Below are 50,581 nucleotides of genomic sequence, written 5' to 3' on the forward strand. Positions count from 1 at the left end.
CTGCGGGTACATGAAGGTTTTGTAGTAGAAACCCGGTGGCATCAGCTTGCCGCCGACCTTGCCGAGGATGCCCATCACGTCATTGTTTACGTTCGGCCAGCCGTTGGTGCTGGTGGCGACCAAACCTTGATACAGCGCCTGTTGCGTGGCGCGCACGTTGGGAATCTGGGTGGCTTCGGTGGCGCCGATTTGCAGCACCGCGTTCGGCTCTTCCGCACCGGCAGCAAAAATGCCGCGGGGACGCGAATATTTGAAGCTGCGGCCGATGATGTCGACGCCGTTGGCCAGCAAGGCGGCGGCGAGTGTGTCGCCCTCAAAGCCTTTGTAGCTCTGGCCGTTGAAGGTAAACGTCAGGACTTTATTACGGTCGATCCGGCCACCGTTGGACAGGCGATTGATCTGGCTCATACCTTCTCTCCAGAAGCCTTGGCGGTGAATTGCGGCTTAGTGCCAATCTTGTAGGTTTCAAGAATTTCATACGTCACGGTGTCGCGGGTGGCGTTGAAATACTGGCGGCAACCAGCGGCGTGAATCCACAGTTCGTGGTGCAGGCCACGGGGGTTGTCGCGGAAGAACATGTAGTCGCCCCACTCTTCATCGGTGCAGGCGTTCGGGTCCAGCGGGCGCGGGATGTGCGCTTGGCCGGACGCGTGGAATTCCTCTTCGGAGCGCAGTTCGCCACAGTGAGGACAGAAGATATGCAACATAGGGAATTTCTCCTGTTAGTGGGCGACGGCCGCAGCGCCGTGTTCGTCGATCAACGCACCGTTGTGGAAACGGTCGATGGAGAAAGGTGCGGCCAATGGGTGCATCTCACCCTTGGCGAGGCTGGCGGCAAACACGTTGCCTGAGCCCGGCGTGGCCTTGAAGCCACCGGTACCCCAACCACAGTTGAAGAACATGTTCGGCACCGGGGTCTTGGAGATGATCGGGCACGCATCCGGCGTGGTGTCGACGATGCCGCCCCACTGACGGTTCATGCGCACGCGGGACAGCACTGGGAACATCTCGACGATGGCCTGGATGGTGTGTTCGATCACCGGGTACGAGCCACGCTGGCCGTAGCCGTTGTAGCCGTCGATACCGGCGCCGATCACCAGGTCGCCCTTGTCGGACTGGCTGATGTAGCCGTGTACGGCGTTGGACATGATCACGCTGTCGATAATCGGCTTGATCGGCTCCGACACCAACGCTTGCAGCGGGTGAGATTCGATCGGCAGGCGGAAGCCGGCCAGCGAGGCCATATGCCCGGAGTTACCCGCAGTGACCACACCAACGCGCTTGGCGCCGATGAAACCCTTGTTGGTTTCCACGCCGATACACACGCCGTTTTCCTTGCGGAAGCCGATCACTTCGGTCTGCTGGATCAGGTCCACGCCGAGGGCGTCAGCCGCACGGGCAAACCCCCAGGCCACGGCATCGTGACGGGCTACGCCGCCGCGACGTTGCACGGTGGCGCCGAGTACCGGGTAGCGGGTGTTCTTGGAGCAGTCGAGGTACGGGATCTCGTCCGCAACCTGCTTGGCGTTGAGCAACTCGCCGTCCACGCCGTTGAGGCGGTTGGCACTCACGCGGCGCTCGGAATCACGGATGTCTTGCAGGGTGTGGCACAGGTTGTAGACGCCACGCTGGGAGAACATCACGTTGTAGTTCAGGTCCTGGGACAGGCCTTCCCATAGTTTCATCGCGTGTTCGTACAGGTGCGCCGACTCGTCCCACAGGTAGTTGGAACGCACGATGGTGGTGTTGCGCGCGGTGTTACCGCCGCCCAGCCAGCCTTTCTCGACCACGGCCACATTGGTGATGCCGTGCTCCTTGGCCAGGTAGTAAGCGGTCGCCAGACCATGCCCGCCGCCGCCGACGATGACCACGTCGTAGACCTTTTTAGGGGTGGGCGTGCGCCACATCTTCTGCCAGTTTTCGTGATGGCTGAGTGAGTGCTTGAAGAGGCCGAAGCCCGAGTAGCGTTGCATAGTCATTACTCCAAAACCGCGCTCAGCGATAAACCGGGAAATCAGCGCACAGGGCAGACACGTGCTTGGCCACGTTGGCCTCGACGTCGGCGTCGCCGAGGTTGTCGAGGATGTCGCAGATCCAGCCGGCCAGTTCGATGCACTGCGGCACCTTGAAACCACGCGTGGTCACTGCCGGGGTGCCGATGCGCAGGCCCGAGGTCACGAACGGCGACTGCGGGTCATTCGGCACCGCGTTCTTGTTGACGGTGATGTAGGCGCGACCGAGGGCGGCGTCCGCCTCTTTGCCGGTGAGACCCTGACGAATCAGGCTGACTAGGAACAGGTGGTTGTCGGTGCCGCCGGACACCACGTCATATCCACGTTTGATGAACACGTCGGCCATGGCCTGGGCGTTATCGATCACTTGCTGCTGATACGCCTTGAAGCTCGGCTCCAGCGCTTCCTTGAAGCACACGGCCTTGCCGGCGATGACGTGCATCAGCGGGCCGCCCTGGGCGCCCGGGAATACGGCGGCGTTGAGTTTCTTTTCAATTTCTTCGTTGGCTTTGGCCAGGATCAAACCGCCACGTGGACCGCGCAGGGTCTTGTGGGTGGTGGTGGTGACCACGTCGGCGTACGGCAGCGGATTCGGGTACAGGCCAGCGGCAACCAGGCCGGCGACGTGGGCCATGTCGACGAACAACAGCGCGCCCACCTTGTCGGCGATCTGACGGAAACGGGGGAAATCCAGGGTCTTGGAGTAGGCAGAGAAACCGGCCACGACCATTTTCGGCTTGTGCTCCACCGCCAGGCGCTCGACTTCGTCGTAGTCGATCAGGCCGGTGTCGGTGTTGATGCCGTATTGCACCGCGTTGTACAGCTTGCCCGAGGACGACACCTTGGCGCCGTGGGTCAGGTGACCACCGTGGGCCAGGCTCATGCCCAGGATGGTGTCACCGGCTTGCAGCAGGGCCAGGTACACCGCGCTGTTGGCCGACGAGCCGGAGTGCGGCTGCACGTTGGCATAATCGGCGCCGAACAACTGCTTGGCGCGTTCGATGGCCAGGGCTTCGACCTTGTCCACGTGCTCGCAGCCGCCGTAGTAGCGCTTGCCCGGGTAGCCTTCGGCGTATTTGTTGGTCAGGCCACTGCCCTGAGCTTCCATCACGCGTTTGCTGGTGTAGTTCTCTGACGCGATCAGCTCGATATGATCTTCCTGACGCTGCTCCTCGGCATTCATGGCCGCCAGCAGTGCGTCGTCATATCCCTGGATCTGGTCTTTTTTGCTGAACATCGCGTCTCTCCCAGCCTTTCGTATTGTTGAGGCCCGTGCAGGGCCCTTTGATGCGATGGTAGGGCTGGTGCAGACAGGTCAAATGCCTACGCACGCCACGCAAAGGTGCGTTTACGACATTCATTGAACGGCGCAGAACAAATGTGGGAATGGGCTTATGTGGGAGCTGGCTTGCCTGCGATGGCATCACCGCGATTCTGTTGAAAGACCGCGGTGCCTGCATCGCAGGCAAGCCAGCTCCCACAAGGGTTAGGCGATCATCTTGCGCACGATTAGCAACAGCAGGAAATGCAGGGGATAGAGTGCATACGCCCAGCGTCGCATCGCCGGTGGAGAGGTGTTTTTGGCATGTCGCAACAGGAACAGACCAGCCAATGGCGCGATCAGGCACGCAGCCAATCCTGCCAGCGCCACGGGCGTGCCGCTATCGAGCAGAATCTGCCATTGATTGGCCGCAACGCAGGCCACACCCGGCAATACGCTGAAATACCAGGGCCGTCGAAACACCAGCAGCATCGCCAGCGGCAGTAACACACCGAAAAAACCGAACATCAGTTGCGTGGTAAATACCGCAGCAATCGTGGCAGCAATCAGCGCCAATCCTCGATCAAAAATCGTCTTCTGCTGCCATCCTCGGGCAACCAGCAAGCCCAGCGCCAAGGTTGGCAGCACGTTCAACGTATCGGCATCGTCGATAAACAGCCGATACGGTACTTCACTGATCACACTGAACAGCAGCAGCCAGCCCAGATAGCGCCACCGGCCGGTCATCGGCATGTTCCTGGCCCTGTGCAAATTCGCCGCAATCGCCAGGCAAAACCACGGAAACGCCAGGCGCCCTGGCACATACAGGCCATCCAGGCTCAAGCCGACATAACGCAGGTGATCCAGCACCATGCTCAGCAGCGCCAGCCACTTGAGCAGGTCCAAAGCGCCGTCTCGGACAGGTCCGACAGGCGAGACGTGTGTACCGTGCATAATTCCCCAACGACTTTGCATTTACAGTGCGTGCGCCCGCCCAACATTCTTGGTTACAGTGCGCACCAACATCGACCACAGGAACGGGCCATGACCGACAAGAGCCAACAATTCGCCAGCGACAACTATTCCGGCATCTGCCCGGAGGCCTGGGCCGCCATGGAACAAGCCAACCAGGGTCATCAACGCGCCTACGGCGATGATGAATGGACCCACCGCGCCGCCGACGGTTTCCGCAACCTGTTCGAAACCGACTGCGAAGTGTTCTTTGCCTTCAACGGCACTGCGGCCAACTCCCTGGCGCTGTCCTCGTTGTGCCAGAGCTACCATAGCGTGATTTGCTCGGAAACCGCCCACGTCGAAACCGACGAATGCGGCGCGCCGGAGTTTTTCTCCAACGGCTCCAAACTGCTTATCGCCCGCACCGAAAACGGCAAGCTGACCCCGGAATCGATCCGCGAGATCGCCCTCAAGCGCCAGGACATTCATTACCCGAAACCACGCGTGGTCACCCTGACCCAAGCCACGGAAGTCGGCAGCGTGTACACCCCGGATGAAATCCGCGCCATCAGCGTGACCTGCAAGGAACTGGGCCTGAACCTGCACATGGACGGCGCACGCTTCTCCAACGCCTGCGCGTTCCTCGGCTGCTCCCCTGCCGATCTGACCTGGAAAGCCGGCGTGGACGTGCTGTGCTTCGGCGGCACCAAGAACGGCATGGCCGTGGGTGAGGCGATCCTGTTCTTCAACCATAAGCTGGCCGAAGACTTCGACTACCGCTGTAAACAGGCCGGCCAACTGGCGTCGAAAATGCGCTTCCTGTCTGCCCCATGGGTGGGCCTGCTGGAAAACGACGCCTGGCTCAAACACGCACGCCACGCCAACCACTGCGCACAATTGCTGAGCAGCCTGGTGGCGGATATTCCGGGGGTTGAGCTGATGTTCCCGGTACAGGCCAACGGCGTGTTCCTGCAGCTCTCGGAACCGGCCATCGCCGCGCTGACAGCCAAAGGCTGGCGTTTCTACACCTTCATTGGCAAAGGCGGCGCACGTTTCATGTGTGCGTGGGATACCGAGGAAGAGCGTGTAAGAGAATTGGCCGCGGATATTCGGACAGTGATGGGAGCCTGAAACGGCGGGTCTTTCAGCCCTTTTTCAGAGACTGTTTGTACGTATTTCTGACAGTATCTATTTACCCCCTGCCTTGGATAGGATCTCGTCACCCCGAACGAACGGACGCGTTATTTCGGGGCTGACTGCCTGCCGAATAGTCGGCTGGAAATGGAAATCCTATAGAGGGCAACATCATGGAAATTCAATGCTACACGACTGATTCGCAACTCCGCACCGACGTCAACGCCACACTCGTCAGCCTGGACGATCTGAGGAAGCTGGCGAACGTTGGCGACACCATCGTCGAGCCATCCAGAACCTTTACCGTTACGGGTAAAGAGTTTGAAATGACAGCCTCTGGCGAACGTTATGTCGTCAACCTGTACGTTCGTTAATCGCTAAGGACCGCGTCGCAGACTCATGACCTGCGACGCGGGACTGACGTGACTTCGCTCACAACGCCTTAGGCTGGAGCGCTTGCCAATCATCAATGGGGCCACGGTTTGCAGGAAAGGTCCCTCCGTTGAATTTCACCGCCAGTTTATTTACGGCGTTCAATGCTGTTGTCACCGCACCTTCCGCCCAACCTCCCGTAAACGAAACGTCATCACCTGCCAGAATGAAGCCATCGGGATTGGGGCTCGACACATCGTGCATGAACTGGGAAAACAGCAAGCGTTGGTACTCGTACTGTCCCGGCAGGTTCATTTTGAATGCCCCCAGAAAAAACGGCTGCTCTTCCCAATTGATTTCAACAAAGGGGTTGGTCATACCGAACTCAGCCGCCAGGTCCAACTGATGATGGGCATACGCACTGTCCAGTAGGGTTGTGCATACTTCCACGTGGGACGGCAGCGGCGCACTGCGATCCCCCAGGAATTTGACGCTGTCGTTATTCCAGGTGTAAGACAAAAACATGCCGCTCCCCCTGTAAGGGCCAGGGCTTTGGGCATAGTCCAGCAGGTAGGTGCCACGGGTGATTCGGTCCGATAGGGTCACGCTCATTTTGTATTGAAAATCAATCCCTACATCGGTCCAAAAAGGCCGTTTGGTTTGCGCGAAGATTTTTGCTGACTGCATGTAATGGGTGTACATCACCGCTTCCCATTCCTTTGGGGATAACAGGTCATTCATTTGGTTGAAACGGGCGGCACCATCCATGTAGCGGAATTTGTCGAGGATCCGCTTGTGAGGGGTATAGACCACAGCAGGAAAGGTGTATTGACGCTCGCTTCCCAGATTATGGTCATACACCCACACGTCGAACTCGCCATCCGGCCGACGTATGATTTGCCGCACCTCCTGCTTGAACGTCTGGGGGATCACCTGGGTGCTCAGGCTCTTGACAGTGGTGCCCGCAGACCAATGGGCCATGGGGTCATTGAAACTATCGGGGCTACGCTCCCACAGTCGGCGCGGCAACTCGCTGGAACCTTCGTACATCAACTTGTGGTTAGCATCCAGCCCGGTATACAGCACCCGTAACACCTCCAGAAAGCAGTTCGGATAATCGGTATTCCAGCCACCCGTGCCAAAGCCGATCTGCCCGAACAGGTCGATCTGCTGGCGCGTCCATTCGGCCTTCTCGACCAACGCCGAAAAAAAGCTGAGATTGTCCCAATCAGCATCCAAGATCGCGTTCCACAGGGTCTTGATCCTGTTTTGATCAATACTGCCTTCGGACATTGCCGCTTCCATTTCAGTGAACTTGATCGGGTCCTTCTCAAGGAACACCTCGAACAACAACCGCTCGATCTCGGCATATTCGGGCGGCAGTTTATTGCGTTCGTAATAGACTTGTTTTTGCTGGTAGTCGACCACTGTACTTGGGGTCGCTTCCGAACCTGGATTAGGGAAATCCGCTGAGTTGGCCGTCATGCCAACCTTCTCGAAATAGTGCATCAACGCCTTGCCTGAAACAGGAAAGCGCATGGCCCCCATTTCGCAGATAACACTGTTAGCGGGATCTTGAGGATCGCCTGCTACGTAGGAATACAGCCGCCCACCAATGCGCTCGCTGGCCTCTACCACTACTGGATGCAACCCCATGCGCATGGCTTCATAGGCCGCCACCATGCCAGCGACGCCAGCTCCGACGATCAATACCCGGCGGCCATACGCCTGGTCGGATACCTGCGCCAACTGCGTGCGATTAGTGACAGCGGTATCAAGAAACCGGCGGTAATGAAAAGGAAAGTCGGGAATCAGTGCAGTGACATCATTGGCAAGCAAGCGCACAGCGCCCTTACTACGGGAGGGAATAGCAGACATGGCATTCATCCTTGGTTTATAAAAAAAGCACGTCCACCTACTGCTTCAATGCGAAGGGCGACTACGACGGCTGCGCTGCTCAGCGTAGACGTCTGTAGGAAAAATCCCTATATCACTTGGAAATAAAGAGCGGTTACGTAATGCGAGCCTTGTAGCAAAGGACTTTAGGTAGAAAGTTCAGAAACGCATGAAGTGATTATTTGAGAATGCCGATTCAATAGTTTTTTTACTTACAAGACTCTGCGTGATCTCACTCAATAAAAACAGACAGTGATGCCTATGAACACGCCCTCCAACCGATCGGCTGCGCCGCCTTCCGCTACGCTGAAAATCGAAACCCGTTCCATTGACTACGTGCCACGTAACGAACGTCATGGCAAAGTCTGGCACCAGGCACCGTTCTGGTTCACCGGCAACTTCGTACTGACCACCATGGTCACCGGATTTACCGGCGCCGCCTTGGGGCTGAGCCTGGTGTACTCGATTCTGGCGATCGTGATCGGCGTGTGCCTGGGCACATTCGCCATGGCCTTCCACGCCAACCAGGGCCCGCGCATGGGCTTGCCGCAGATGATCCAGTCGCGCGCCCAATTCGGCCTGCGTGGCGCCATCGTGCCGTTTATCGCGGTGGTCTTCGTATACATCGGTTTCAACGTGTTCAACGTGATCCTGGCAACCGATGCCATCAATACCGTGCTGCCTGGCAACCGCGCCCCGTGGTACGCGCTGATGATCATCCTGGCCGTGGTGATTGCTGTGATCGGCCACGACCTGCTGCACACCGTGCAACGCTGGCTGACCTACGTGATGATCAGTGTGTTCGCGGTCCTGACCGTCGCGGCCATCCTGCATCTGCAGGCCGATATAGCCGTGTTCGGCGCACACTTTTCCTGGTCCGCATTCCTGATCCAACTGTCGGCTGCCGCGGGCTACCAGATCAGCTACGCCGTCTATGTCTCGGATTACTCGCGCTATCTGCCCCATAACACGCCGTCGCGCAGCGTCATCATCTGGACCTATCTGGGGGCTGCTGGCTCGGCACTGTGGCTGATGTCGCTGGGGGCATTCCTGGCCTCGGCGCTGCCCTCGCCCGACGCTATAGGCAGTGTGCAGGCCGTGGGCAACCAACTGCTGCCTGGGTTCGGCACCTTTACCGTGTTGATTGCAGTGCCAGCGCTGGTCGGCATCATGGCGGTCAACTGCTACGGCGCGATGCTCACCGGGATCAGTGCCATTGACGGTTTTGTCCCGATCAAACCCAGGATCAAGAGCCGCATTGTTGGGATCAGCCTGGTGGCCGCAATCATTTTCATGATCGCCTTGAGCATCCCCGAGAGCTACCTGAGCAGCTTCAACACCTTCGTACTCTTGATGCTGTATTTCCTGGTGCCCTGGACGGCAGTCAACCTCGCGGATTTCTACGTCGTACGAAAAGGGCGCTACGCCATCAGCGACATTTTCAACCCGTCCGGCATCTACGGTCGCTGGTCCAGCGCCGGGCTCATTGCGTATTTCCTCGGCCTGGCGGCAATGGTTCCGTTTATGTCGCTGGGTTTTTATCAAGGCCCCATCAGCGTGATGCTGGGCGGCGCCGATATTGCGTTCGTCGTTGGCCTGGCGGTCTCGGCAGTGGTTTACTGCTTGATGAGTCGCCGACTCGACCACGCCGCCGAGTCGCGAGCTATGCAAGCCAGTGAGCGAGTACTGGAAGGAGACTTGTCGTGACACAGCTACGCGTTGTTTGCCATCAACTGGCCCCGCGTATCGGCGATGCCGACTACAACCGAGCGCTGACCGAGCGTGCGATTCGTGGAGCGGCCGGCCTCAATGCCCAATTGATCGTCTTGCCGGAACTGATCCAGAGCGGCTATGCATTCAGCGACCGGGAGGAAGCCTTCAAGGCTTCCGAAACACTCGACGGTCCAACTCTTGGGTTATGGAAAAGCCTGGCGCAGGAACTCGGCATCATCATCATCGCGGGTTTTTGCGAACGTTTGAGTGCGGGGCAAGTGGCCAACAGTGCCGCACTGGTCGAGCCCACCGGACGGCTGACCGTGTACCGCAAGGCGCACCTGTGGGACCGCGAGAAACTCATCTTCACCCCCGGCGATGCGCCACCTCCGGTGGTCGACACCAGCGTCGGGCGGATCGCCGTGATGATCTGCTACGACCTCGAACTGCCCGAGTGGGTGCGCCTGCCAGCGCTGGCGCAAGCCGACCTGCTCTGCGCTCCGGTGAACTGGCCGGACGGCCCGCGCCCCGTAGGTGAGCGGCCTGCAGAGATCGTGCGGGTTCAGGCCAATGCAGCGGTCAACCGCCTGTTTATCGCCGCGTGCGACCGCTGTGGCGAAGAACGGGGTGTCAATTGGGTGGGCGGCTCGGTCATTGTCGACGCCGATGGCTACCCGCTGGCCGGCGCGACCTCACACCAAGAGGAACAGCGACTGGTAGCTGACCTGCCCCTGGAACAGGCCGGGAACAAGTCAATCAGTGCCCACAACCACGTTCACCAGGATCGCCGGCCAGAGCTGTACTGAGCCTCAGAACTCAATACGCACATCACCCTTCGGCACACTGCAGCACGAGAGGATGTAGCCTTCGGCTTCATCCTCTTCGGTGATCCCGCCGTTGTGGTCCATCTCGACTTCCCCGCCCAGCTTCATCACCTTGCACGTACCGCAGATACCCATGCCGCAAGCTTTCGGGATCAACAGACCGAGCTTGGCCGCAGCCGCATGAACCGTTTCGCCGGGCGCCACGCGGATACTTTTACCCGATGCGATGAACTCCACCTGATGCAGATCCGCCAGGTCGATTTCCGGCGCCTCGGCGGCTTGTTCGGCTTGCTCCACCGCATCCGCTCGGGCTTCCGGTGGCGTCGCGCCGAAGGATTCCTCGTGATAGCGCGCCATGTCGAAACCGGCGACTTCCAACAGGCGTTTCACCGCGTTCATGTACGGCGTAGGGCCGCAGCAGAACACTTCGCGCTCGAGGAAGTCCGGCACCATCAGTTCCAGCATCTTGTGGTTCAGGTAACCGCGATAACCGGCCCAAGGCTCGCCCAACCCGTGCTTCTCACAGATCAGGTGCAGGCTGAAGTTATCAATCCGCGACGCCATGTGTTCCAGCTCGCGGTGGTAGATGATGTCTTTGGGTGAGCGGGCGCTGTGGATAAACGTCATGTCGACGTTGGCATTGGTGTCGTAGAACCAACGCGCCATGGACATCACCGGCGTTATGCCGACACCGCCGCTGAGGTACAGCACTTTCGGGCTCGGGAAGTCGATGGCATTGAATAGCCCGACCGGCCCGTGCACCGCCAACTCTTGCCCTTCATGAAGGGTATCGTGCAGCCAGTTCGAGACCTTGCCACCCGGAACACGCTTGATGGTCACCGAAAAGCTGTAGGGCACCGACGGCGAACTGGAAATGGTGTAGGAACGCATGATCGGCTGGCCGTCGATCTCCAGCTCCAGGGTGACGAATTGCCCCGGCTTGAAGAAGAACATGATCGGCTGGTCGGCCATGAAGCAGAAGGTGCGCACGTCCCAGGTTTCCTGGATGACTTTGACGCAACGGACGATGTGCCGACCATTGGCCCAGGTCTGGGTGGTTACCGGATTCAGGAAATTATTGGACATGTTGTTCTCCGTAGCCGTAGGTCGGCCTTATGGTGGCGATTCTGCGTAACGCCAGAACCGCCCATTTACCTATCTGCGACATTCACATACTTATCGCGACCAGCCCCCATACCACGGGCGTTGCGCGTCGGGATCAGAGTGGGCCATGTCGCTAATGGACAAGGTTCTGGCGTTCGCCGGCCCCACACTCAGCGTCAACAACGACGCTTTCTTTACGCCTTGCGTAGTACAACCGTAGCCACTATTCGCCGGCCACACCGAATGGCCATGAGGACACACACGATGGACGTCACCGCAACCTTAAGCTTGGGCGATCCGCTGGAACCCGCACGCAAGGCCACCGCGCAAATGCTGCAAGAGCGCGAGCGCACTTTCTCGCTGCCGCAGCCGTTCTACTCTGATGAGCGACTGTTCGATATCGACATGCAGGAGATCTTCCAGAAGGAATGGTTGATCGCCGGCATGACCTGCGAAATCCCCACCAAGGGCAACTACCTGACCCTGCAAGTGGGCAAGAACCCTATCATCGTGATCCGTGGCGCCGAAGGCGTGGTGCATGCGTTCCACAACGTGTGCCGTCACCGTGGCTCGCGCTTGTGCACCAGCGAAAAGGGCAAGGTCGCCAAACTGGTGTGTCACTACCACCAGTGGACCTACGAACTGGACGGCCGCCTGCTGTTCGCCGGCACCGAAATGGGCGCCGACTTCGACATGAAGCAGTACGGCTTGAAGCCAGTGAATGTGAAGACTGCTGGCGGCTACATCTTCATCAGCCTGGCGCAGAACCCTCCGGCCATCGATGACTTCCTGTCGACGCTGAACCACTACATGGAACCCTACGACATGGAGAACACCAAGGTGGCGATTACCACCACCTTGATGGAGAAAGCCAACTGGAAGCTGGTGCTGGAAAACAACCGCGAGTGTTACCACTGCAACGCCTCGCACCCTGAACTGCTGAAAACCCTGCTGGAATGGGACGACGTCACCGACCCGCGCGCCGACCAGGCGTTCAAGGACCACGTGGCCGCCTCCGCCGCTGCCTGGGATGCCGAGAAGATTCCTTACGCCCACGCCAGCTTCGGCCTGCGTAACCGCATCGTGCGCATGCCGCTGCTCAAGGGCACCGTGTCGATGACCATGGATGGCAAACAAGGCTGCGCCAAACTCATGGGCCGCATCAAGAACCCTGACCTGGGCTCGATGCGCATCCTGCACCTGCCCCACTCGTGGAACCACTGCATGGGCGATCACATCATCGTGTTCACCGTATGGCCTATCAGTGCCCAGGAAACCATGGTCACTACCAAGTGGATCGTGCACAAGGATGCCGTGGAAGGTGTGGACTACGACGTGGAGCGCATGCGCCAAGTGTGGGATGCCACCAACGACCAGGACCGTCGCCTGGCCGAAGAGAACCAGCGCGGGATCAACTCCACTGCCTACCAGCCTGGCCCGTACTCCAAGACTTATGAGTTCGGCGTGGTGAACTTTGTGGATTGGTACAGCGAGCGCATACTGAGCAACCTCGGGGCAGCACCTGCGCCGTACCTCAAGGGCGTGGCCGTTCACGAGTGACCGCTGTGGGAGCTGGCTTGCCTGCGATAGCATCACCCTGGTCTGCCTGACAGACCGAGGTGCTTGCATCGCGGGCAAGCCCGACTCCCACACAAGCCCCACATTTGAATTGCATCATCGTTCAAAATTTGACCATCTCTTATAGAGATCAATGAAACCCTGCCCTCCAGCCTTTACCCAACAACTTATCCACAAAGCCACCCACAGCAATTGTGGGCAAGTGCACCTCCCTGTCGAAGTTAAGTGAATAAAATCCGTGACTTATTCAAGTAAGTCGCTCCGCCCCTGTTTTGATCATTTATTAACCAACCCAATGAAAGCCACGACTTGCGTGGCCTGTAGCGGTACGCGAACACCTTATCCACAGAAGCACCAACAGACTTTGGGGGCAACTCGGAGAACGCTGTGGAAAACCACCTCAAACCTTCATAAATCGCGGTTTCCAGGGATTTCAGACGACGAAAAACCCAAATCGATCATATTTTGATCAGCCCAATGAAAGCCTTGATTCATAAGGGCTTCAGCCGAGAGCGAACATGTTATCCACAGAAGCGCCAACAGACTATGGGGGCAAGTCGGCTCGGGAAAATGCACAGGAACGGCGAAAAACCCAAGTAAAAACCGTCAGTTAGCTTGGTTGTTTTTCGTACAGAGGGCTGGAGGGCTTGATTCACAGGGGATGTGGACAACCGCGAACAGGTTATCCACAGACGGGTCAACAGGGATTGTGGGTAATCCGACAGACACCGTAAAAACCAATGTGGGAGCGGGCTTGCTCGCGAAGGCGTAGTGTCAGTCAACGCATTTGTCGACTGATAGACCGCTTTCGCGGGCAAGCCCGCTCCCACAAGGAATCAGCGTACGACGCCTTCTTCTATGAGCAGCTTGAGGATGGCTTCGGCGCCCGCTTCCGGGCTGAGGCCCTTGAGCACTTGACCACCGCCGCCACTGGCCTTGGCCGTGGCGGCTTTCATGCGGTCGGCACCGCTCTTGGCCTTGATCACCTTGAGACGCTTGGGCCGAGGCTTGGCCGGTTGCAGCAGCGCGCCTGTGAATAACTCGTCGTGCTCGACCTCGACTTCATGGGCGGCCAATTCGCCGCGCTGCGCCGGGCCGTAGGCACTCTGCCGGGGCTTGGGTGCCGCGTTATCCACCGTCGCCAGAAACGGCAGGCGCACCTTTAAACGCCGCCGCTGCCCGCGAGGCAGGGCTTGCAGTACATGGGCGACACCGCCTTCGATGGACTCCACTTGGGCCAGCCCGACAATCAATGGCCAGCCCAGTTGCTCGGCCAGCAGGAACGGCAACATGCCCGAGCCTTCACCCGTTTCCGCTTGGCTGCCCGCGAGCACCACCTGGGCGCCCGCATCGCGCAGGTATTCACTGAGTACCGGCAAGGCATCACTGCCCGCAGGCTGTTCCAACACATGCAGCTGCGACAAACCCATGCCCAGGTAGCTGCGCAGCGTCGGTTCGCCCACATTGCCGGCATGCAGCACCTGCAACTTATCCCCAGCCATTTGCAGACCTAGCTCGACCGCGCGTGCGTCCTGCTCCGCCCGGCGCGGGCGCCCGGAGGTGGGGTGGGCGCCGATGGACACCAGGCTGATTACATTCGTCGTCATGGCCATATCCTTAAGCTGCATCGCGCTTGGCGCCGTTGCGGTATGCCTCGACCGCCGCGATCAAGGCTTGCAGGATCGCGGCACTGTCGCCGATCACCGACAGGTCGGCGCGTTTGATCATGTCGCAGCCCGCATCAAGGTTGATGGCCACCACCTTGTCGCAGGCACCGATGCCTTGCAGGTGCTGGATCGCCCCAGAAATGCCGACAGCGACGTACACGCGAGCAGTGACCCAGGTACCGCTGGCGCCAACCTGGCGATCGCGAGCCATAAAGCCATCGTCCACCGCTACCCGTGACGCACCTTCGGTGGCGCCCAGGGCGGCGGCGGTCTGGTGGAACAGCGCCCAGTCCCTCACGCCGTTACCGCCGGAGAAAATGAACTCCGCCTCGGCCATCGGAATCGCCGCCGGGTCCACCGCCACCGCGCCAAGGTCTTCGATACGCGGCAGGCTGCGAGCCAGACTTGTGGATAACTCCACGGGCAAGGCTTCGTGACGGGTTTCACTGACGGGGTCGGCACATTCGGCGGCGGCGAGGATCAAGCGCGGCAGCGGGCGGGCCAAGTCTTCCTGGCCCGCACCGGCACGGCCGATGCACTCGTCGCCCTTGATCTGCCAAACCCGCGTGGCCGGGCGCTCCTTGAGGCTGGCGGCAAAACGCCGACCCAACTCGCCGCCACCGCTGCGGCTGTCCGGCAGCAACCAGTGACGCGGGTTGAACTGGTTATCCACAGCGCGCAAACCTTGCACACGTTGTTCCGGTGAATAACCGTCGAGTTCGTGGCCTTCCAATACCAACAGGCGGTCGACGCCTGCGGTGGCAAACGCATTTTCCTTGTGTTCGCCAAATACCACCGCAAGCACCGCGCCGTCGCTGCCGGCCAATTGCCGGGCCAGGCCGAGCAAGTCACGGTCATGGCTGCTCAAGCGGCCACCGACCATGTCCGGCACCACGTTGATGTAAAACGCAGGTGCCGGCACCTGATGCAGCGGCAACTGCACTTCCACCGCTGCCGTGCGCTTGGCCGCGCCACCCTGCTGGACGCCGCTGCGGTCGATACGCTTGATGCCATTGGGGCCGATAAAACCAACGCCATGTACGTTCTTGCGGATGACGCCGTTAGGCCCCATCCAGCTGTGTTGCACCGGTTGCATGGCCGCATGCAGCGGGTGCAGGCGGTTGCGGGCGATCCACTCAGCGCGTGGGTCGCGGCGGATAATGTCGCTCATCAGTGCACCTCCGCAGGTTCACGCTTCAATGGGGCTTTGGCAGGCGCGGCGTCTTCGAGCAGCGCGTCGGCGACCAGCTCAGCGATGTCCTTGATCAATGGCCGGGGCTCGACCACACCTTCAAGCATCGCCGTGCATTGCGGGCAACCCACAGCCACCAGCTCGGCACCGGTTTCGCGGATGTCTTCCATGCGCATATCCGGGATACGTTGCTTGCCGGGGATGTCAGTGATCGGCGCACCGCCACCACCGCCGCAGCAGCGTGAACGGAACCCCGAGCGTTGCATTTCCTTGACCTCGATCCCCAATGCGCGCAGCACTTGGCGCGGCGCCTCGTACTCGCCGTTGTAGCGGCCGAGATAACAAGGGTCGTGATAGGTCACGCTATTGCCCTTGTGCTGGCCCAGGTTCAACGCGCCCTCGTCGATCAGCTCGGCCATGAAGGTGCTGTGGTGCTGTACCCGGTAGTTGCCGTTGAAAGCGCCGTATTCATTTTTCAGTACATGGAAACTGTGGGGGTCGCAGGTGACGATGCGTTTGAAGCTGTACTTGGCCAGGGTCTGGATATTGCGCGTGGCCAGCAGCTGGAAGGTCGCCTCATCGCCCAGGCGCCGCGCCACATCACCGCTGTCACGCTCTTCCAGGCCGAGGACTGCGAAGTCGACCTTGGCCGCCTTCAGCACTTTGACGAAGGCGCGCAGGGTGCGCTGGTTACGCATGTCGAAAGCACCGTCGCCGACCCAGAACAGCACGTCGCAGCTACTCTTCTCACTGAGCAACGGCAGGCTCAAATCCGCCGCCCAGTTCAGGCGACCGCCCGGCGCGAAACCGCCCGGGTTGTCAGTGGCGATCAGGTTTTCCAGGACTTCGGCGCCCTTGTTCGGCGTGGCGCCTTTTTCCAACGTCAGATGACGACGCATGTCGACGATGGCATCCACGTGCTCGATCATCATCGGGCACTCTTCCACGCAGGCGCGGCAGGTGGTGCACGACCACAGGGTCTCGGCGTCCACCAGGCCGTTGACGATCGGTTGGTGCGGGTTGCCGCCGTGCTCGCCCACCGGCTTACCTGGATAAGGGCTGCCGGCGAACTTGGCATCGGTGCCACCGGCCAGGCCGACCACCATGTCCTGGATCAGCTTTTTCGGGTTCAGTGGCTGGCCGGCGGCGAACGCCGGGCACGCGGCTTCGCACTTGCCGCACTGCACGCAGGCGTCGAAACCGAGCAGTTGGTTCCAGGTAAAATCCTTGGGTTTTTCCACGCCCAGGGGCGCGGTTTTATCGCTGAGATCCAGCGGTTTCAAGCCCGTGGAGCGACCGCCGCCAAAGCGCTCGGCGCGACGGTGCCAGGCCAGGTGCAGGGCACCGGCGAAGGCATGCTTCATCGGACCGCCCCAGGTCATGCCGAAGAACATCTCGCTCACGCCCCACAGAACGCCCACGCCGAGCAACGCGGCAAGCAGCCAGCCGCCGAAGTCCGCTGGCAGAATCCCGGCCACCGGCAGCGTCACCAAGAAGAAACTCACCGAGAACGCCATCAGGCTTTTCGGCAGGCGCATCCACGGGCCTTTCGACAAGCGTGAAGGCGGATTGCGGCGGCGCAGGTAAACGAAGGTGGCGCCAACAAACATCAGTACCGACGCCAGCAACAAGGCGTAGCCGAGGATACGGTTATGCAGGCCAAAACCGTGAACCAGGATCGCGAGCAATGCCGACAGCACAAAGCCCAGGGCAGTGGCGACGTGGGTGTTGGCGATGTATTTGTCGCGAGCAACCACGTGGTGCAGGTCGACCATGTAGCGCTTGGGCATTGCCAAAAGGCCGCCCAATAGGTCGACCTTGGATGCACGGCCACGGCGCCACATGTTCACCCGGCGCAGGGCGCCGAGGACGGCGAGGCCCAGGGCGGTAAACAAGAGAATAGGCAGCAAGGTATTCAACATGGTGAAGCTCCCACAGACCACACAGGTCTACTGTGAAACTGGCGCTGAATGTGGGAGGGGGCTTGCCCCCGATAGCAGTGGGTCAGCTACAGCTGCATCAACTGACACTCCGCCATCGGGGGCAAGCCCCCTCCCACATTTGGACCGAGTACACATTGGTTCAAGGCTGGCTTAGAAATCCTTGCACAGGCGCAGGGCGTCATAGATCGCAGCATGGGTATTACGCTGCGCCACACAGTCACCGATACGGAACAGCAAGTACCCATCACCCGCCTCGCTCAGGCACGGTTGCGGCTTGATCGCGAACAAGGCTTCGACGTCGATCTGGCCCTTGTTGCGCGAGCCTTCCTTGAGCGCGTAGTAGATGGCTTCATCCGGGCGCACGCCGTTCTCGACGACCACCTGGTCCACCACCCGCTCCTCTTTGGCACCGGTGTATTCGTTCTCCAGCACGGCGACCAGCTTGTCGCCTTCGCGGTAGACCTTTTCCAGCATCATGTCGCCGGTCATGATCACTTCCTTGGGGTACATGCTGCGGTAGTAGGTCGGGAACGACGTACCGCCAATGGCCACGCCTGGCTTGATGTCGTCGGTGACGATCTCGACCTGGCTGCCTTTGTCTGCAAGGAAATCCGCCACCGACATGCCGGTGAATTCGCAGATGGTGTCGTAGACCAGTACGTTCTTGCCTGGCGCGACTTTGCCATCGAGCACGTCCCAGCTGCTCACCACCAAACCTTCGGCCGCGCCCCAATGTTCGTTCTGCTCGACGTTCGGGTGCCCGCCCACTGCCAGCACCACCACATCCGGACGCACGTCCAGGATGGTGTCCGCATCAGCGGCTACGCCCAGGCGCAGATCAACCTTCAAGCGTGCCAGCTCCAACTGGTACCAGCGGGTGATACCGGCAATCTGGTCGCGCTGCGGCGCCTTGGACGCCGTAGTGATTTGCCCGCCGATAAATTCTTTCTTCTCGAACAGGGTCACGTCGTGGCCACGCTCGGCAGCTACGCGTGCAGCCTCCATCCCGGCCGGGCCGGCACCGACCACCACAACCTTGCGTTTGACGCCGGTGGTTTTTTCGATGATGTGCGGCACGCCCATGTATTCACGGGAGGTCGCGGCATTCTGGATGCACAGGACGTCGAGCCCCTGGTACTGGCGATCAATGCAGTAGTTGGCACCGACGCACTGCTTGATCTGGTCGATCTGGCCCATCTTGATCTTGGCGATCAGGTGCGGGTCGGCGATGTGCGCACGGGTCATGCCGACCATGTCCACATAGCCACCTTCCAGGATGCGTGTGGCCTGGTTCGGGTCCTTGATGTTCTGCGCGTGCAGCACCGGAACCTTGACCACTTCCTTGATACCGGCTGCCAGGTGCAGGAACGGCTCCGGTGGGTAACTCATGTTCGGGATCACGTTGGCCAGCGTGTTGTGCGTATCGCACCCCGAGCCCACCACGCCGATGAAATCGAGCATGCCGGTGTCGTCGTAGTACTTGGCGATCTGCTTCATGTCTTCGTGGGACAGGCCGTCCGGGTGAAATTCGTCACCGCAGAGGCGCATGCCCACGCAGAAGTCGTCACCGACTTCGGCGCGCACGGCTTTCAACACTTCCAGGCCGAACTTCATGCGGCCTTCGAAGGTGCCGCCCCATTCGTCGGTACGCTTGTTGACCCGTGGGCTCCAGAACTGGTCGATCATGTGCTGGTGCACGGCGGACAGTTCCACGCCGTCCAAGCCACCGGCCTTGGCCCGGCGTGCAGCCTGGGCGTAGTTGCCAATCACGCGCCAGATTTCTTCCGGCTCGATGGTCTTGCAGGTAGCGCGGTGCACCGGCTCACGTACACCGGACGGCGACATCAGGGTCGGCCAGTTGAAGCCGTCCCAACGCGAGCGACGACCCATGTGGGTAATCTGGATCATGATCTTGGCGCCATGCTTATGCATGGCGTCGGCCAGGTTCTGGAAATGCGGGATGATTCGGTCGGTGGACAGGTTGACCGAACTCCACCATTCCTGCGGGCTGTCGATAGCCACAACAGAGGAACCGCCACAGATTGCCAGGCCGATACCGCCCTTGGCTTTCTCTTCGTAGTACTTCACATAGCGGTCGGTGGTCATCCCGCCGTCGGTGGCATACACCTCGGCGTGAGCGGTACTGAGTACGCGGTTGCGGATGGTCAGTTTGCCGATCTGGATCGGCTGGAACATTGCTTCGAAAGCCATGGCACGGTCCTCGGCTTACAACGGCTTGACGGTGAACAGGCCGTCATCGTGGCCCTCTTCGGAGCCTCCGTAGACTTGCTCTGCGACGGTGCGGACCTTGCTGCCGCGCGCTTGAAGAATCTGGTCCATGGCGCCGGCAAACCAGCCAGTGAACATGTAGTCCACTTTGCGCCCGACCTTGCCGTACACATAGACAAACGCCGAGTGTTCGAGCTTGACGCTGGCGGTGCCTTTGTCGAGGTCGATGTCCTGGATCTTGAACAGGCCCCAGCCGCGTTGCGACAGACGCTTCATGTAATGCTCGAACACCGCGACGCCTTCCAGGCCGTGGCATTCGGCTTCTTTTTCGCACCAGTGCCAGGCGGACTTGTAGCCAGCCTTGTAGAGGATTTCAGCGTAGGCCTCGCTGCCCAGCACTTCTTCGATACCCATGTGGTTGTTGACGAAGAAATGGCGCGGCACGTACAGCATCGGCAGGGCGTCGGAGGTCCAGACACCGGTTTCGCTGTCGACTTCGATAGGCAATTGCGGGGCGATCTTGGCCATGGAAACTTAACTCCAGAAAAATTCTTGTTAATGCCCCCGGCGCGAACGGCCGGGGGAAAAGATGCGTTGGCGGTGGCTTATTCGCCCCAGACGTCTTTGAGGACGTTGACCCAGTTTTCGCCCATGATCTTGCGTACCACGCGCTCGGGGTGGCCGCGCTTGAGCAGGGTCTCGGTGAGGTTGGGGAACTCGCCCACGGTGCGGATGCCCAGTGGGTTGATGATCTTGCCGAAGCTGGTCAGGCGGCGGGCGTAGCCCTTGTCATGGGTCAGCATTTCGAAGAAATCCTGGCCATGGCCCTGGGTGAAGTCAGTGCCGATACCGATGGCGTCTTCACCGACGATGTTCATGGTGTATTCAATGGCTTCGGCGTAGTCGTCGATGGTCGAATCGATGCCCTTGGCCAGGAACGGTGCGAACATGGTCACACCGACAAAACCGCCGTGGTCGGCGATGAACTTGAGTTCTTCATCGGATTTGTTGCGCGGGTGCTCTTTAAGCCCGGACGGCAGGCAGTGGGAGTAGCACACCGGTTTCTTCGATTCGAGGATGACTTCTTCGCTGGTCTTGGAGCCGACGTGGGACAGGTCGCACATGATGCCGACGCGGTTCATCTCAGCGACGATCTCGCGACCGAAACCCGACAGGCCGCCGTCGCGCTCGTAGCAGCCGGTGCCGACCAAGTTCTGGGTGTTGTAGCACATCTGCACCACACCGACGCCGAGCTGTTTGAAGATCTCGACGTAGCCCAGTTGGTCTTCGAAGGCATGGGCGTTCTGGAAGCCGAAAATGATGCCGGTCTTGCCCTGTTCCTTGGCGCGGCGGATGTCGGCGGTGGTTTTCACCGGGATCACCAGGTCGCTGTTCTCACGGATCAAGGTCTGGCTGGCCACGATGTTATTGATGGTGGCCTGGAACCCTTCCCACACCGACACGGTGCAGTTGGCGGCGGTGAGGCCGCCTTTGCGCATGTCCTCGAACAGGTCGCGGTTCCACTTGGCAATGATCAGCCCGTCGATAACGATGCTGTCGGCGTGCAATTCGGCTGGGCTCATCAGGCGTCCCCTTATTGGCGATTCATGCGCCGAATCGTCTGCCGGCGCTTTGGGGCCAGCATATGCCCAGGGGACGACGGAGCCGGGTGCAAAAACGACAGGGGAATTGCCGAAAGCGTCAATCCGCGACAAAGGCGGTCAAGGGAGGTCTGACTGGCGGCTGTTCTTTGTCTTACGCTTGAGCCAGAATTCCCGCATCACTTGATATGAGACGGCGCAATGAAATCGATTTTCCTGGCTTTGGCACTCATCGCAACTACCGCCCACGCGGCTGAAGACACCGATAACACGCCGTGCGATGGCATCGAAAACGACAAGCAAACCCTGGAATGCGCCACCTTCAACAAAACCACTGCCGAGCAATTGCTCAAAGATAACTATCAGGGACTGCTGGAGCGCATGGGCTCGACCTATGGCAGCAACAAGTCGCAGCTCGCCGACATTACCGCTCGTCTGAAGGATGCCCAGCAAAAGTGGGAAAAACTGCGCGACGCCGATTGCGCGGTGGACACCTTCCCGGCGGTGACCGGCACCAAGGAATATGCGATCCAGCAGAACGATTGCCTGGCGCGGATGAGTGATGAGCGGTCGGAGTTTCTGGAGTCGATTGGCCAGGAATAAGCGACAATCCCCGCCACTCTCTCTGAACCAAGGCCACTCATGACTATTTGCGGCATCGAAATCAAAGGCAGCGAAGCCATCATCGCCGTCGCCTCCCTGGACAACCAGGCGCTGACCCACGTCGCCCTGACCACCAAGAAAATCGCCCTCGACGATGACGATGAAGCGGCCAATGTCAAAGCCTTCGCCGTCCAGGTGAAGGCGTTTGTGCTGGAAAACGCCATCGAGCGTATCGCGATCAAGAAGCGCAGTAAGAAAGGCGAATTCGCCGGTGGCCCGACGACGTTCAAGATTGAAGGGGTTTTTCAGTTGCTGGAGGGGGTTGAGGTGGCATTGCTGTCGCCGCAGACCATCAATGCGCAGAACAAGAAGCACAACTTTGAACTGCCGGCGACGCTGAACAAGTATCAGCATGAGGCTTACAAGGCTGCCTGTTCGGCCCTGCTGAAAAAGTAAGCCACACCACTAATCAATTGTGGGAGGGGGCTTGCCCCCGATGGCGGTGGGTCAGCACAGAATGTATCGACTGACACTCAGCTATCGGGGGCAAGCCCCCTCCCACATTTGTCCCGCCTTAGCTTCAACGCTTGTACAACAGCCAATCACCAAACGTCTTGTCTTCCAGGGCATATCCCCCCCGGCTCGACTTCCACACCAACTCCTTGTCACGCAGAGCATCAATGCAGGCCTGAATCGTCTGGGTGCCTGGCACCACATCGCTGCCCATCTCTTCCAGTTTCCTGCTGACTGCGGTGAGGGTGCTGTCGGTAAACGGCGCGAAGGGTTCGTTGTTTTGAGAACGCTCCACCATCACTTCCAGTACAGCCCGCTGGGGAATGGTCAGGGCATTCCAGGCGCTTTCAAACTCGGTCCACACCCCGGCGCGCAGCAGTTCGGCACGGCTGTGCAGCAGTTGGCCCAGGTTACTCGCCTCACCCAACTCCAACGCGACCTCGCCGATGATGGTGCGCAACATTTCCGGGCGGCGGCCTACCAACTCAAAGGCCTCATCAATATCGGCAGCATTAAACTGGTTGGTCTGGGCCAGGTGCGCGTTGAGGTGCGCCGTGTAGGCTTGGGTGAACTCTTTGCCCAGCAGCGGAAACGGCGTGATGCTGGAACCGAAAAACGGTTGGCTTTTGCCTAATACCAGATGAGCCAGCTTGTCACGGTTGGAACCGGTGAACACCAGGTGCAAGCCACTGCCATCCTCGTCACGGCCCTGGTTGAGCTGATCCCGGGCGGCCTTGAGTGCAAACATCGCGTTGATGCCTGACTCGCTGGTTAATGCGTGCTGCGCTTCGTCGATCACCAGCACAACCGGTTTTTCAGCGGCACTGTGGAGCAATTCCAAGGCTTGGGTCAGCGTTGCACCGGCAGGCAATTGTGGCTTGGTAAAGTCCCAGGACAGGGTACGCAGGAAGCTCAGCTTCTCGATGCCAATGTTCTTGGCCAGTTTGCGAATGCCCTTTTCGTAGGGCACCAGAGCAGCAGCAATCGCGCTGGCGATCAACTCCGCTGGATCTTTCTCTTTGTCGGCCCATAGGTCGACATACACGGTCAACCAACCCCGGAGTTGGCATTCCGGAATCAAGTCTTCCCGCAGAAAGGTACTTTTGCCTGTGCGACGCGGCGCTGCGAGAAACAGGCCAGAGGTGAAATCCTGAATGCCAGCCCCCACCAGGCCATCGGCAATGCTGCTTGCCAGGGTGGGACGGCGGAATACAAAGCCGCTGTGCTTGGACATGGTTTTATACTCAATTATGGAAGCGACTATAAATTATAGTCATTAGTATAATTTACTATAATTGGCCGTCAAACCACCTCCCGTCGCCGATCCTCCCTTGGACATTTCGCAAACCGCGCGCGGTAACTGCGGGTGAAATATGACGGTGACTCAAACCCGCAGGCAATGCTCACCTCCAACACGCTCATACCGCTCTGGCGCAGGAGTTGCCGGGCCTTTTCCAGGCGCAGGCCGAGGTAGAAATTGCTCGGAGTGTCGTTCAGGTGCAGGCGAAACAGGCGCTCCAACTGACGTCGCGTCACTTTGATCGCCTCGGCCAGGGCCAACGTACTCAGCGGCGGTTCGGTGTGCTGCTCCATCTCGCCGATCACTTGCACCAACTTCTTGTTGTTGATGCCGTAGCGCGTGGCGATCTGCATGCGCTGGTGGTCTTTGCGTGGGCGAATGCGGCCAAGCACGAATTGTTCGGAAACCTGAATCGCCAGCTCCGGCCCGTGGGCCTGGGCAATCAGGTCAAGCATCAGGTCGATGGACGCGGTGCCACCCGCACAGGTGATGCGGCGGCGGTCGATCTCGAACAGTTCCTGGGTCACGGTGAGTTGTGGGTAAGACTCTTTGAACGCGTCGATGGCTTCCCAATGCAGGGTCAGGCGATGGCCGTCGAGCAAGCCGGCTTCAGCCAGCACACAGGCACCGGTGTCGATGGCACCGAGGGTCACACCATCGTGGTCAAGACGGCGTAACCAGTGTTCCAGTGCAGGTGTGGCGAACTGCAACGGTTCAAAGCCAGCAACCACCAGCAGCGTCGCCCCCTTTTTCAGCGGTTCCAGCGCAGCGTCGGCGTTGACGGACATGCCATTGCTCGCCAGCACCGCCCCACCGTCGGCACTCAACACGTGCCAGCGGTACAGCTCACCACGAAAGCGGTTGGCCACCCGCAACGGTTCAAGGGCGGAGATAAAACCGATGGCTGAGAAACCCGGCATCAATAAGAAGTAGAAATCCTGGGACATGGTGCGCACTCGTAGGACGGGCAGCGTGGTCACTGTGATACGCCAGTTCACCGGGCCATTCAAGAGCACAGGTCGCTGCAGTGCAAGAGCTGGTCGCCGCCGTGCGTTTTGTCGCCCTTCAAGCTGCGTAACTTGATCCCACGGCGCACAAAGACGCCGGAACCCACAATAACGACCTGCCGAGGGATCCACCATGAACCGACTGATCAGCCGCTGCGTGCTGGCACTCAGCGCCAGCGCCATTTTGAGCACGAACGTGATCGCAGCCGATGCGGCTTCTTGCCAGAACGTGCGCATGGGCGTGGTGAACTGGACCGACGTCATCGCCACCAGTGCCATGACCCAAGTGCTGCTCGACGGCCTCGGCTACAAGACCAAACAAACCAGCGCCTCGCAGCAAATCATCTTCGCCGGTATCCGCGACCAGCGCCTGGACCTGTTCCTGGGCTACTGGAACCCACTGATGACCCAGACCATCACGCCGTTCGTCGATGCCAAGCAAGTCAAGGTCCTCGAAAAGCCCAGCCTGGAAGACGCCCGCGCCACCCTCGCCGTGCCGACTTACCTGGCCGACAAGGGGCTGAAAACCTTCGCCGACATCGCCAAGTTCGAGAAAGAACTGGGCGGCAAGATCTACGGCATTGAGCCGGGCTCGGGCGCCAACACCCAGATCAAGGCCATGATTGCGAAAAACCAGTTCGGCCTGGGTAAATTCCAGTTGGTAGAGTCCAGCGAGGCCGGCATGCTCGCCGCCGTCGACCGTGCGGTACGCCGCAAGGAAGCCGTGGTGTTCTTCGGCTGGGCGCCGCACCCGATGAACGTCAACGTCGCCATGACCTACCTGACCGGCAGCGACGACGCCCTCGGCCCGAACGAAGGCATGGCCACGGTGTGGAGCGTCACCGCGCCGACCTACGCCGAACAGTGTCCCAACGTGCACAAACTGCTGACCAACCTGACCTTCACCGCGGCCGACGAGAGCCGAATGATGCAGCCGTTGCTGGATCACAAAGACCCGATCGAGTCCGCCAAGCAGTGGCTCAAGGATCACCCGCAAGACCAGCAGCGCTGGCTTGAAGGCGTGACCACCTTCGACGGCAAACCCGCGGCTGCCAACCTGCAGTTGAGCAGTAAATAACCTGATTCGAATCACCGTGTCGCAGCCACTCCCGGCTGCGCACGGCATCACTACGCCCGCCTGTAAGGAACCGCACCATGAACCACGACGTCATCATCACCTGCGCACTCACCGGTGCTGGCGACACGACCGCCAAAAGCCCACACGTGCCGGTCACGCCCAAACAGATCGCGGCAGCTGCCGTTGAGGCCGCCAAGGCCGGCGCCACCGTGGTGCACTGCCACGTCCGTGACCCGCAAACCGGCAAGTTCAGCCGCGATGTTGCCCTGTACCGTGAAGTGATGGAGCGCATTCGTGAGGCCGACATCGACATCATCGTCAACCTCACCGCCGGCATGGGCGGCGACCTGGAAATCGGTGGCGGCGAAAACCCGATGGAGTTCGGCCCCAATACCGATCTGGTCGGCCCGCTGACGCGCCTGGCCCACGTCGAAGAACTGCTGCCGGAAATCTGCACCCTGGACTGCGGCACCCTGAACTTTGGCGATGGCGACACCATATACGTGTCCACCCCGGCGCAACTGCGTGCGGGCGCCAAACGCATCCAGGAGTTGGGAGTAAAGCCCGAGCTGGAAATCTTCGACACCGGTCACCTGTGGTTTGCCAAACAGATGATCAAGGAAGGCCTGCTCGACAACCCGCTGTTCCAACTGTGCCTGGGCATCCCATGGGGTGCACCGGCCGACACCACCACCATGAAAGCCATGGTCGACAACCTGCCCGCCGACGCAGTGTGGGCAGGCTTCGGCATCGGCCGCATGCAAATGCCGATGGCGGCGCAAGCGGTGCTATTGGGCGGCAACGTGCGGGTCGGCCTGGAAGACAACTTGTGGCTGGATAAGGGCGTACTCGCCACCAACGGCCAGTTGGTAGAGCGCGCCAGTGAAATCCTCAGCCGCCTGGGTGCGCGAGTCCTGACCCCCGCCGAAGGCCGCGCGAAGATGGGCCTGACCAAGCGCGGGTAACACAGACACCACAACACCCTGTGGGAGCGGGCTTGCCCGCGATGAAGCCAGTACATCCGGCTCATCTCTATAGCCTGGAATACAGCCATCGCGGGCAAGCCCGGCTCTCACAGGTGATCATCGCCACCCTTAGGAACGTAGCCAATGAGCTTTATCACTGAGATCAAAACCTTCGCCGCCCTCGGCAGCGGTGTCATCGGCAGCGGCTGGGTGTCCCGCGCCCTGGCCCATGGCCTGGATGTGGTGGCCTGGGACCCGGCGCCCGGTGCCGAAGCCGCCTTGCGCAAACGCGTCGCCAATGCGTGGGGCGCATTGGAGAAACAGGGCCTGGCACCGGGTGCATCCCAGGATCGCCTGCGCTTTGTCGCCACGATTGAAGAGTGCGTGAAAGACGCCGACTTCATCCAGGAAAGCGCCCCGGAACGCCTGGAGTTGAAGCTGGAGTTGCACAGCAAGATCAGCGCTGCCGCCAAGCCAAACGCGTTGATCGGCTCCAGCACCTCCGGCCTGCTGCCAAGCGAGTTCTATGAGGGTTCGACACACCCGGAACGCTGCGTGGTCGGCCACCCGTTCAACCCGGTTTACCTGCTGCCGCTGGTGGAAGTGGTGGGCGGCAAGCACACCGCGCCAGAGGCTATTCAAGCGGCGATCACGGTGTACGAATCCCTCGGCATGCGCCCGTTGCATGTACGCAAGGAAGTGCCTGGCTTTATCGCTGACCGCCTGCTTGAAGCGTTGTGGCGCGAGGCGCTGCACCTTGTCAATGACGGCGTGGCAACCACCGGCGAAATTGACGACGCGATCCGTTTTGGCGCGGGCTTGCGCTGGTCATTCATGGGCACCTTTCTGACCTACACCCTCGCTGGCGGTGATGCCGGGATGCGGCACTTCATGGCGCAATTCGGCCCGGCCTTGCAGTTGCCTTGGACCTATCTGCCAGCACCGGAGCTGACCGACAAGTTGATCGACGATGTGGTCGATGGCACCCGCGACCAGTTGGGCAAGCACAGCATTTCGGCGCTGGAGCGCTATCGTGATGATTGCTTGTTGGCAGTGCTGGAGGCGGTGAAAACCACCAAGGCCAAGCACGGCATGAGCTTCGCTGAATAACCGCTGTTGACCTCTGTGGGAGCTGGCTTGCCTGCGATGGCGATGCAAGATTCACCACGGCTATCGCAGGCAAGCCAGCTCCCACAGTTGACCGAGTACAGATCCGGAATTTATGTGATGCCTACATTGACGACGTACACCACCAACATCCAGCCCGACTGGGTGGACTACAACGGCCACCTGCGCGACGCGTTCTATCTGCTGATCTTCAGCTACGCCACTGACGCCTTGATGGACACCCTGGGCCTGGACAGTGAAAACCGCGAGGCCAGCGGCCATTCGCTGTTCACCCTGGAGTTGCACCTGAACTACCTGCATGAAGTGAAACTCGGTGCCGACGTTGAGGTGCATACGCAGTTGATCGCCTTTGATGCCAAGCGCCTGCACCTCTATCACAGCCTGCATTGGGTCGGTGATGAAAAAGAACTGGCGGGTAACGAACAGATGCTGCTGCACGTCGACCTTGCCGGCCCGCATTCGGCACCGTTCAGCGAGACGACGCTGGAAAAACTCATCGCCATCCGCGCAGAGCAGGCCGACCTGCCACGCCCTGCCCTGCTCGGTCGAGTGATTGGACTGCCCTCCAAAAAACAATAAGGAGCCACCATGCAAACCGTCGCCGCTGTTGCCGATTTCCGTATTTACCCGAAGATCTGCGACCTCTTTGATGCGCAAGTGCTGGACGATCAGATTCGCGTGCGATGGGCCGATGGGCGGGTCAGTCCGTTTCATCATCAGTGGTTGCGGGATAACTGCCCCTGCGGGGAATGCGTATACAGCGTGACCCGCGAGCAGGTGCTGGAAATCGTCGATGTGGACGCACATCTGCGCGCCATCGACGCCCATATCGACCAGGGCTTTCTGAGTGTGACGTGGAGTGGAGGTCATCGCAGCCAATACGATCCTGGCTGGTTGCGAGCCCATGCCTACGATGACGATTCACGCGCTGAACGTCGTGCGGCAAAGCCAAAATCCCAGCTGTGGGACAGCCGCTTTCAGTTACCGGTTTTTGAGTATTCGGCAGTCATGGAAAACTCGAACGCGTTGCTCCAATGGCTACTGGCGCTACGTGACTCAGGCCTGACGCAAATCCGCGGCGTACCCACCGAGCCTGGCTCCCTGGCGCTGATCGCCAAACGCATTTCGTTTATCCGCGAGAGTAACTTTGGCGTGCTGTTCAACGTGCAATCCAAGGCCAATGCCGACAGTAATGCCTACACCGCTTTCAACTTGCCGCTGCACAGCGATTTGCCGACCCGGGAGCTGCAACCGGGGCTGCAATTCCTGCATTGCCTGGTGAATGAGGCCGACGGTGGCGAGAGTATTTTTGTCGACGGTTTTGCCATTGCCAACGCCTTGCGCGAGGAAGATCCCGAAGCGTTCAAGGCCCTGTGTGAAATCCCGGTGGAGTTTCGCAATAAAGATCGTCACAGCGACTATAGACGCCTCGCACCGATCATTGCGTTGGACGCCTTGGGCGATGTGGCGGAGATTCGCATGGCCAACTTTTTGCGTGGCCCGTTCGAGACCAGCGAGGAACAGATGCCGTTGTTGTATCGCGCGTATCGACGCTTTATTGCCATGACCCGCGAAGACCGTTTCCGCCTGGTAAAGCGCCTGAACCCGGGCGAACTGTGGTGCTTCGACAACCGCCGTACCTTGCATGCGCGCAATGCGTTTGACCCGGCTTCCGGGGCGCGGCATTTTCAGGGCTGCTATATCGACCGGGATGAATTGCTGTCGCGCATCCTGGTGTTGCAACGCTAGACCGAGGTGTGGCCATCGCAGGCAAGCCAGCTCCCACATTTTGATTTGTGAACACCGTCAAAGGTGGGAGCTGGCTTGCCTGCGATGAGGCCGGTACTCACGCCACAAATTCCCAGACAAAAAAAGCCCCGGTCCAGCCGTGACTGGATCGGGGCAGAGCGCTTGGTGTGAGCGTGACATCCCGAGGGTGACCAAACCTTCGAGGTGCGTGCCTGGCATTCAGTGTGCCTATTACTGCTATCGGTAAATGACCCGAAAACGACCTGCTCATAGCCATCTGAGCCATTCGTGGATTCTGCCCTTGCCGACCGGCCGGTGGCCTACCAGAATCCAAACCAATCCCCGCTCTCTACACCAGGATGAACGTCATGATGCACGCGGATTTGATTGACCAGGATGACCTGCTGGGCCAACTGCGCTCACTGGGTTTTGAAGTGTCCAGCGGTGCCACCGCCGAGCAGGCCTGCGAGTGTGCGGTACGCGGTTTGAGCCCGGCGCGGGCCAAGGCGCTAAAAGGCATGGTGGAGCAGATGTACACCGGTAGCGCGACGATCTTGCCGGCCGTGCGCCAGGCAATCGATAAGCAGTTGTTGCCGGCCTTGGTGCAGTTCAAGCAGAACTCTGGCGCCTGACAGACCGCTATCGGGGGCAAGCCCCCTCCCACATTTTGAAGGTGTTCACAAATCAAAGTGTGGGAGGGGGCTTGCCCCCGATGCAGTCGACTCGGTTTAAAGCCTTACGCTGGCAAACGTCGACTCATTGCGCGCCTGACTCAACGCCGACATCGGCCCCGACAACGGTGACAACACCAGCGCCTGCGGAATTGGCATCATCGCCACCTGCTGGGTGGTGTTGGACCCAACGCGCTCATCCCGTGGTGGAATGCCGAAGTATTCGCGGTAACACTTGGAGAAGTGCGGCGTGGACACGAAGCCGCACACCGAGGCCACTTCGATGATCGACATCGGCGTTTGCTTGAGCAACTGCCGCGCACGGATCAGACGCAGCTTGAGGTAGTAACGCGATGGCGAACAGTGCAGGTATTTCTGGAACAGGCGCTCCAGCTGGCGACGGGACACGGCGACGTACACCGCCAGTTCATCCAGGTCGATAGGCTCTTCCAGATTGGCCTCCATCAGCGCGACGATTTCCTGCAACTTCGGCTGATTGGTGCCGAGCATGTGCTTGAGCGGCACACGCTGGTGGTCTTGTTCGTTGCGGATGCGTTCGTACACAAACATCTCGGAGATGGCCGCCGACAGTTCACGGCCGTGGTCGCGGCTGATCAGGTGCAGCATCATATCCAGCGGCGCGGTACCGCCCGAGCTGGTGAAGCGATTGCGGTCGAGAGTGAACAAGCGAGTGCTCATCGACACACGGGGGAAGGCTTCCTGCATCGACGCCAGGCATTCCCAGTGCACGCTGCAATCGAAACCGTCGAGCAAGCCGGCGCACGCCAATGCCCAACTGCCGGTGCACACCGCGCCAAGACGACGGGACTGGCGCGCCTGGCTTTGCAGCCACGACACGTGTTCGCGGGTGACGGTCCGCTGGATACCCACGCCACCGCACACAATCACAGTGTCCAGGGCCGGGGCTTTGTGCATGGATGCATCGGGAGTGATTTGCAGACCGTCGCTGGCCCACACCTGGTTTCCGTCGACACTCAGGGTTGTCCAGCGATACAGCTCGCGGCCGGACAGCTGGTTGGCCATGCGCAGGGGTTCCACTGCCGAAGCCAGGGAAATCAGCGTGAAATTGTCCAGCAGCAAAAAGCCGATGGATTGAGGCGCACGGTTCTGGGGTTGGGCCCCGGAGTTGAACGACGTCATCGCGGTATCTCCTCACACAAAGCGGGTGATGGCCTCAGGCGAGGCTCTTGTTATTGCGCTCGTCCTGGGAAGGAGAGGCTTTGGCTTGATAGAGCAAATGCCATGCCTAAAGTTGAATGGCCGTCCAATAACTCCTAAAAACGACCTCATGAGCCGTCTAAATAAGCCCATGCAGGAAGCGCGGATATCGTCGTAGGAACGAGCCTGCTCAAGGGGTGTGAGCAGAACGGTAGCACTTGTGGGAAGGCGCTTTGCAGGCGTAGGAAAACTCTGTCACCGCAAGCACGGGTGACGGGGGGCTCGGCGAAAAATCGTTTGGTAGCTACTTATCTGTTTGCGACGCGCTAAAAGGTGGCGCTTTTGGATTCGGGTGTTCACTTTATGAGCAGGGGTGCCAGGAACATCGCCATCGCAGGCAAGCCAGCTCCCACATTTGGAATGCATTGCCCTGTGGGAGCTGGCTTGCCTGCGATAGCGGTGTCACTGTCTCAACATTCCACGGCACTCACGGCCAACCCACCCCGCGATGTCTCTTTGTATTTGTCATGCATATCCGCGCCAGTATCGCGCATGGTGCGGATCACTCGGTCCAGGGAGATGAAGTGCTGACCGTCACCCCGCAGTGCCATTTGCGCCGCGTTGATCGCCTTGACCGCCGCAATCGCATTACGCTCGATGCACGGCACTTGCACCAACCCGCCCACCGGGTCGCAGGTCAGGCCGAGGTTGTGTTCCAGGCCGATTTCGGCGGCATTGCACAACTGTTCCGGCGTAGCGCCCAGGATCTCGGCCAACCCGGCAGCGGCCATGGCGCAGGCCGAGCCGACTTCGCCTTGGCAACCCACTTCGGCACCGGAGATCGAGGCGTTCTTTTTACACAGAATGCCCACCGCCGCCGCTCCGAGCAGGTAGTCGACTACGTTGGCTTCAGTGACTTCTTCGCTGAACTTCATAAAGTAGTGCAGCACCGCCGGGATGATCCCCGCCGCGCCATTGGTAGGTGCAGTCACCATGCGTCCACCGGCGGCATTTTCTTCGTTGACGGCCAGGGCGAACAGGTTGACCCACTCCATGGCACTCAAGGTCGAACCGATCACATTCGGTTTGTTCAACTCCTGCAAGCTGCGATGCAACTTGGCGGCGCGACGGCGCACGTTGAGGCCACCGGGCAGGATACCTTCGTGCTTGAGGCCCTGCTCCACGCAATCTTGCATGGCCCGCCAGAGTTTCATCAGGCCGCTGCGGATTTCATCTTCAGAGCGCCAGACCTTTTCGTTGGCCAGCATCAACTCGGCCACGCGCAGGTTGTGGGTCTTGCACAGCTGCAACAGCTCCACCGCGCTGGAAAAGTCGTAAGGCAGCTCGGTGTGGTCCATGTCAGCCACGCCGCTTCGCGCCTGGGCTTCATCCACCACAAAACCGCCGCCGACGGAATAGTAGGTGTCACGGTGCAACTCGCCGTCATCGCCGGACACCACCAGCGTCATGGCGTTGGGATGGAACGGCAGGTTTTCGTCGAGCAGGCGCATGTCGCGGGACCAGATGAAAGGCACCGGCAGGCGTCCGTCGAGCAACAGCGTCTCGGTCTCGCGCAGGGTGTGGATGCGCAAGCCGATTTGCGACGGGTCGATTGCGTCCGGCCATTCGCCCATCAAGCCCATGATGGTGGCGGTGTCGCTGCCGTGGCCGATGCCAGTGGCCGACAAGGAACCATAAAGCTGGACCTCGACGTGCCGCACCTGCTCCAGCAGGTCTCGCTCACGTAACGCTTGAACGAACAACGCCGCGGCGCGCATGGGGCCGACAGTGTGAGAACTCGAAGGCCCGATGCCGATCTTGAACAGGTCGAAAACGCTGATAGCCATTGCCGTGGAACTCCTCGATAAGCACGGGCTACCTGCTACGCTGAACTCGCCCGAATTGCGGCATCATCAGGCTTTTATTGCCCCACACGGCGTCTCACACCGACGTACCCATGCTCACCAGCGTCGCTGCCAGGCGATAGGGCGTTTTGGCCGTTTTTAGCGGTGCAGATGGGCAAAAACAGCTGTTTTGCCTTTGGAAAAATCTGTAAGCGACGTCACCGACACTGGATACGACCCTCCCTGTACTGGATACGACGCTCCCTGTAGGCGTCAGATTTTCACTGGTACATGATCAGTCTCGACTCGTTTGCAAGGCACCGTGGCGCCGCTTCAAAGCACGCTCCAACCGCAACCCTTATAAAGCGCGGCGAATGCCGCCAGAAAAAACACAGGAGTCTAGCCCCATGAAAGGTTCACCCTCGTTGTTGTTGGCCGCTATGCTGAGTCTGCCAGTCCTGGCGCACGCTGCAGAACCGGCACAATGCCAGACCGTCAACTTCTCCGATGTCGGCTGGACCGACATCACCGTCACCACCGCGACCACCAGCGAAATCCTCAAGGGCCTGGGCTACAAGCCGCGCACCACGATGATTTCGGTGCCAGTGACCTACAAGTCCCTGGCCGACGGCAAGAACATGGACATCTTCCTCGGCAACTGGATGCCGACCATGGAAAACGACATCAAGCAGTACCGCGATGCCGGCACCGTGGAAACCGTGCGCGCCAACCTGGAAAACGCCAAGTACACCCTGGCAGTGCCCGAAGAGCTGTACAACAAGGGCCTGAAAGACTTCGCCGATATCGCCAAATTCAAGGATGAGCTGGGCGGCAAGATCTACGGGATCGAGCCGGGTAACGACGGCAACCGCACCATCCAGACCGTCATCGACAAGAACCAGTTCGGTTTGAAAGATGCGGGCTTCAAGGTCGTGGAATCCAGCGAAGCCGGGATGCTGTCGCAGGTTGAACGGGCCACCAAGCGCGGCCAGGCCATCGTGTTCCTCGGCTGGGAACCGCACCCGATGAACACCCGCTTCAAGATCAAGTACCTGACCGGTGGTGACGACTCGTTCGGCCCCAACTACGGCCAGGCGACCATCTACACCAACACCCGCAAGGGCTACACCCAGGAATGCAGCAACGTCGGTCAGTTGCTGAAGAACCTGTCGTTCACCCTGAACATGGAAAGCTCGCTGATGGGCAACGTCCTGGACGACAAGATGAAGCCCGATGCCGCCGCCAAGGCTTGGCTGCAGAAGAACCCGCAAGTGCTCGACACCTGGCTGGCCGGTGTCACCACCGTTGATGGCAAACCTGGACTGGACGCCGTGAAAGCCTACCTCGCCAAATAACACTGCTGACCCCGGGGCGGTGCGCTGCCCCGGGATGTTTTCCCTCTTCGCATGTGGACATTCACTACCATGCTGACTGAACAGAAAATCCCACTAGGCCAGTACATCGCTGCCTTCGTCGAATGGTTGACCAAGCATGGCGCCAACTACTTCGACGCTATCGCATCGACCCTGGAAACGATGATCCACGGCGTGACGTTTGCGCTGACCTGGTTCAATCCGCTGGCATTGATCGGTCTGATTGCGCTGCTCGCTCACTTTATCCAACGCAAATGGGGCCTGACCGTTTTTGTCATCGCCTCCTTCCTGCTGATCCTCAACCTAGGGTACTGGCAGGAAACCATGGAAACCCTCGCCCAGGTGCTGTTCGCCACCCTGGTCTGCGTGGTCATCGGTGTGCCGCTGGGCATTGTTGCCGCGCACAAACCGCTGTTCTACACCATGATGCGGCCGGTGCTCGATCTGATGCAGACCGTACCGACCTTCGTCTACCTCATCCCTACCCTGACCCTCTTCGGGCTGGGTGTGGTGCCCGGCTTGATCTCCACGGTGGTGTTCGCGATTGCCGCGCCGATCCGCCTGACTTACCTGGGTATCCGCGATGTACCGCAAGAGTTGATGGACGCCGGCAAGGCCTTTGGCTGCTCGCGCCGTCAGTTGCTCTCGCGCATTGAACTGCCCCACGCCATGCCGAGCATTGCCGCCGGCATTACCCAATGCATCATGCTGTCGCTGTCGATGGTAGTGATCGCCGCGCTTGTAGGCGCCGATGGCCTCGGCAAGCCGGTAGTCAACGCACTGAACACCGCCGACATTGCCCTGGGCTTTGAAGCCGGCCTGGCAATCGTGTTGCTGGCCATCATGCTCGACCGCATCTGCAAACAACCCGACGCCAAAGTAGGGGGTGATGCATGAGCATTATCCGATTCGACCAAGTCGACGTGATCTTTTCCAAAGACCCACGCGAAGCGCTCAAGCTGCTGGACCAGGGCATGAGCCGTAACGAGATCCTGAAAAAAACCGGGCAGATTGTCGGCGTTGAAAAAGCCAGCCTGGACATCGAAAAAGGCGAGATCTGCGTGCTGATGGGCCTGTCGGGCTCTGGCAAGTCGAGCTTGCTGCGCTGCATCAACGGCCTCAACACCGTGAGCCGTGGCCAGCTGTTCGTGGAGCATGAAGGGCGCCAGATCGACATCGCGTCCTGCACGCCCGCCGAGTTGAAAATGATGCGCACCAAGCGCATCGCCATGGTGTTCCAGAAGTTCGCGCTGATGCCTTGGCTGACGGTGCGCGAAAACATCAGTTTCGGCCTGGAGATGCAAGGTCGCCCGGAGAAAGATCGACGCAAGCTGGTCGACGACAAGCTCGAACTGGTGGGCCTGAGCCAGTGGCGCAACAAGAAGCCGGACGAGCTGTCCGGAGGCATGCAACAGCGCGTCGGCCTGGCTCGCGCACTGGCGATGGACGCCGATATCCTGCTGATGGACGAACCGTTCTCCGCCCTCGACCCGTTGATTCGCCAGGGCCTGCAAGATGAGCTGCTGGAACTGCAACGCAAGCTGAGCAAGACCATCGTGTTCGTCAGCCACGACCTGGATGAGGCGCTCAAACTGGGCAGCCGTATTGCGATCATGAAAGACGGCAAGATCATCCAGTACAGCGTGCCGGAAGAGATCGTGCTGAACCCCGCGGATGACTATGTGCGCACCTTCGTCGCCCATACCAACCCGCTGAACGTGCTGTGCGGTCGCAGCCTGATGCGCACCCTGGACAACTGCAAGCGCATCAACGGTTCGGTGTGCCTGGACCCGGGCGGCGATTCCTGGCTGGACCTGGCCGAGGGCAACACCATCAAAGGTGCACGCCAGAATGGCGCGGTGATGAACCTGCAGAACTGGGTACCGGGACAAGCGGTGGAAGATTTGGGTCGGGTACCGACACTGGTGGACTCGAATATCGGCATGCGCGATGCACTGCAGATTCGCTACCAGACGGGGAACAAGCTGGTGTTGCATGACAACAACCAGGTGGTGGGAATTCTGGGGGATAGCGAGCTTTACCATGCCCTGTTGGGCAAAAACCTGGGCTAAGCCATACCTCAAGAACAACTGAAGGAACTGGGTCAATGTGGGAGCTGGCTTGCCTGCGATAGCGGTGGTGAATTCACTACCGCTATCGCAGGCAAGCCAGCTCCCACATTTGACCTCATTCCAATCTTGAAACAGCGGCGCCAGTGAGGGCGCCGCCAAGCTCAACTATCAGCTATAGACACGGCCAAGGAGCTGCCGATGGCTTTCAAACTGGTCGAGCACATCCCGGGTGATCTGTTCCTGGGTAAAGCCCATCAGGTCGTACTCCTGAGGCCCGTTGTGCAGGTAGACCTCGGCACGGTAGTAACGGGTGCGCTCTTCCTCGGGCAGGTCGTTCGGTGCCGACGAGTAAGCATCCAGGCTCACCTCATAGACAAACGGATTACCCTCCGCCATCTCGATACGCACACCGATGCAGCGCTTGGACTTGCCGAGCAAGGTTTGCACTTCCAGCCCTTGATCACGCAGCGCCGTCGCCGCTTCTTCCAACGCCGGCGTAACGTGCTTGTCCATGAAGCGTTGCACGGTGCCCTGGCTCGGCTGCAGGTCCAGTGCCGTCAAACGCTCGCTGAAGCCACGACGACCGCGCTCGGCCAATTGCGCCTGCTCCTGTTCGATGGCCACATCCTGGCGCATGGCCTTGTGCAGACCGAACATGAAGAAAATCAGCACCACCGAGAACGGCAGCCCCGCCAGCACCACCATGGTTTGCATGGCTTCGAAGTTACCGGCAAACAGCAGGCCGATGGTCACCAGGGTGATTACCGCCGACCAGAAGATACGCAGCCAGTGCGGCGCATCTTCATCCACGTTGCCACCTTTGCAGGAAAGGTTGGCCATCATCACCGCACCAGAATCCGCTGGGGTCAGGAACAGCACAAAGCCCACAAAGATCGACACACCGATGACGATTTTCGACGCTGGATAATGCTCAAGCAGTTGGTAGATGGCCATCGACGGTTGTTCCAGCGCCGTCTTGCCCAACTCCACGGCACCGTGGTTCAGCACCAGGTCCAACGCCGAGTTGCCGAAGATCGACAGCCACGCCAGGGTGAAGCCCAGTGGAATCAGCAGCACGCCAGCCACCAGTTCACGCACGGTGCGACCACGGGAAATACGCGCGATGAACATGCCTACGAATGGCGCCCAGGAAATCCACCACGCCCAGTAGAACAGGGTCCACAGGCCCATCCAGCGTTCGGTCTTGTCGGCGTCGCCTTCATACACGTACAGGTCGAAGGTCTTCAGCACCAGGCCATTCATGTAGTCGCCGATGTTCTGCACGAAGCCGTTGAGCAAGTGCAGGGTCGGGCCGAACAACAGCACGAAGATCAACAGGCCGCTGAACAGCACGATGTTGAGGTTGGACAGGCGGCGGATGCCGTTCTCCACACCCGACACGGCGGCGATGGTCGCCACGGTGCTCATCACGATGATCACGATCAGCAAGTTGGTGTTGCTGTGCGCCATGCCGAACAGGTTTTCCAACCCGGACGACACTTGCATCGAACCAATCCCCAGGTTCGTCACCAGGCCCAGCAGGGTCACGAACATACCGAAGCCGTCCACCGCATGGCCGGCCGCACCTTTCACCCAACGCTCGCCTACCAGCGGATACAGCGCCGAACGCAAGGCCAGCGGCTGGTTATGACGGTACGCGAAGTACGCCACGGCCAGGCCGACCAAGGCGTAGATCGCCCAGCCATGCAGGCCCCAATGCAGGAAAGTCAGTTGCAATGCCTGACGTGCGGCCATGTTGCTGGCAGCAGCGCCTTCGGGCGGGTTGAAGTAGTGGTCCAACGGCTCCGAAGCGCCGAAGTACAACAGCGAGATGCCGATGCCCGACGAGAACAACATCCCGGCCCAGGCGCCGTAACTGAAGTCTGGGGTGTCGTCCTTGCTGCCCAGTTTCAACTTGCCATAGGACGAAAACGCCAGACCCACCACAAACACCAGGTAGGCGGCGATGACGACCATGTAGTACCAGCCGAAGCTTTTGGAAAGCCACGCCTGTGCTACGCCGAGCATGCGCCCGGCCTCCTGCGGGGCGATGATCAGGATGGCGGTCAACAACAGAATCAGCGCGGTGGAGGTGTAAAACACCCAACCGTTGACCCGCACCTTTTCCGGTGGGGTCTTTATAAGAGAGGCAGAACTCATGGCGCAGATGCTCCGGGCAGTGCGAAAGAGAAACACAAGGCAACGGTTATCCCGGGACATCGATTTTTCGGCAGTCGACGGACGGGTGTTATAAAGACACCCCGAAAATTCTTGTACCCCGCCGAAGCGGTGGCCAGGCCCTGATACGGCCTGTTTCAAGGTTTTTTGCAGGTGTCAGCTGTCACGGCTCACAGGTAGGAAATTTCTGTAGGCAGCGACCATTTGTCGCAGATCTTATTCTTTGTTGATTGAACGTTCAATCAAAACAAAATAGACTGGCCCTCAAGCCGACGGACGTTCATCGCCCATCGGCAGGCCTAAGGAGAGGTGCTACATGCCCAAGGTCGGTATGCAACCCATACGCCGCCAGCAGTTGATCGAAGCCACGCTAACGGCCATCGATCAGGTCGGAATGGGAGATGCCAGCATTGCGCTGATCGCCCGTTTGGCCGGCGTCTCGAACGGCATCATCAGTCACTACTTTCAGGACAAGAACGGCCTGATCGCCGCGACGATGCGGTACTTGATGAATGTGCTGATCGAGAACGTCCACGAACGCAGGCGTGCCCTGAAGGATGACAGCCCACGGGCGCACCTCCAGGTGATTATCGAAGGCAACTTCGACGCCAGCCAGGTCAACGGCCCGGCAATGAAAACCTGGTTGGCCTTCTGGGCCACCAGCATGCACCACCCGTCATTGCACAGGTTGCAGCGGATCAACGATCAACGTCTGTATTCCAACCTGTGCTGCCAGTTTCGCCGAGTGCTGCCGCTGCCGCGCGCACGCAAAGCAGCCCGGGGCCTGGCGGCACTGATCGACGGTTTGTGGTTGCGCGGCGCCCTGTCGGGAGACGCTTTCGACACGGAGCAGGCGCAACGGATCGCTTACGAATACATGGACTTCCAATTGGCCAAGCAGGTGAGTTAGAGCACACATAAACGCTCAACCCCTGAACGTCTGCCGCTCAGTGTTGCCACAACCAAATGGCCCGCTGGCGGTAGGTAACGCCAACCACTTATGCACTTGCGAGGACTTTATGGCCCGTTTCGAACTGCAAAAACTCTACATTGACGGCGGCTACAGCGACGCTGGCAGCGATGCCACCTTCGAAGCCATCAACCCGGCTAACGGTGAAGTTCTCGCCCAAGTGCAACGTGCGACGAAAGAAGACGTCGAACGCGCCGTAGTCAGCGCCGAGAAAGGCCAGAAGATCTGGGCCGCCATGACCGCCATGGAGCGTTCGCGCATCCTGCGTCGTGCCGTCGACATCCTGCGCGAGCGCAATGATGAGTTGGCCGCCCTGGAAACCCTGGACACCGGTAAAGCCTACTCCGAAACCAAATACGTCGACATCGTCACCGGCGCCGACGTGCTGGAATACTACGCAGGCCTGGTGCCGGCCATCGAAGGCGAGCAGATCCCACTGCGCGACACTTCGTTCGTCTACACCCGCCGCGAGCCGCTGGGCGTGGTCGCCGGTATCGGCGCGTGGAACTACCCGATCCAGATCGCCCTGTGGAAATCCGCACCGGCCCTGGCGGCCGGTAACGCGATGATCTTCAAGCCAAGCGAAGTCACCTCGCTGACCACCCTGAAACTGGCCGAGATCTACACCGAAGCCGGCGTTCCGGCTGGCGTGTTCAACGTCCTGACCGGCAGCGGCCGTGAAGTCGGTACCTGGTTGACCGAGCACCCGCGCATCGAGAAAGTCTCGTTCACTGGCGGCACCGACACCGGCAAGAAAGTCATGGCCAGCGCTTCCAGCTCCTCGCTGAAAGACGTGACCATGGAACTGGGTGGCAAGTCCCCGCTGATCATCTTCGACGACGCCGACCTCGACCGCGCCGCCGACACCGCGATGATGGCCAACTTCTACAGCTCCGGCCAGGTTTGCACCAACGGCACTCGTGTGTTTGTACCGAAGCACCTGCAAGCCGCGTTCGAAGCCAAGATCGTTGAGCGTGTTGCGCGTATTCGCGTTGGCAACCCGGAAGACGACAACACCAACTTCGGCCCACTGGTCAGCTTCGCCCACATGGAAAGCGTACTGGGCTACATCGCCAAAGGTAAGGAAGAAGGCGCTCGCCTCCTGTGCGGCGGTGACCGTCTGACCGACGGTGCCTTCGCCAAAGGCGCCTTCGTGGCCCCGACCGTGTTCACCGACTGCACCGACGACATGACCATCGTCCGTGAAGAAATCTTCGGCCCAGTAATGAGCATCCTCACCTACGAGACCGAAGAAGAAGTGATCCGCCGCGCCAACGACACCGACTTCGGCCTGGCCGCAGGCTTGGTGACCAAAGACCTGAACCGCGCCCACCGCGTGATTCATCAGCTGGAAGCGGGTATCTGCTGGATCAACGCCTGGGGCGAATCCGACGCGAAGATGCCGGTTGGCGGCTACAAGCAGTCCGGTGTTGGCCGTGAGAACGGCATCAGCTCGCTGAACAACTTCACCCGCATCAAATCGGTACAGGTTGAGCTGGGCGACTACGCCTCGGTGTTCTAAGAACCGAGCCTTGTATTGCCTGTGAGTGCCCTATCGCAGGCAAGCCAGCTCCCACATTTGGAATGCATTTCCCTGTGGGAGCGGGCTTGCCCGCGATGAGGCCCGACCTGACTATCTCAAAAGAGGGTGCATCCAATGTCCCAAGAATACGACTACATCATTGTGGGTGCCGGCTCCGCCGGTAACACCCTGGCGACCCGTCTGACCGAAGACGAAGGCGTCACCGTCCTGCTGCTGGAAGCCGGCGGCCCTGACTACCGCTTCGACTTCCGCACGCAAATGCCTGCGGCGTTGGCGTTCCCGCTACAAGGCCGTCGCTACAACTGGGCCTACGAAACTGATCCAGAACCGCACATGGACGGCCGCCGTATGGAATGCGGTCGCGGCAAGGGCCTGGGTGGCTCTTCCCTGATCAACGGCATGTGCTACATCCGTGGCAACGCGATGGACTACGACGGCTGGGCAAAACTGCCAGGCCTGGAAAACTGGACGTACCTCGACTGCCTGCCCTATTTCAGAAAAGCTGAAACCCGGGACATCGGCCCGAACGACTGGCACGGTGGCGATGGCCCGGTCAGCGTGACCACGCCAAAGGCCGGCAACAACCCGCTGTTTCACGCCATGGTTGAAGCAGGCGTGCAAGCCGGTTACCCACGTACCGTCGACTTGAACGGCTACCAGCAAGAAGGCTTCGGCCCGATGGACCGTACCGTCACGCCTAAAGGTCGTCGCGCCAGCACCGCGCGCGGTTACCTGGACACCGCCAAGAAGCGCTCCACCCTGACCATCGTCACCCACGCCCTCAGCGACAAAGTGCTGTTTGAAGGCAAGCGTGCCGTTGGCGTGCGTTACCTGATCGGTGCCGCCGAAGAGCGCGTTGAAGCCCGTGCACGCAAAGAAGTCATCGTGTGCAGTGGCGCCATCGGTTCTCCGCAACTGCTGCAACGCTCCGGCGTTGGCCCGGCCAAGCTCCTGGAAAGCCTCGACATCCCGGTGGTCCACGACCTGCCGGGCGTTGGTGAAAACCTGCAGGATCACCTTGAGCTGTACCTGCAATATGCGTGCACTCAACCGGTTTCGCTGTACCCGTCGTTGCTCTGGTACAACCAGCCGGCCATTGGTGCCGAGTGGCTGTTCAACGGCACCGGCATCGGCGCCAGCAACCAGTTCGAAGCGGGCGGTTTTATCCGTACCCGTGAAGAGTTCGAATGGCCGAACATCCAGTACCACTTCCTGCCGGTGGCGATTAACTACAACGGCAGCAACGGTGTGAAAGAGCACGGCTTCCAGGCGCACATGGGCTCCATGCGTTCGCCGAGCCGTGGTCGCATCCAGCTGAAGTCGAAGAACCCGCGGGAATATCCGAGCATCCTCTTCAACTACATGGCCACCGAACAGGACTGGCAGGAATTCCGCGACGGCATCCGCCTGACCCGTGAAATCATGCAGCAGCCGGCATTGGACCAGTACCGTGGCCGCGAAATCAGCCCAGGTATTGAAGTGCAAACCGATGAGCAACTGGACAAGTTCATCCGCGAGCACGCCGAAACCGCGTTCCACCCGTCCTGCTCGTGCAAGATGGGCACCGACGACATGGCGGTCGTGGATGGCGAAGGCCGCGTGCATGGCATGCAGGGTCTGCGCGTGGTGGATGCGTCGATCATGCCGATCATCACCACTGGCAACCTGAACGCGCCAACGATCATGATCGCCGAGAAAATCGCCGACAAGATCCGTGGCCGCCAGCCGCTGCCGCGCAGCACCGCCGACTACTACGTCGCAGGCGGCGCGCCGGTGCGTGGCAAGCCGTTGCGTGAAGTGGGTCCTACTGCGCAGTAACTGAAACACCGCGTCGCACCCATCGGGGGCAAGCCCCCTCCCACATTTGGAATGCGTTCCCCTGTGGGAGGGGGCTTGCCCCCGATGAGGCCCGACCAGCCAATGCAAAACCCCTCCTTGATCAGCTACTCTGTCCGCTTGCCCGCGACGAGCCGCCCACAAGGAAGGCCCCATGTTCGACCACCACGCCACACTCAAAAAACACTTCAGTGCCCTGCGTACCACCGCCGAGTTCTTCTCGCTGCGCTACGTACGTGAATCAGGCCAATACCTGTCTGTACGCAAGAACGTCGCCGAGCCGCCCCACCTGGGCTACGACGAAGGTGCCATGCTCACCGTGCGTCTCAATGGCGTGGAAGCCTACGCCGCGACCAACGACATTTCCCTTGCCGGCCTGCAAGCGGCCCTCGAGCGCGCCGAACAGCAAGCCCGCCTGATCAAGCCCCACGCCCTGCTCGACCTGCGCGACCAACCGGTCTCCAGTGACGTCGCCGACTACCTGTCCCCCGACCTCAACCAGCCCTTCCCGTCCTTGAGCGACTGCTACCAGTTGCTCGGCAGCGAGTCGGCCGCCGTGCCCAAGGACGAGCGCCTGGTGAGCTGGGACGTCAGCCTCGGCCTGACCCACGTCGAGCAGATCTACCTCAACAGCGCCGGCGCACAATTGCGCCAGGCCCAGCGCTTTGTGTTCCCCGGCGTGAACGTCACGGCCTACGACGGTAACGACAGCCAGACCCGTACCTTCGGCGGCAGCAACTTTGGCCAGCAAGGCGGGTTCGACGTGATCAGCCGCTTCGGCCTGGTCGGCGCCGCCCCGCGCATCGCCGATGAAGCCCTGCAACTGCTGGCCGCACCCAACACGCCCAGCGGGCCGCGCGACCTGTTGTTGATGCCCGACCAGATGATCCTGCAGATCCACGAATCCATCGGCCACCCACTGGAACTGGACCGCATCCTGGGCGACGAGCGCAATTACGCCGGCACCAGTTTTGTCAAAGCCAGTGACTTCGGCCACTTGCAATACGGCTCACCGCTGCTCAACGTGACCTTCGACCCGGACATCCCTGAACAACTCGCCAGCTACGGCCATGACGACGAAGGCACCCCAGCCAGCAAGCAGTTCCTGATCCGCGAAGGGCTGCTGGTCAAACCGCTGGGCGGTGCGCTGTCGCAGTTCCGCTCGGGCCTGGGCGGCGTAGCCAACAGCCGTGCCAGCAGTTGGAACCGTCCGCCGATCGATCGCATGGCCAACCTGAATATCGAAGCGGGCGACAAGAACCTCGCGCAACTGATTGGCGGCATCGAAAACGGTATCCTGATGTCGACCAACCGCTCCTGGTCCATCGACGATGCACGCAATAAATTCCAGTTCGGTTGCGAATGGGGCCAGTTGATCGAAAACGGCGAGCTCAAGGGCGTTGTGAAAAACCCCAACTACCGAGCGATTTCCGCGCAGTTCTGGCGCAACCTCAGCGCCGTCGGCGACGCCAGTACCTTCAAGGTGCTGGGCACGCCGAACTGCGGCAAAGGTGAGCCCAACCAGGTGATCCGCGTAGGCCATGCCTCGCCGGCCTGCGTGTTCAGCAACGTCGATGTTTTTGGGGGAGATGCCTGATGAACAACTTCAAGGCACTGGTGGAATGGCTCAAGCAGGCCATCACCGACAAGGAACAATTTCACCTGGGCTATGCAGATGAAGCGTCTGAGTTCGTGCGCTTCAACCATGGACAGGTACGCCAGGCCGGGCAAGTGCAGCAAGCCAGCCTCAATCTGAAACTGATCAACGAGGGGCGCCATGCCGACCTGGGTATCACCCTGTCCGGCGAACGCGAGCTGGATCGCCAACGCCTGGCCGACGGCCTGCAACAACTGCGCGAAACCCTGCCACTGCTGCCCCAGGACCCATACCTGCTGCTGAACCACAACGCCTGGCAAAGCCACAATGAACAAGCGCGACCACTGCCGGAATTAGCCCAGGTATTGGACGCCATCAGCCAGGCCGCCGACGGCGTCGATCTGGTCGGCTTTTACGCCGCAGGCCCGATCAGCCGGGGTTTCGCCAGTTCGGACGGGGCGTTTGGCTGGCATCGCGCCAACAGCTTCAACTTCGATTTCAGCCTGTTCCACCCCAATGGTGAAGCGGTGAAAGCCAGCTACGCCGGGCACACATGGGACAGCGCCGAGTTCGCGGCACGCATCCAGCAGGCCCGCGAACAGCTTGAGTTTCTCGGTCGTCCGCTGCACAAACTGGCCCCCGGACAATATCGCGCCTACCTCGCCCCGGCGGCGCTGGAAGAGATCATCAGCATCATCACCTGGGGTGGTTTTTCCGCCCAGGCCATCGCCAGCAAAGGCAGCTCACTGCAAAAGCTGTATGCCGGTGAGCAGTCGTTGAGCCCGCTGGTGAAACTGGATGAGCAGATCAGCGGTTCGCTGAGCCAGGCGTTTTCCACCGAAGGCTACCCACGCGGGGATGTCACGCTGATCAATGGCGGCAAGGCAGAAGGCCAATTGATCAACTCGCGTAGCGCCGCCGAATACGGTTTGAGTACCAACGGCGCCAGCAGTGATGAATCCCCGAGCGCCTTGCAAATGGCGGCAGGCACGCTGGCCCAGGCCGATATTCTCAAGCAATTGGGCACCGGGCTGTACATCAGCAACCTGTGGTACCTGAACTACTCTGACCTGCCGGCCGCACGCCTCACCGGCATGACCCGCTTTGCCACCTTCTGGGTGGAAGACGGCGAGATCAAGGCGCCGGTCAGCACCATGCGGTTTGATGACAGTGTGTACAACCTGCTGGGTTCGCAGTTGGAAGCACTGACCGCTGATCGGGAACTGCTGCTGTCACCGAGCACTTACGACCAACGCAACACGGCATCCAACCTGTTGCCAGGGGCCTTGGTCAAACGCCTGACCCTGACCCTCTAAACCCAGCAGTTACCCTGTGGGAGGGGGCTTGCTCCCGATAGCGGTGTATCAGCCAACTTTTCCGGTGGCTGGCACACCGCCTTCGCGGGCAAGCCCGCTCCCACATTGCTTTGCGCAGATTTCAGATACCCCAGTTCAACCCTTCCTACCGCCAATTCCCATCTCCCGCTTGTTCCCCCACGCTCTGTTGTCCCCTGCAAAAAACCTCGTTATAAGGGTTGGTGGCATCCCGCCACCCTCACCCACGAGAGCACGACCTTGCCCGGGAAAGGGCAAGCTGGAGCGTTGACATGAACCATGGAAGTTTTGTCATAGAAAAGCTGTTCAAGCACTACAACGTTCATGTTGAGCAGCTAGGAAACGATTCGGAAAAAAACACCGTCCTGATGGTCAATGGGGCACTGTCCACCACGCGATCCTTTGCCCGCACCAGCAAATGCCTGGCCGAGCATTTCAATGTGCTGCTGTTCGACTTGCCGTTCTCGGGGTATTCCCGTGAACACAATACCGACCTCGACCTGGTGACCAAGGACGACGAAGTGCAAATGCTGCGGGCCCTGGTGGAGCGCTTTGAGGTCAACCATCTGGTGTCGGCCTCCTGGGGTGGCATCTCCACGCTGTTGACCCTGGCCCACAATCCGCCGTCCATCAAAAGCTCGGTGGTGATGGCCTTGGCACCCAACCTCAACCAGGCCATGCTCGACTACGTGGAGCGCGTACGCGTGCTGATCGAGGCCGACGACAAGTCCGCCGTCGGGCATCTGCTCAACGAAACGGTCGGTAAATACCTGTCGCCACGCCTCAAGCGCAATAACCATCGACACCTGTCGACCATGGCCACTACCGAGTACCGTCAGGCGCGCTTTCACATTCATCAGGTGCTGGCATTGGGCGATGGCAACTACCTGCCCGCACTCACTCAGATTGAAACGCCGGTGCACTTCCTCAATGGCGCCCTGGACGAATACACCCCCGCCGCCGAAGCGCAGCTGTTCAAGCAATACGTGGGGCGCAGCAGCTTTGCGGTAGCCGAACACACAGGGCACTTGCTCGACCTTGAATCCAACGAAGCGGCCGTGGCGGTGCACCGCGAACTGCTGGATTTCCTGGTGGGAAAAGGCGCGGCGGATGGCGCATAATCGCCGACACATAGCCTGCTAACAAAAGGGTTCATATGCCGAATCGCGTCCCTCTCGATGCCAAGACCGCCCGCTGGCTACCCTGGGTGGTCGCGATTGCCTTCTTCATGCAATCGCTGGACGGGACGATTCTGAACACGGCACTGCCGGCCATGGCACGGGACCTTGCGGAAAACCCGCTGCGCATGCAAGGGGTGGTGATTGCCTACATGCTCACCGTCGCCTTGCTGATCCCGGCCTCGGGCTGGATCGCCGACCGCTTCGGCACCAAGAAAATCTTCTTCGGCGCGATCATGCTGTTCAGCATCGGCTCCTTGCTGTGCGCCCTGTCCAGCAGCTTGACCATGTTGGTGGGCGCCCGGGTGATCCAGGGCTTGGGCGGTGCGTTGATGCTGCCGGTCGGGCGATTGGTGGTGCTGCGCGCCTACCCTCGTTCGGAACTGGTGCGGATCATGGGTTTTATCACCATCCCCGGCTTGCTCGGCCCTCTGCTCGGCCCGACCATGGGCGGCTGGATGGTGCAATACCTGACCTGGCACTGGATCTTCCTGATCAACTTACCCGTGGGCATGATCGGCTGCTACGCCGTGTGGAAACTCATCCCCGACCTGCGCGGCAGCGAGCGCACCCGTTTCGACGGCATAGGCTTTTTGCTGTTCGGCGCGGCGATGGTGCTGATCACCATCGCCATGGAAGGCCTGGGCGAACTGCACCTGCCCCACCTGCGAGTGATGTTGCTGCTGTTCGGTGGGCTGGCGTGCCTGGCGGCGTACTGGCTGCGTGCCGGGCATATCGATAACCCGCTCTTTTCGCCGGTGCTGTTCAAGACCCGCACCTTCGCCGTGGGCATCCTCGGCAACCTGTTTGCACGGCTGGGCAGCGGTGCCCTGCCGTTCCTGGTGCCGCTGCTGTTGCAGGTGGCACTGGGTTATTCACCGTCAGAAGCCGGGATGAGCATGTTGCCCTTGGCGGCAGCGGCGATGTTTGCCAAGTCCGTCGCGCGCACCCTGATCGAGCGTCTGGGTTATCGCATCGTACTGACCGGCAACACCCTGTTCCTGGGCATCATGCTCGCCAGCATGGGCCTGGTCAGCGAGCACACGCCCTATCCGTTGCTGCTGTGCATGCTGGCGGTGCTGGGGGCAATCAACTCCCTGCAATTCACCGCGATGAACACCGTTACCCTGATCGACCTCGACGACGCCCAAGCCAGCAGCGGCAACAGTTTGCTGTCGGTGGTGGCGCAACTGTCCCTGAGCCTCGGCGTGGCCTGTGCCGGTGCATTGCTCGGCGGCTTTACCGCCGAAACCGGCAACGATGGCGTAGAAAGCGTACTCGGCGCGTTCCAGCTGACCTTCCTCACCGTGGGCATCATGGCCATGCTGGCGGCAGCGATCTTCCTGCAACTGTCGCCCAGCGACGGCAAACGGGTGGTCAGCCGCGAGCACGACATCGAGCATTAACCGGCTTCTCGTCTAGAACTTGCAGGGAAATTCCCGCGAGGCTGGTACACTGCGCGACATTTTGTTTTGCAGAGCCAGTCCCGTGACTACCATCGCCACCGCTTTTAATACTTTGCCCCTGTCCGCCGCCATGCTGGCTAACCTCGACTCGCTGGGTTATGTCGAGATGACGCAGATCCAGGCGCAAAGCTTGCCGGTGATCCTCAAGGGGCTGGACCTGATTGCCCAGGCCAAGACCGGCAGCGGCAAGACCGCCGCCTTCGGCATCGGCCTGTTGAACCCGGTCAACCCGCGCTATTTCGGCTGCCAGGCGCTGGTGATGTGCCCGACCCGTGAGCTGGCCGACCAGGTCGCCAAGGAAATCCGCCGCCTGGCCCGTGCCGAAGACAACATCAAGGTGCTGACCCTATGTGGCGGCGTGTCCCTCGGCCCGCAGATTGCCTCCCTGGAACATGGTGCCCACGTCATCGTCGGCACACCGGGCCGCATCCAGCAGCACCTGCGCAAGGGCTCGCTGGTGCTGGACGGCTTGAACACGCTGATCCTCGATGAAGCCGACCGCATGCTCGACATGGGCTTCTACGATGCCATTGAAGACATCATCAGCAAGACTCCGCCGCGCCGCCAAACCCTGCTGTTCTCGGCCACCTACCCGGTGAGCATCAAGCAGTTGGCCTCGAAATTCATGCGTGCGCCGCAACAGGTAAAAGCCGAAGCGTTCCACTCCGACGACCAGATCGAACAGCGTTTCTACGAGATCTCGCCGGAAGAGCGCATGGCCGCCGTGACCAAGGTGCTGGCGCATTTCCGCCCGGCGTCCTGCGTAGCGTTCTGCTTTACCAAGCAGCAAGTGCAGGAAACCGTGGATCACCTGACGTCCAAGGGTATTTCCGCCGTCGGCCTGCACGGCGACCTGGAACAGCGCGACCGTGACCAGGTGCTGGCGATGTTCGCCAACCGCAGCACTTCGGTACTGGTCGCTACCGACGTCGCCGCCCGTGGCCTGGACATTGACTCGCTGGACATGGTGATCAACGTCGAACTGGCCCGCGACTCGGAAATCCACATCCACCGTGTGGGCCGTACGGGTCGTGCCGGTGAGACCGGCATTGCGATCAGCCTGGTGGCGCCGTCCGAAGCACACCGCGCCCAGGCCATCGAGCAACTGCAGAAGTCGCCGTTGAACTGGGACCAACTGGATAACCTCAAGCCGCAAGGCGGTGGTCCGTTGCTGCCGCAGATGAGCACTCTGTGCATCGCCGCCGGCCGTAAAGACAAGGTGCGTCCGGGCGATATCCTCGGCGCGCTGACCGGTGAAGCCGGCATTCCGGGTGCCCAGGTCGGCAAGATCGCGATCTTTGACTTCCAGGCGTTCGTGGCCGTGGAACGCGGGATCGCCAAGCAGGCGCTGCAGCGTTTGAACGACGGCAAGATCAAGGGCCGTTCGCTGCGCGTTCGAATCTTGTAAAAACTCCCCTACCAAGTGGAGATCAAAATGTGGGAGGGGGCTTGTGTGGGAGCTGGCTTGCCTGCGATAGCGTCACCTCGGTGTACCTGACATACCGAGGTGCCTGCAT

General features: G+C 60.2%; 42 protein-coding genes (1 of these 42 only partly in view). 24 read left to right on the plus strand and 18 right to left on the minus strand.

The features are described 5' to 3' along the window. The 5 genes from AC07V4_RS22475 to AC07V4_RS22495 all read right to left on the minus strand — a co-directional run. Positions 1–408: the start of a sarcosine oxidase subunit alpha gene (locus tag AC07V4_RS22475; protein WP_431753683.1), read on the minus strand. The gene continues 2,610 nt to the left of window position 1, outside the view; 408 of the gene's 3,018 nt are visible here — the first part of the coding sequence; the start codon lies at positions 406–408; the stop codon falls past the left edge of the window. Further along, positions 405–707 carry a sarcosine oxidase subunit delta gene (locus tag AC07V4_RS22480; protein WP_431753684.1) on the minus strand — a complete coding sequence of 101 codons (303 nt, stop codon included), beginning with the start codon at positions 705–707 and terminating at the stop codon, positions 405–407. The genes AC07V4_RS22475 and AC07V4_RS22480 overlap by 4 nt, the downstream gene beginning before the upstream one ends. A gap of 15 nt (positions 708–722) precedes the next feature. Further along, on the minus strand, positions 723–1,973 hold the full coding sequence (locus AC07V4_RS22485; protein ID WP_010207084.1) for a sarcosine oxidase subunit beta: 1,251 nt from the start codon (positions 1,971–1,973) through the stop codon (positions 723–725). Between the two features lie 22 nt (positions 1,974–1,995). After that, positions 1,996–3,249, minus strand: coding sequence for a serine hydroxymethyltransferase (glyA, locus tag AC07V4_RS22490; RefSeq protein ID WP_492634890.1), 1,254 nt, complete (start codon positions 3,247–3,249; stop codon positions 1,996–1,998). Positions 3,250–3,498: 249 nt separating this feature from the next. After that, entirely contained in the window at positions 3,499–4,227 is a 729-nt protein-coding gene (locus AC07V4_RS22495; protein ID WP_492634891.1) for a TraX family protein, read from the minus strand. Positions 4,228–4,317: 90 nt separating this feature from the next. Between AC07V4_RS22495 and AC07V4_RS22500 the strand changes: the two genes are divergently transcribed. Further along, positions 4,318–5,358, plus strand: coding sequence for a threonine aldolase family protein (locus tag AC07V4_RS22500; RefSeq protein ID WP_431752354.1), 1,041 nt, complete (start codon positions 4,318–4,320; stop codon positions 5,356–5,358). 176 nt (positions 5,359–5,534) lie between these two features. Next, positions 5,535–5,735, plus strand: coding sequence for a hypothetical protein (locus AC07V4_RS22505; protein WP_492634892.1), 201 nt, complete (start codon positions 5,535–5,537; stop codon positions 5,733–5,735). A 58-nt stretch (positions 5,736–5,793) separates the two neighbouring features. Here AC07V4_RS22505 and AC07V4_RS22510 read toward each other — a convergent pair whose 3' ends face one another. Continuing rightward, positions 5,794–7,611, minus strand: a complete 1,818-nt coding sequence (locus AC07V4_RS22510; RefSeq protein WP_492634893.1) for a flavin monoamine oxidase family protein — start codon at positions 7,609–7,611, stop codon at positions 5,794–5,796. 279 nt (positions 7,612–7,890) lie between these two features. Between AC07V4_RS22510 and AC07V4_RS22515 the strand changes: the two genes are divergently transcribed. Both AC07V4_RS22515 and AC07V4_RS22520 read left to right on the plus strand, forming a co-directional pair. After that, complete coding sequence (locus AC07V4_RS22515) at positions 7,891–9,336, plus strand: purine-cytosine permease family protein (protein ID WP_492634894.1); 1,446 nt, start codon at positions 7,891–7,893, stop codon at positions 9,334–9,336. Beyond that, positions 9,333–10,148 (plus strand): nitrilase family protein, encoded by an 816-nt coding sequence (locus tag AC07V4_RS22520; RefSeq protein ID WP_492634895.1) that lies wholly within the window; start codon positions 9,333–9,335, stop codon positions 10,146–10,148. Before AC07V4_RS22515 ends, AC07V4_RS22520 begins: the two co-directional genes overlap by 4 nt. Before the next feature lie 3 nt (positions 10,149–10,151). Here AC07V4_RS22520 and gbcB read toward each other — a convergent pair whose 3' ends face one another. Beyond that, positions 10,152–11,252 (minus strand): glycine betaine monooxygenase reductase subunit, encoded by a 1,101-nt coding sequence (gene gbcB / locus AC07V4_RS22525; protein ID WP_492634896.1) that lies wholly within the window; start codon positions 11,250–11,252, stop codon positions 10,152–10,154. Between the two features lie 282 nt (positions 11,253–11,534). On the opposite strand from gbcB, the gene gbca reads away from it, so the two are divergent. Further along, positions 11,535–12,830, plus strand: a complete 1,296-nt coding sequence (gbca, locus tag AC07V4_RS22530; RefSeq protein ID WP_492634897.1) for a glycine betaine monooxygenase oxygenase subunit — start codon at positions 11,535–11,537, stop codon at positions 12,828–12,830. A gap of 854 nt (positions 12,831–13,684) precedes the next feature. Here gbca and etfB read toward each other — a convergent pair. The 6 genes from etfB to AC07V4_RS22560 all read right to left on the minus strand — a co-directional run bounded on the left by etfB (position 13,685) and on the right by AC07V4_RS22560 (position 21,462). Continuing rightward, complete coding sequence (gene etfB / locus AC07V4_RS22535; RefSeq protein ID WP_492634898.1) at positions 13,685–14,455, minus strand: electron transfer flavoprotein subunit beta; 771 nt, start codon at positions 14,453–14,455, stop codon at positions 13,685–13,687. A gap of 10 nt (positions 14,456–14,465) precedes the next feature. Beyond that, positions 14,466–15,686, minus strand: coding sequence for an electron transfer flavoprotein subunit alpha (gene etfA / locus AC07V4_RS22540; RefSeq protein ID WP_492634899.1), 1,221 nt, complete (start codon positions 15,684–15,686; stop codon positions 14,466–14,468). Next, positions 15,686–17,629, minus strand: a complete 1,944-nt coding sequence (dgcB, locus tag AC07V4_RS22545; RefSeq protein WP_492634900.1) for a dimethylglycine demethylation protein DgcB — start codon at positions 17,627–17,629, stop codon at positions 15,686–15,688. The genes etfA and dgcB overlap by 1 nt, the downstream gene beginning before the upstream one ends. A gap of 171 nt (positions 17,630–17,800) precedes the next feature. Next, on the minus strand, positions 17,801–19,861 hold the full coding sequence (gene dgcA / locus AC07V4_RS22550; RefSeq protein WP_431751819.1) for a dimethylglycine demethylation protein DgcA: 2,061 nt from the start codon (positions 19,859–19,861) through the stop codon (positions 17,801–17,803). A 15-nt stretch (positions 19,862–19,876) separates the two neighbouring features. Continuing rightward, positions 19,877–20,407, minus strand: coding sequence for a DUF5943 domain-containing protein (locus tag AC07V4_RS22555; RefSeq protein WP_492634901.1), 531 nt, complete (start codon positions 20,405–20,407; stop codon positions 19,877–19,879). A 77-nt stretch (positions 20,408–20,484) separates the two neighbouring features. Beyond that, positions 20,485–21,462, minus strand: a complete 978-nt coding sequence (locus AC07V4_RS22560; RefSeq protein WP_005792153.1) for a dipeptidase — start codon at positions 21,460–21,462, stop codon at positions 20,485–20,487. Between the two features lie 219 nt (positions 21,463–21,681). Between AC07V4_RS22560 and AC07V4_RS22565 the strand changes: the two genes are divergently transcribed. Both AC07V4_RS22565 and AC07V4_RS22570 read left to right on the plus strand, forming a co-directional pair. Beyond that, positions 21,682–22,083, plus strand: coding sequence for a lysozyme inhibitor LprI family protein (locus AC07V4_RS22565; RefSeq protein WP_431752255.1), 402 nt, complete (start codon positions 21,682–21,684; stop codon positions 22,081–22,083). Between the two features lie 39 nt (positions 22,084–22,122). Continuing rightward, complete coding sequence (locus AC07V4_RS22570; RefSeq protein ID WP_492634902.1) at positions 22,123–22,539, plus strand: DUF3010 family protein; 417 nt, start codon at positions 22,123–22,125, stop codon at positions 22,537–22,539. Positions 22,540–22,663: 124 nt separating this feature from the next. On the opposite strand, the gene AC07V4_RS22575 is transcribed toward AC07V4_RS22570, so the two are convergent. Together AC07V4_RS22575 and AC07V4_RS22580 are read right to left on the minus strand one after the other, a co-directional pair. After that, positions 22,664–23,830 carry an AAA family ATPase gene (locus tag AC07V4_RS22575; protein WP_492634903.1) on the minus strand — a complete coding sequence of 389 codons (1,167 nt, stop codon included), beginning with the start codon at positions 23,828–23,830 and terminating at the stop codon, positions 22,664–22,666. Positions 23,831–23,898: 68 nt separating this feature from the next. After that, positions 23,899–24,843, minus strand: coding sequence for a GlxA family transcriptional regulator (locus tag AC07V4_RS22580; protein ID WP_028618233.1), 945 nt, complete (start codon positions 24,841–24,843; stop codon positions 23,899–23,901). Positions 24,844–25,036: 193 nt separating this feature from the next. On the opposite strand from AC07V4_RS22580, the gene AC07V4_RS22585 reads away from it, so the two are divergent. From AC07V4_RS22585 to AC07V4_RS22610, 6 genes are all read left to right on the plus strand, one after another. Continuing rightward, positions 25,037–25,981, plus strand: a complete 945-nt coding sequence (locus tag AC07V4_RS22585) for a choline ABC transporter substrate-binding protein (RefSeq protein ID WP_492634904.1) — start codon at positions 25,037–25,039, stop codon at positions 25,979–25,981. 77 nt (positions 25,982–26,058) lie between these two features. Then, a complete protein-coding gene (gene cdhC / locus AC07V4_RS22590) occupies positions 26,059–26,946 on the plus strand; it encodes a 3-dehydrocarnitine:acetyl-CoA trimethylamine transferase CdhC (protein ID WP_492634905.1) in 888 nt (295 codons plus the stop codon). Between the two features lie 144 nt (positions 26,947–27,090). Next, the gene (locus AC07V4_RS22595; protein ID WP_492634906.1) at positions 27,091–28,056 is read left to right on the plus strand and encodes an L-carnitine dehydrogenase; all 966 of its coding nucleotides are present in this window, start codon (positions 27,091–27,093) and stop codon (positions 28,054–28,056) included. Between the two features lie 117 nt (positions 28,057–28,173). Continuing rightward, on the plus strand, positions 28,174–28,653 hold the full coding sequence (locus AC07V4_RS22600; RefSeq protein WP_492634907.1) for a thioesterase family protein: 480 nt from the start codon (positions 28,174–28,176) through the stop codon (positions 28,651–28,653). Between the two features lie 9 nt (positions 28,654–28,662). Next, positions 28,663–29,823, plus strand: a complete 1,161-nt coding sequence (locus tag AC07V4_RS22605; RefSeq protein WP_492634908.1) for a gamma-butyrobetaine dioxygenase — start codon at positions 28,663–28,665, stop codon at positions 29,821–29,823. A gap of 368 nt (positions 29,824–30,191) precedes the next feature. Next, positions 30,192–30,455 carry a hypothetical protein gene (locus AC07V4_RS22610; RefSeq protein WP_028618238.1) on the plus strand — a complete coding sequence of 88 codons (264 nt, stop codon included), beginning with the start codon at positions 30,192–30,194 and terminating at the stop codon, positions 30,453–30,455. 96 nt (positions 30,456–30,551) lie between these two features. On the opposite strand, the gene gbdR is transcribed toward AC07V4_RS22610, so the two are convergent. After that, positions 30,552–31,655, minus strand: coding sequence for a choline metabolism transcriptional regulator GbdR (gene gbdR / locus AC07V4_RS22615; RefSeq protein ID WP_065938176.1), 1,104 nt, complete (start codon positions 31,653–31,655; stop codon positions 30,552–30,554). Between the two features lie 488 nt (positions 31,656–32,143). Further along, positions 32,144–33,520: an L-serine ammonia-lyase gene (locus AC07V4_RS22620; RefSeq protein WP_492634909.1), complete on the minus strand. Its 1,377-nt coding sequence runs from the start codon at positions 33,518–33,520 to the stop codon at positions 32,144–32,146. Between the two features lie 404 nt (positions 33,521–33,924). Here AC07V4_RS22620 and AC07V4_RS22625 point away from each other — a divergent pair, with 404 nt between their 5' ends. From AC07V4_RS22625 to choV, 3 genes are all read left to right on the plus strand, one after another. After that, the gene (locus tag AC07V4_RS22625) at positions 33,925–34,872 is read left to right on the plus strand and encodes a choline ABC transporter substrate-binding protein (RefSeq protein ID WP_431752882.1); all 948 of its coding nucleotides are present in this window, start codon (positions 33,925–33,927) and stop codon (positions 34,870–34,872) included. Positions 34,873–34,941: 69 nt separating this feature from the next. After that, positions 34,942–35,787 carry a choline ABC transporter permease subunit gene (choW, locus tag AC07V4_RS22630; protein ID WP_017139374.1) on the plus strand — a complete coding sequence of 282 codons (846 nt, stop codon included), beginning with the start codon at positions 34,942–34,944 and terminating at the stop codon, positions 35,785–35,787. Further along, positions 35,784–36,962, plus strand: a complete 1,179-nt coding sequence (choV, locus tag AC07V4_RS22635; RefSeq protein WP_492634910.1) for a choline ABC transporter ATP-binding protein — start codon at positions 35,784–35,786, stop codon at positions 36,960–36,962. Before choW ends, choV begins: the two co-directional genes overlap by 4 nt. Positions 36,963–37,130: 168 nt before the next feature. Here the strand turns inward: choV and AC07V4_RS22640 are convergent, their stop codons facing one another. After that, positions 37,131–39,065 carry a BCCT family transporter gene (locus AC07V4_RS22640; RefSeq protein WP_492635283.1) on the minus strand — a complete coding sequence of 645 codons (1,935 nt, stop codon included), beginning with the start codon at positions 39,063–39,065 and terminating at the stop codon, positions 37,131–37,133. Between the two features lie 391 nt (positions 39,066–39,456). Between AC07V4_RS22640 and betI the strand changes: the two genes are divergently transcribed. From betI to dbpA, 8 genes are all read left to right on the plus strand, one after another. Next, positions 39,457–40,050, plus strand: coding sequence for a transcriptional regulator BetI (gene betI / locus AC07V4_RS22645; RefSeq protein ID WP_492634911.1), 594 nt, complete (start codon positions 39,457–39,459; stop codon positions 40,048–40,050). Positions 40,051–40,159: 109 nt separating this feature from the next. Next, a complete protein-coding gene (gene betB / locus AC07V4_RS22650; RefSeq protein ID WP_492634912.1) occupies positions 40,160–41,632 on the plus strand; it encodes a betaine-aldehyde dehydrogenase in 1,473 nt (490 codons plus the stop codon). A gap of 135 nt (positions 41,633–41,767) precedes the next feature. Then, positions 41,768–43,471, plus strand: a complete 1,704-nt coding sequence (gene betA / locus AC07V4_RS22655; RefSeq protein WP_492634913.1) for a choline dehydrogenase — start codon at positions 41,768–41,770, stop codon at positions 43,469–43,471. Positions 43,472–43,643: 172 nt separating this feature from the next. Beyond that, complete coding sequence (locus AC07V4_RS22660) at positions 43,644–45,086, plus strand: TldD/PmbA family protein (RefSeq protein ID WP_492634914.1); 1,443 nt, start codon at positions 43,644–43,646, stop codon at positions 45,084–45,086. After that, positions 45,086–46,402, plus strand: a complete 1,317-nt coding sequence (locus AC07V4_RS22665) for a TldD/PmbA family protein (RefSeq protein WP_492634915.1) — start codon at positions 45,086–45,088, stop codon at positions 46,400–46,402. The genes AC07V4_RS22660 and AC07V4_RS22665 overlap by 1 nt, the downstream gene beginning before the upstream one ends. A 290-nt stretch (positions 46,403–46,692) precedes the next feature. Beyond that, the gene (locus AC07V4_RS22670) at positions 46,693–47,541 is read left to right on the plus strand and encodes an alpha/beta fold hydrolase (protein ID WP_492634916.1); all 849 of its coding nucleotides are present in this window, start codon (positions 46,693–46,695) and stop codon (positions 47,539–47,541) included. A 35-nt stretch (positions 47,542–47,576) separates the two neighbouring features. Beyond that, on the plus strand, positions 47,577–49,004 hold the full coding sequence (mdtD, locus tag AC07V4_RS22675; RefSeq protein ID WP_431751084.1) for a multidrug transporter subunit MdtD: 1,428 nt from the start codon (positions 47,577–47,579) through the stop codon (positions 49,002–49,004). A 130-nt stretch (positions 49,005–49,134) separates the two neighbouring features. Next, positions 49,135–50,472: an ATP-dependent RNA helicase DbpA gene (gene dbpA, locus AC07V4_RS22680; protein ID WP_492635284.1), complete on the plus strand. Its 1,338-nt coding sequence runs from the start codon at positions 49,135–49,137 to the stop codon at positions 50,470–50,472. Positions 50,473–50,581: the final 109 nt, after the last annotated feature.

The sequence above is a fragment of the Pseudomonas sp. GW821-FHT03A09 genome, from assembly GCF_059421065.1.

Excerpts from the sequence above, each read along its gene's own strand:
- AC07V4_RS22515 (WP_492634894.1), top strand. The coding sequence starts at position 7,891 with ATGAACACGCCCTCCAACCGATCGGCTGCGCCGCCTTCCGCTACGCTG.
- AC07V4_RS22595 (WP_492634906.1), top strand. The coding sequence starts at position 27,091 with ATGAGCTTTATCACTGAGATCAAAACCTTCGCCGCCCTCGGCAGCGGT.
- dbpA (WP_492635284.1), top strand. The coding sequence starts at position 49,135 with ATGCTGGCTAACCTCGACTCGCTGGGTTATGTCGAGATGACGCAGATC.
- AC07V4_RS22620 (WP_492634909.1), bottom strand. The coding sequence starts at position 33,520 with ATGGCTATCAGCGTTTTCGACCTGTTCAAGATCGGCATCGGGCCTTCG.
- AC07V4_RS22575 (WP_492634903.1), bottom strand. The coding sequence starts at position 23,830 with ATGTCCAAGCACAGCGGCTTTGTATTCCGCCGTCCCACCCTGGCAAGC.
- betA (WP_492634913.1), top strand. The coding sequence starts at position 41,768 with ATGTCCCAAGAATACGACTACATCATTGTGGGTGCCGGCTCCGCCGGT.
- mdtD (WP_431751084.1), top strand. The coding sequence starts at position 47,577 with ATGCCGAATCGCGTCCCTCTCGATGCCAAGACCGCCCGCTGGCTACCC.
- AC07V4_RS22480 (WP_431753684.1), bottom strand. The coding sequence starts at position 707 with ATGTTGCATATCTTCTGTCCTCACTGTGGCGAACTGCGCTCCGAAGAG.
- betB (WP_492634912.1), top strand. The coding sequence starts at position 40,160 with ATGGCCCGTTTCGAACTGCAAAAACTCTACATTGACGGCGGCTACAGC.
- AC07V4_RS22585 (WP_492634904.1), top strand. The coding sequence starts at position 25,037 with ATGAACCGACTGATCAGCCGCTGCGTGCTGGCACTCAGCGCCAGCGCC.
- AC07V4_RS22495 (WP_492634891.1), bottom strand. The coding sequence starts at position 4,227 with ATGCACGGTACACACGTCTCGCCTGTCGGACCTGTCCGAGACGGCGCT.
- choV (WP_492634910.1), top strand. The coding sequence starts at position 35,784 with ATGAGCATTATCCGATTCGACCAAGTCGACGTGATCTTTTCCAAAGAC.
- gbca (WP_492634897.1), top strand. The coding sequence starts at position 11,535 with ATGGACGTCACCGCAACCTTAAGCTTGGGCGATCCGCTGGAACCCGCA.
- AC07V4_RS22670 (WP_492634916.1), top strand. The coding sequence starts at position 46,693 with ATGAACCATGGAAGTTTTGTCATAGAAAAGCTGTTCAAGCACTACAAC.
- etfB (WP_492634898.1), bottom strand. The coding sequence starts at position 14,455 with ATGACGACGAATGTAATCAGCCTGGTGTCCATCGGCGCCCACCCCACC.
- AC07V4_RS22665 (WP_492634915.1), top strand. The coding sequence starts at position 45,086 with ATGAACAACTTCAAGGCACTGGTGGAATGGCTCAAGCAGGCCATCACC.
- dgcB (WP_492634900.1), bottom strand. The coding sequence starts at position 17,629 with ATGTTGAATACCTTGCTGCCTATTCTCTTGTTTACCGCCCTGGGCCTC.
- gbcB (WP_492634896.1), bottom strand. The coding sequence starts at position 11,252 with ATGTCCAATAATTTCCTGAATCCGGTAACCACCCAGACCTGGGCCAAT.
- cdhC (WP_492634905.1), top strand. The coding sequence starts at position 26,059 with ATGAACCACGACGTCATCATCACCTGCGCACTCACCGGTGCTGGCGAC.
- AC07V4_RS22485 (WP_010207084.1), bottom strand. The coding sequence starts at position 1,973 with ATGCAACGCTACTCGGGCTTCGGCCTCTTCAAGCACTCACTCAGCCAT.
- AC07V4_RS22505 (WP_492634892.1), top strand. The coding sequence starts at position 5,535 with ATGGAAATTCAATGCTACACGACTGATTCGCAACTCCGCACCGACGTC.
- AC07V4_RS22610 (WP_028618238.1), top strand. The coding sequence starts at position 30,192 with ATGATGCACGCGGATTTGATTGACCAGGATGACCTGCTGGGCCAACTG.
- gbdR (WP_065938176.1), bottom strand. The coding sequence starts at position 31,655 with ATGACGTCGTTCAACTCCGGGGCCCAACCCCAGAACCGTGCGCCTCAA.
- choW (WP_017139374.1), top strand. The coding sequence starts at position 34,942 with ATGCTGACTGAACAGAAAATCCCACTAGGCCAGTACATCGCTGCCTTC.
- AC07V4_RS22560 (WP_005792153.1), bottom strand. The coding sequence starts at position 21,462 with ATGAGCCCAGCCGAATTGCACGCCGACAGCATCGTTATCGACGGGCTG.
- dgcA (WP_431751819.1), bottom strand. The coding sequence starts at position 19,861 with ATGGCTTTCGAAGCAATGTTCCAGCCGATCCAGATCGGCAAACTGACC.
- AC07V4_RS22500 (WP_431752354.1), top strand. The coding sequence starts at position 4,318 with ATGACCGACAAGAGCCAACAATTCGCCAGCGACAACTATTCCGGCATC.
- AC07V4_RS22565 (WP_431752255.1), top strand. The coding sequence starts at position 21,682 with ATGAAATCGATTTTCCTGGCTTTGGCACTCATCGCAACTACCGCCCAC.
- AC07V4_RS22605 (WP_492634908.1), top strand. The coding sequence starts at position 28,663 with ATGCAAACCGTCGCCGCTGTTGCCGATTTCCGTATTTACCCGAAGATC.
- AC07V4_RS22625 (WP_431752882.1), top strand. The coding sequence starts at position 33,925 with ATGAAAGGTTCACCCTCGTTGTTGTTGGCCGCTATGCTGAGTCTGCCA.
- AC07V4_RS22580 (WP_028618233.1), bottom strand. The coding sequence starts at position 24,843 with ATGTCCCAGGATTTCTACTTCTTATTGATGCCGGGTTTCTCAGCCATC.
- AC07V4_RS22555 (WP_492634901.1), bottom strand. The coding sequence starts at position 20,407 with ATGGCCAAGATCGCCCCGCAATTGCCTATCGAAGTCGACAGCGAAACC.
- AC07V4_RS22660 (WP_492634914.1), top strand. The coding sequence starts at position 43,644 with ATGTTCGACCACCACGCCACACTCAAAAAACACTTCAGTGCCCTGCGT.
- AC07V4_RS22600 (WP_492634907.1), top strand. The coding sequence starts at position 28,174 with ATGCCTACATTGACGACGTACACCACCAACATCCAGCCCGACTGGGTG.
- AC07V4_RS22510 (WP_492634893.1), bottom strand. The coding sequence starts at position 7,611 with ATGTCTGCTATTCCCTCCCGTAGTAAGGGCGCTGTGCGCTTGCTTGCC.
- AC07V4_RS22570 (WP_492634902.1), top strand. The coding sequence starts at position 22,123 with ATGACTATTTGCGGCATCGAAATCAAAGGCAGCGAAGCCATCATCGCC.
- betI (WP_492634911.1), top strand. The coding sequence starts at position 39,457 with ATGCCCAAGGTCGGTATGCAACCCATACGCCGCCAGCAGTTGATCGAA.
- etfA (WP_492634899.1), bottom strand. The coding sequence starts at position 15,686 with ATGAGCGACATTATCCGCCGCGACCCACGCGCTGAGTGGATCGCCCGC.
- glyA (WP_492634890.1), bottom strand. The coding sequence starts at position 3,249 with ATGTTCAGCAAAAAAGACCAGATCCAGGGATATGACGACGCACTGCTG.